This is a genomic window from Mariniflexile ostreae (genome assembly GCF_042427585.1).
Classification (GTDB): Bacteria; Bacteroidota; Bacteroidia; order Flavobacteriales; family Flavobacteriaceae; genus Pseudalgibacter; species Pseudalgibacter ostreae.
In genome coordinates, this window is record NZ_JBHMFC010000016.1 from 57,672 (window position 1) to 115,342 (window position 57,671).

45 protein-coding genes and 2 tRNA genes (2 of these 47 cut by a window edge) are annotated in these 57,671 nt (G+C 35.3%); 19 read left to right on the top strand and 28 right to left on the bottom strand.

Features of this window, described 5'->3' with window-relative positions:
• Window positions 1–87 carry the end of a RagB/SusD family nutrient uptake outer membrane protein gene (locus ACFFU9_RS05430; protein ID WP_379860379.1) on the top strand. 1,788 nt of this gene lie to the left of the window's left edge, so only the last 87 of its 1,875 coding nucleotides appear in the window; its start codon lies beyond the left edge, outside the window; it ends in the stop codon at window positions 85–87.
• 518 nt (window positions 88–605) lie between these two features.
• Here ACFFU9_RS05430 and ACFFU9_RS05435 read toward each other — a convergent pair.
• The 5 genes from ACFFU9_RS05435 to mutS form a co-directional block, all read right to left on the bottom strand.
• On the bottom strand, window positions 606–4,895 hold the full coding sequence (locus ACFFU9_RS05435) for a hybrid sensor histidine kinase/response regulator transcription factor (protein WP_379860380.1): 4,290 nt from the start codon (window positions 4,893–4,895) through the stop codon (window positions 606–608).
• 670 nt (window positions 4,896–5,565) lie between these two features.
• Complete coding sequence (gene bglX / locus ACFFU9_RS05440; protein ID WP_379860381.1) at window positions 5,566–7,857, bottom strand: beta-glucosidase BglX; 2,292 nt, start codon at window positions 7,855–7,857, stop codon at window positions 5,566–5,568.
• A gap of 703 nt (window positions 7,858–8,560) precedes the next feature.
• A tRNA-Leu gene (locus ACFFU9_RS05445) sits at window positions 8,561–8,644 on the bottom strand.
• Window positions 8,645–8,693: 49 nt separating this feature from the next.
• A tRNA-Gly gene (locus tag ACFFU9_RS05450) sits at window positions 8,694–8,765 on the bottom strand.
• Window positions 8,766–8,880: 115 nt separating this feature from the next.
• Window positions 8,881–11,493 carry a DNA mismatch repair protein MutS gene (gene mutS / locus ACFFU9_RS05455; RefSeq protein ID WP_379860382.1) on the bottom strand — a complete coding sequence of 871 codons (2,613 nt, stop codon included), beginning with the start codon at window positions 11,491–11,493 and terminating at the stop codon, window positions 8,881–8,883.
• Window positions 11,494–11,717: 224 nt separating this feature from the next.
• Here mutS and ACFFU9_RS05460 point away from each other — a divergent pair, with 224 nt between their 5' ends.
• The 3 genes from ACFFU9_RS05460 to ACFFU9_RS05470 all read left to right on the top strand — a co-directional run bounded on the left by ACFFU9_RS05460 (window position 11,718) and on the right by ACFFU9_RS05470 (window position 14,428).
• The gene (locus ACFFU9_RS05460; protein WP_379860383.1) at window positions 11,718–12,257 is read left to right on the top strand and encodes an RNA methyltransferase; all 540 of its coding nucleotides are present in this window, start codon (window positions 11,718–11,720) and stop codon (window positions 12,255–12,257) included.
• Window positions 12,258–12,917 (top strand): class I SAM-dependent methyltransferase, encoded by a 660-nt coding sequence (locus ACFFU9_RS05465; protein WP_379860384.1) that lies wholly within the window; start codon window positions 12,258–12,260, stop codon window positions 12,915–12,917. It begins immediately after the preceding gene.
• A 221-nt stretch (window positions 12,918–13,138) separates the two neighbouring features.
• Window positions 13,139–14,428: a DUF445 domain-containing protein gene (locus tag ACFFU9_RS05470; RefSeq protein ID WP_379860385.1), complete on the top strand. Its 1,290-nt coding sequence runs from the start codon at window positions 13,139–13,141 to the stop codon at window positions 14,426–14,428.
• Between the two features lie 142 nt (window positions 14,429–14,570).
• On the opposite strand, the gene ACFFU9_RS05475 is transcribed toward ACFFU9_RS05470, so the two are convergent.
• Both ACFFU9_RS05475 and ACFFU9_RS05480 read right to left on the bottom strand, forming a co-directional pair.
• On the bottom strand, window positions 14,571–16,094 hold the full coding sequence (locus ACFFU9_RS05475; protein ID WP_379860386.1) for a RagB/SusD family nutrient uptake outer membrane protein: 1,524 nt from the start codon (window positions 16,092–16,094) through the stop codon (window positions 14,571–14,573).
• 22 nt (window positions 16,095–16,116) lie between these two features.
• Window positions 16,117–19,125: a SusC/RagA family TonB-linked outer membrane protein gene (locus ACFFU9_RS05480; RefSeq protein WP_379860387.1), complete on the bottom strand. Its 3,009-nt coding sequence runs from the start codon at window positions 19,123–19,125 to the stop codon at window positions 16,117–16,119.
• A gap of 153 nt (window positions 19,126–19,278) precedes the next feature.
• Here ACFFU9_RS05480 and ACFFU9_RS05485 point away from each other — a divergent pair, with 153 nt between their 5' ends.
• A complete protein-coding gene (locus ACFFU9_RS05485) occupies window positions 19,279–20,151 on the top strand; it encodes a helix-turn-helix domain-containing protein (protein ID WP_379860388.1) in 873 nt (290 codons plus the stop codon).
• A 53-nt stretch (window positions 20,152–20,204) separates the two neighbouring features.
• Here ACFFU9_RS05485 and ACFFU9_RS05490 read toward each other — a convergent pair whose 3' ends face one another.
• The 3 genes from ACFFU9_RS05490 to folK form a co-directional block, all read right to left on the bottom strand.
• Window positions 20,205–22,640, bottom strand: coding sequence for a glycoside hydrolase family 94 protein (locus ACFFU9_RS05490; protein ID WP_379860389.1), 2,436 nt, complete (start codon window positions 22,638–22,640; stop codon window positions 20,205–20,207).
• A 24-nt stretch (window positions 22,641–22,664) separates the two neighbouring features.
• Entirely contained in the window at window positions 22,665–24,266 is a 1,602-nt protein-coding gene (locus tag ACFFU9_RS05495; RefSeq protein ID WP_379860390.1) for an MFS transporter, read from the bottom strand.
• Between the two features lie 301 nt (window positions 24,267–24,567).
• The gene (gene folK / locus ACFFU9_RS05500) at window positions 24,568–25,698 is read right to left on the bottom strand and encodes a 2-amino-4-hydroxy-6-hydroxymethyldihydropteridine diphosphokinase (protein ID WP_379860391.1); all 1,131 of its coding nucleotides are present in this window, start codon (window positions 25,696–25,698) and stop codon (window positions 24,568–24,570) included.
• 326 nt (window positions 25,699–26,024) lie between these two features.
• On the opposite strand from folK, the gene ACFFU9_RS05505 reads away from it, so the two are divergent.
• From ACFFU9_RS05505 to rpsU, 3 genes are all read left to right on the top strand, one after another.
• Window positions 26,025–28,727 carry an AsmA family protein gene (locus tag ACFFU9_RS05505; protein WP_379860392.1) on the top strand — a complete coding sequence of 901 codons (2,703 nt, stop codon included), beginning with the start codon at window positions 26,025–26,027 and terminating at the stop codon, window positions 28,725–28,727.
• Window positions 28,728–28,994: 267 nt separating this feature from the next.
• Window positions 28,995–29,858, top strand: coding sequence for a sigma-70 family RNA polymerase sigma factor (locus ACFFU9_RS05510; RefSeq protein WP_379860393.1), 864 nt, complete (start codon window positions 28,995–28,997; stop codon window positions 29,856–29,858).
• 36 nt (window positions 29,859–29,894) lie between these two features.
• A complete protein-coding gene (gene rpsU / locus ACFFU9_RS05515; RefSeq protein WP_379860394.1) occupies window positions 29,895–30,089 on the top strand; it encodes a 30S ribosomal protein S21 in 195 nt (64 codons plus the stop codon).
• Window positions 30,090–30,322: 233 nt separating this feature from the next.
• Here the strand turns inward: rpsU and ACFFU9_RS05520 are convergent, their stop codons facing one another.
• The gene (locus ACFFU9_RS05520) at window positions 30,323–31,117 is read right to left on the bottom strand and encodes a DUF2797 domain-containing protein (RefSeq protein ID WP_379860395.1); all 795 of its coding nucleotides are present in this window, start codon (window positions 31,115–31,117) and stop codon (window positions 30,323–30,325) included.
• Between the two features lie 43 nt (window positions 31,118–31,160).
• Between ACFFU9_RS05520 and ACFFU9_RS05525 the strand changes: the two genes are divergently transcribed.
• The gene (locus ACFFU9_RS05525) at window positions 31,161–32,675 is read left to right on the top strand and encodes a GH3 auxin-responsive promoter family protein (RefSeq protein WP_379860396.1); all 1,515 of its coding nucleotides are present in this window, start codon (window positions 31,161–31,163) and stop codon (window positions 32,673–32,675) included.
• 116 nt (window positions 32,676–32,791) lie between these two features.
• Here the strand turns inward: ACFFU9_RS05525 and murI are convergent, their stop codons facing one another.
• The 8 genes from murI to ACFFU9_RS05565 form a co-directional block, all read right to left on the bottom strand.
• Window positions 32,792–33,571, bottom strand: coding sequence for a glutamate racemase (murI, locus tag ACFFU9_RS05530; RefSeq protein WP_379860397.1), 780 nt, complete (start codon window positions 33,569–33,571; stop codon window positions 32,792–32,794).
• A 75-nt stretch (window positions 33,572–33,646) separates the two neighbouring features.
• The gene (locus tag ACFFU9_RS05535) at window positions 33,647–34,153 is read right to left on the bottom strand and encodes an OmpH/Skp family outer membrane protein (protein WP_379860398.1); all 507 of its coding nucleotides are present in this window, start codon (window positions 34,151–34,153) and stop codon (window positions 33,647–33,649) included.
• 23 nt (window positions 34,154–34,176) lie between these two features.
• Window positions 34,177–35,175 carry an OmpH/Skp family outer membrane protein gene (locus tag ACFFU9_RS05540; RefSeq protein ID WP_379860399.1) on the bottom strand — a complete coding sequence of 333 codons (999 nt, stop codon included), beginning with the start codon at window positions 35,173–35,175 and terminating at the stop codon, window positions 34,177–34,179.
• A 230-nt stretch (window positions 35,176–35,405) separates the two neighbouring features.
• The gene (locus tag ACFFU9_RS05545; protein WP_379860400.1) at window positions 35,406–38,087 is read right to left on the bottom strand and encodes a BamA/OMP85 family outer membrane protein; all 2,682 of its coding nucleotides are present in this window, start codon (window positions 38,085–38,087) and stop codon (window positions 35,406–35,408) included.
• A complete protein-coding gene (gene uppS, locus ACFFU9_RS05550) occupies window positions 38,023–38,763 on the bottom strand; it encodes an undecaprenyl pyrophosphate synthase (protein ID WP_379860465.1) in 741 nt (246 codons plus the stop codon). Before uppS ends, ACFFU9_RS05545 begins: the two co-directional genes overlap by 65 nt.
• 1 nt (window position 38,764) lies before the next feature.
• Window positions 38,765–39,454: a type IX secretion system protein PorG gene (porG, locus tag ACFFU9_RS05555; protein WP_379860401.1), complete on the bottom strand. Its 690-nt coding sequence runs from the start codon at window positions 39,452–39,454 to the stop codon at window positions 38,765–38,767.
• Between the two features lie 114 nt (window positions 39,455–39,568).
• Window positions 39,569–40,453: an NAD kinase gene (locus ACFFU9_RS05560; RefSeq protein WP_379860402.1), complete on the bottom strand. Its 885-nt coding sequence runs from the start codon at window positions 40,451–40,453 to the stop codon at window positions 39,569–39,571.
• Between the two features lie 4 nt (window positions 40,454–40,457).
• Window positions 40,458–41,117 (bottom strand): CBS domain-containing protein, encoded by a 660-nt coding sequence (locus ACFFU9_RS05565; protein WP_379860403.1) that lies wholly within the window; start codon window positions 41,115–41,117, stop codon window positions 40,458–40,460.
• Window positions 41,118–41,206: 89 nt separating this feature from the next.
• Between ACFFU9_RS05565 and ACFFU9_RS05570 the strand changes: the two genes are divergently transcribed.
• From ACFFU9_RS05570 to clpX, 7 genes are all read left to right on the top strand, one after another.
• Window positions 41,207–41,920, top strand: a complete 714-nt coding sequence (locus tag ACFFU9_RS05570; RefSeq protein ID WP_379860404.1) for a pyridoxine 5'-phosphate synthase — start codon at window positions 41,207–41,209, stop codon at window positions 41,918–41,920.
• Between the two features lie 28 nt (window positions 41,921–41,948).
• Entirely contained in the window at window positions 41,949–42,716 is a 768-nt protein-coding gene (locus ACFFU9_RS05575) for an alpha/beta fold hydrolase (RefSeq protein ID WP_379860405.1), read from the top strand.
• 184 nt (window positions 42,717–42,900) lie between these two features.
• Window positions 42,901–43,248: an energy transducer TonB gene (locus tag ACFFU9_RS05580; RefSeq protein WP_379860406.1), complete on the top strand. Its 348-nt coding sequence runs from the start codon at window positions 42,901–42,903 to the stop codon at window positions 43,246–43,248.
• Window positions 43,249–43,275: 27 nt separating this feature from the next.
• Window positions 43,276–43,623, top strand: a complete 348-nt coding sequence (locus ACFFU9_RS05585) for a phage holin family protein (protein ID WP_379860407.1) — start codon at window positions 43,276–43,278, stop codon at window positions 43,621–43,623.
• Between the two features lie 147 nt (window positions 43,624–43,770).
• Window positions 43,771–45,099: a trigger factor gene (gene tig / locus ACFFU9_RS05590; RefSeq protein ID WP_379860408.1), complete on the top strand. Its 1,329-nt coding sequence runs from the start codon at window positions 43,771–43,773 to the stop codon at window positions 45,097–45,099.
• Between the two features lie 142 nt (window positions 45,100–45,241).
• Entirely contained in the window at window positions 45,242–45,916 is a 675-nt protein-coding gene (gene clpP, locus ACFFU9_RS05595) for an ATP-dependent Clp endopeptidase proteolytic subunit ClpP (protein WP_379860409.1), read from the top strand.
• Between the two features lie 76 nt (window positions 45,917–45,992).
• Window positions 45,993–47,225, top strand: a complete 1,233-nt coding sequence (clpX, locus tag ACFFU9_RS05600; protein ID WP_379860410.1) for an ATP-dependent Clp protease ATP-binding subunit ClpX — start codon at window positions 45,993–45,995, stop codon at window positions 47,223–47,225.
• Window positions 47,226–47,287: 62 nt separating this feature from the next.
• On the opposite strand, the gene ACFFU9_RS05605 is transcribed toward clpX, so the two are convergent.
• A complete protein-coding gene (locus ACFFU9_RS05605; RefSeq protein WP_379860411.1) occupies window positions 47,288–47,803 on the bottom strand; it encodes a gamma carbonic anhydrase family protein in 516 nt (171 codons plus the stop codon).
• A 176-nt stretch (window positions 47,804–47,979) separates the two neighbouring features.
• Window positions 47,980–48,987: a PorP/SprF family type IX secretion system membrane protein gene (locus ACFFU9_RS05610; protein ID WP_379860412.1), complete on the bottom strand. Its 1,008-nt coding sequence runs from the start codon at window positions 48,985–48,987 to the stop codon at window positions 47,980–47,982.
• 177 nt (window positions 48,988–49,164) lie between these two features.
• Between ACFFU9_RS05610 and ACFFU9_RS05615 the strand changes: the two genes are divergently transcribed.
• Both ACFFU9_RS05615 and ACFFU9_RS05620 read left to right on the top strand, forming a co-directional pair.
• Window positions 49,165–50,070 carry a NifU family protein gene (locus ACFFU9_RS05615; protein ID WP_379860413.1) on the top strand — a complete coding sequence of 302 codons (906 nt, stop codon included), beginning with the start codon at window positions 49,165–49,167 and terminating at the stop codon, window positions 50,068–50,070.
• Window positions 50,071–50,199: 129 nt separating this feature from the next.
• Window positions 50,200–50,400, top strand: coding sequence for a dodecin family protein (locus ACFFU9_RS05620; RefSeq protein ID WP_379860414.1), 201 nt, complete (start codon window positions 50,200–50,202; stop codon window positions 50,398–50,400).
• A gap of 53 nt (window positions 50,401–50,453) precedes the next feature.
• Here ACFFU9_RS05620 and ACFFU9_RS05625 read toward each other — a convergent pair whose 3' ends face one another.
• On the bottom strand, window positions 50,454–50,714 hold the full coding sequence (locus ACFFU9_RS05625; RefSeq protein WP_379860415.1) for a hypothetical protein: 261 nt from the start codon (window positions 50,712–50,714) through the stop codon (window positions 50,454–50,456).
• 32 nt (window positions 50,715–50,746) lie between these two features.
• Between ACFFU9_RS05625 and ACFFU9_RS05630 the strand changes: the two genes are divergently transcribed.
• Window positions 50,747–51,562 (top strand): mechanosensitive ion channel family protein, encoded by an 816-nt coding sequence (locus tag ACFFU9_RS05630; RefSeq protein ID WP_379860416.1) that lies wholly within the window; start codon window positions 50,747–50,749, stop codon window positions 51,560–51,562.
• A 1-nt stretch (window position 51,563) separates the two neighbouring features.
• Here the strand turns inward: ACFFU9_RS05630 and tsaB are convergent, their stop codons facing one another.
• From tsaB to ACFFU9_RS05660, 6 genes are all read right to left on the bottom strand, one after another.
• The gene (gene tsaB, locus ACFFU9_RS05635; RefSeq protein WP_379860417.1) at window positions 51,564–52,244 is read right to left on the bottom strand and encodes a tRNA (adenosine(37)-N6)-threonylcarbamoyltransferase complex dimerization subunit type 1 TsaB; all 681 of its coding nucleotides are present in this window, start codon (window positions 52,242–52,244) and stop codon (window positions 51,564–51,566) included.
• On the bottom strand, window positions 52,244–53,605 hold the full coding sequence (locus ACFFU9_RS05640) for a TolC family protein (RefSeq protein WP_379860418.1): 1,362 nt from the start codon (window positions 53,603–53,605) through the stop codon (window positions 52,244–52,246). The genes tsaB and ACFFU9_RS05640 overlap by 1 nt, the downstream gene beginning before the upstream one ends.
• Entirely contained in the window at window positions 53,580–54,707 is a 1,128-nt protein-coding gene (locus ACFFU9_RS05645) for an efflux RND transporter periplasmic adaptor subunit (RefSeq protein ID WP_379860419.1), read from the bottom strand. Before ACFFU9_RS05645 ends, ACFFU9_RS05640 begins: the two co-directional genes overlap by 26 nt.
• 103 nt (window positions 54,708–54,810) lie before the next feature.
• Window positions 54,811–56,055, bottom strand: a complete 1,245-nt coding sequence (locus ACFFU9_RS05650; protein ID WP_379860420.1) for an ABC transporter permease — start codon at window positions 56,053–56,055, stop codon at window positions 54,811–54,813.
• A gap of 1 nt (window position 56,056) precedes the next feature.
• Entirely contained in the window at window positions 56,057–57,286 is a 1,230-nt protein-coding gene (locus ACFFU9_RS05655; RefSeq protein ID WP_379860421.1) for an ABC transporter permease, read from the bottom strand.
• A protein-coding gene (locus tag ACFFU9_RS05660; RefSeq protein ID WP_379860466.1) for an ABC transporter ATP-binding protein crosses the window boundary here: on the bottom strand, window positions 57,279–57,671 show its 3' portion. 309 nt of this gene lie beyond the right edge of the window; only the last 393 of its 702 coding nucleotides appear in the window; its start codon lies off the right edge, out of view; it ends in the stop codon at window positions 57,279–57,281. Before ACFFU9_RS05660 ends, ACFFU9_RS05655 begins: the two co-directional genes overlap by 8 nt.

Consider the following 57,671-nt stretch of genomic DNA (forward strand, 5'->3'; position numbering starts at 1 on the left):
AATTGGACAAAAGCACGTTATTTAAGCGGCATTCCTATTGATGAAATGAAATTAAATCCTGAATTATTACAAAATCCAGGATGGTAGTTTACTTGAAGTAAACAATAATATTTGTTTAAGTTAGTTGTTTAGTTTGACAGCTGTGGGCACAAAAAAAAGCTCACAGCTGTTTTTTTTTAAATTGATTTTGCTTTTAAATACAAACTACATTATGCTCTAAAAACTCTCCCACACTTTGTTCTTGCTCTAAAATAACATCTAGGATCAGTAGTTTATAGAGAGTAAGTAAATTCGCTACAGGGCATTAGAAAAGAAAGCGACTAATAGGAAGTGCATTAAAATCTAACAAGAGCACACCAAAGCTTTGGCAGCATTTTAACCTCCAATATAAGAAAATGTTTCAGCACTAAAACGATACCATTAACGAATAAAGCAATAGTAGTAGTAGTAGTAGTAGTAGTAGTAGTAGTAGTAGTAGTAGTAGTAGTAGTAGTAGTAGTAGTAGTAGTAGTAGTAGTAGTAGACCAACCTGTAGCTTTTCGTGGCATATACAGTCTTTAAAAGAGCTCTAAAGAATATGCCATTACCACAAAGAACAACTTAAATTAATCTTCAGACGCTGATTTCCCTTGCTCTTTTAGTGAGTCTTGCTTCTGCTCCATAAACTGACTTGGTGTTACATTAAATAACTCTTTAAAGGTTTTACTAAAGTATGCCGTAGAGTTAAAGCCCGTCATATGTGTTACTTCTTTTATAGAAAATTCATTTTTCAACAACAATTCTGATGCATATCTTAACCTAATGGTTCTAATAAAATAACTTGGATTATTCCCAGTAAGAGAGTTTATCTTTCTATAAAACTGAGACCGTCCAATACTCATTTCCTTTAACAAATGCTCTTGTTTAAAATCGACATCGCTAATATTATCTATAATAATTTTAGTCGCTTTATCTAAAAAGGCTTCATCTAAATTATTAGAAGTTACCTCACTGGACGGGAACACCCCCCCTATTTCAGAAAACTTTTGTCTTAACCTGTTTTTAGACTCCAGCAAATTATTAATTCTTGCCCTTAAAACACTTGTTACAAATGGTTTTGCCAAATATCCATCGGCACCATGTTCATAGCCTTCAATTCGATCTTCTTCTAAGGTTTTCGCTGTTAATAGTATAACAGGAATATGACAGGTTTCCAACTCCTTCTTAATGGAATGGCACATTTCGAATCCATCCATTTTAGGCATCATCACATCGCTCACTACGATATCGGGGAAATACTTCTTTACCATTTTCAGCCCGTCCTCTCCATTAACAGCCTCTTTAATTATGTAGGAATCTTTTAAATCATTTATTAAATGTATTCTTAATTCTTTATTATCTTCAACAACAAGCACTGTAGGCAGGCTTTTACCGTCCTTTAATGTGCTTTCATCATTATTGTTAATAATTGGAGTTTCATTTGAAATAAGCATATCATACTCTACAGCTTTCATAGAGTTAATTAAAAATTCGTTTTTAACGTTTTTAACCTTTTCTAACGACCCTTTCATATTTAAAGGCAATCGAACCACAAACTTACTACCTTTTAAATGTTCGCTTTCCACAAAAATCTCTCCGCCATGGAGTTCCACCAAACCTTTAGAAAAATTAAGACCTATACCTGTACCGGTTTTTGTGGTATCAATATTATAAAAACGCGAGAAGATACGTTTCAACTGCTCTTTATCTAGGCCTACCCCAGAATCTTGCACAATTATCTCTACATAATCCCCTAGTTTTTCTTTTCTGAAAAATAAATTTTTAGACTTCGATTGGGTCTTTTTCACTTCATTTACCGAAATAGTAATTTCACCATCGTTGTTAGTGAATTTTATAGCATTAGATATTAAGTTGGTTATAATTTTTTCTATTTTATCAAAATCAAATAATGAGACAATACTTTTTGAAGATGCTTGGAACTGATAATTTATCGCTTTTTTAAGAGCTAAATCTTTAAAAAGCGAGAATATGTCTTCACTAAACTTTACTATATCCCCTTTTTCTAACTGCAAAGGGGCCATACCCACATCCATTTTCCTATAATCCAATAATTGATTAACTAAATGCAATAAGCGTCTAGCACTTCGCTGTATGGTTATTGCAGATTTCCTTATGGTTTCTGGATCGTTATTAAAATTTGAAAGTATTTTATCTACCGGACTCAATATTAACGTTAAAGGCGTTCTAAACTCGTGGGATACATTTACAAAAAACTGAAATTTCAATTGATCAAGTTCATGTTCTTGTGTTTCTTTTACTTTTAAGGTATAATAGTATGCTATAGCCCAAAAAATTAAAGCTCCCACTAATACATATATCATATAAGCCCACCATGTTTTCCAAAGAGGCGGTAATATTTTAATATTTACAGATGCCGTTTGCGCATTTTCCCATTGATCATCTATAGAGGCCCTTACTTCAAAACTATAATCACCCGGCTCTAAACCAGAATGATTAACAACTCTACCACTGCCAATATCCACAAACTCATTATCTAAACCTTTCATCTTATAGGCATACTGAACTTGTACTGGGTTTTCAAAATATAGAGCTACAAATTCAAATGAAATGTAGTTTTCATTATATTTTAAAGTCAAATCTTGAGTATTGGATATCGATTTATTTAAAATAACCCTCCCATTTATGGAGTCTCCTGCAACTACTGGTTTATTATTTAATTTAAAACTGGTTATTTGGGGGGTAAGAATCACAGATTCTGGGATATTAATATCACTAGGCTTAAAAATGTTAAAACCATTTATACCTCCAATAATTATTCGCCCATCTTTTGTTTTTTCTATAGATTTACTTTGATACTCGGGCCCTTGGAGGCCATCTTGAGCATTAAAATTTTTAAATTGTTGGGTTTTAATGTTTAATAGCGAGAGTCCGCCTTTTGTCGTAGCCCAAATGTCGTAATTATCATCTTCCACGATCCCAACAACAAGGTTATTAGGAAGGCCGTTTAGAGAAGAATAAGACTGCATTAAAGCTAAGTCTGGGTTTAACTTATATATACCACTATCTGCGCCAACCCATATATTTCCAAGATGATCCTCAGTAACATAATTGATGCCTATTCCTTCAATGCCATTTCCCTTAACCTCTTTAAAATTAATTTTTTTAGGAATAAATCCGTCCAGTTTATTTAAATCAACAACGTTTAAACCCAATGAAGTCCCTATTAGCAAACGATTTTTGGAATCTACAAACAGGCACAACACATTATTACTTAGCAAACTATTGTCTTTGCCATAGATGTTTTTGTAATTATGGAAATGCTTGGTATTAGGATCGTACAAGCTTAGCCCTTCAGTTCTCAAGCCCAGCCACAGTCTGTTTTCGGAATCTTCTGTACCGGTCCATACGGAGTTCTGCCCTAATGAAAGCGAATCTGCTGGCTGATGCCAAAACCTTTCAAAGGTATGGGTTTCAGGGTTAAATTTATTCAGCCCACCATCTAAAGTACAGATCCAAATATTACTATTATGATCTTCAAAAGTATACAGTATTTTATTTGAACTTAAAGAGTTTTTGTTTTTAGGGTCATTGCTATAATGCTTAAATGTATGCGTTTCTTCATTAAATAGATTAAGTCCACCATTATAAGCACTAATCCAAATACGTTTTTTAGAGTCTTGCAATACGGCTTGCACTGTTTTTTCGCTCATGCCATTGGGGTTGTCTGGCTGATAGTAATAATGGCCAAAAGCATATTGAGAAGGGTCTAATTCACTTACACCTTTATCATAACTTCCTATCCAATAAATACCACTTCTATCCTGAAACACTTTTGATGGTTTGTTATTTGGAAGTGAAAATGGATCTGAAAGATTTTTTACAATATGCTGTTTTAGGGTTACCTTTCCTGCTTCTTTTGTAAACAAATACAAGCCATGCCCTTCTGTTGGCACCCAAAACACCCCATCATCATCTTGAAAAAAATCAAAAATCGGAATATTGGTTTCTGCAAATGAAACATGGTTAAAACTATTTTCTTTCGTATTCCATACTATAAAATTGGACAGGTCATTGCCTATCCAGAAATCGCCATCGGCATCTAGAAAGAATCGTTTTGGTATATGGTTAAGCTCATAAGGTCTTTTACTATTAATATAAACACGATCAAAGTTATCTTTATTAGCATTATAACGATTTAAGTACATCCCATTTGTGGAAATCCATATGGCATTATTTTCATCTTTTAAAATAACGTTTACCCCATTATTATCTAAAGAGTTTAAATTGGACTGATCGTTTATATAATAAGAAAACTTAAATGCTTTTGAATTTAAATTTTCGTCTCCCAATAGTATTTTAATAGCCCCGTTATTTGTGGCCACCCACAAGGTATTACTACTATCATCATAAAATAAATCATTAATAATTTTTTGAGGACTATTGGATAGTGATAATTGCTTGTAAAGGTTTATTCTTGTAAACTTATTGGTTTGTTTATTAAACAAATTAAGTCCGTTATTCGTGCCAATCCACAAGTGGCCCTCACGGTCTTCTTCAATAGCATTAATTCTATTGTTACTCAATGATGTAGGGTCGTTCAAAATGGTTCTATATACCTCAAACTCATAACCGTTATATTTATTTAGCCCATCAATGGTACCGAACCACAAAAACCCCTCTTTATCTTGAAATATTTCATTACAAGTACTACTGGAAAGACCATCAACCGTGTCTAAATTTTCAAATTTCAAGTTATTGAACTGCCCAACAACCCAATTGGATAACAAACAAAAAAAGATAATTACGCAATGTTTTATAGTCATTTTATATACTTTACTTATAACCTCAACCTCAACTTCAAAGATACCTGTTTGTTCGAAATAATCCTTCATCATCACAATCGAATTTAGTCAAAAACCATAATTATACTGACTAACAACGATTACGTTTTAAATTTTAATTCTGAAGTTTTAGATAAATTAAAAAACAAGAAACCTCGCCCATAAGGTTATTCATACATATAGAATAAAAGCACAAACGCTTTCATTACCATGTTTTTGAAATTCAAACAGCCCAGAAGAAATATTTTAATATTTATCCATTATTCCACACTGTAAAGCCATGTTGTTCAAACATGCTGCATAACATATTTAATTAAAACAAAGCCCCTGTAAAACACCTTAAAATGGTTACAAAGAGAATTAAATATGTAAGTCATAATATTTTGAACAACTTGTTGATTGCCCCAAGAAAAGCAGGCAAAAAAGCACTTTGCAATTAGTAAGACAATGGTCGCGACCTGATCATAGAATGCTATGGCGCGTTTTAAGGCATATCTACAACGACCTTCCATAACTTAAACAGCTAAAAGGGCATGCAGGATAAGCAATCATTTATCGCTTAATATAAAATTGACGTACCCACTAGAAAGCAACCTTTTGTGATTTTTTTCGATAGCACGCTATACTTTTAGCACTCCAAACCCTAGGCCCTAAAATCAGTATAGACTATGAAGGTTGTTTTAAAATTAGCTACACAATATCACTTCTGCTTTTATTGTTTTATTTAGTTATGGTTTACCAACTCGAATCCATCTTGTAACAACGTTCTTGAATCGCCCCCTACAAAAACATGAAACTCGCCCGGCTCTGCTTCCCATTTTTTGTTTGCGGTATAGAATTTAAGCAACTCGACATTTATAGTAAAGCTTACTTTTTTAGTTTCCCCAGGGTCTAACGAAATCATTTCAAACCCTTTCAACTCTAAAACAGGGCGTGTTCTACTTCCAACCAAATCCCTTATATAAAGTTGAACAACTTCTTTTCCACTGTATTTCCCAATGTTAGTCACGTTTATTGATACTATTAAGGTTTCATGGCTTGACATGGTTTTTTTATCTAATTGCAAATCTGCATAATTAAAAGATGTATAGCTTAAGCCATAACCAAAAGGATACAGCGCATCTTTTGGCGTGTCGGTGTGATGAGAATAAGTTACATGCCCATTACCAGCAGAAGGACGTCCTGTGTTTTTCTGATTATAGTACAAGGGCTCTTGACCAACAGCTCTTGGAAACGAAACAGGCAATTTACCAGAAGGGTTGTAATCTCCAAACAACACATCTGCGATAGCATGTCCTGATTGCGATCCTAATTGCCATACTTCCAATATTCCGGGAATGTTTTTATCGGCCCAATTTAACTCCATTGGTCGACCATTCATTAAAACCAATACAATGTTTTTATTAACTTTATAAACCGCTTCTATCAATTCTTGTTGAACACCAGAAAAACCAATATCGGTCTGGCTACGCCCTTCTCCAGATTGAAAAGCATCTTCACCAAGAACCATAACCACCACCTCGGCTTTTTTGGCAATATTGATGGCTTTAGAAAATCCAGACTTATCTGTTGTATTAATTTGTAGAGGCAGTAAAAACGAACGCTCACCAACACCTAAATCTGCACCTTTTTCAAAAGTTAATTTGGTAGATTTTGACACCGCATCTTGTATGCCCTCATAAACAGAAACGGCAGAATTTTTTTCAGCTTGAGCTCGCCAATTGCCTATTGGCGTATCTTTATCATCTGCTAAAGGCCCAATAACGGCAATACTTTTAGCGGCTTTGCTTAAGGGTAAAATATTGTTCTCATTTTTCAATAATACAATCGATTTTTTTGCAATATCTCTTGCTATATTTTGGTTTTCAACAGTAAAAACTTCATTTTTTTCTCTTTCAGCATCGGCATATCTATAAGGATCATCAAATAAGCCTAACTGAAATTTAACGCGTAAAATTCGTCTTACTGCATCATCAATCAATGCCACGTCCACTTTCTTCTCTTTTACTAAAGGCTCTAGACCTTCTTCATATGCATGGCCCTCCATATCCATATCACTTCCAGCTTCAATAGCAATTTGAGCGGCTTGAACTTTGTCTTTAGCATAGCCGTGCACCATCATTTCTGTAATGGACGCCCAATCGGAAACGACAAAACCTTTCCAGTTCCAATCGCCTTTTAGTATATCTCTTTGCAAGTAACGACTCCCCGTTGCGGGCACACCATCTATTTCGTTAAAGGCATTCATAAAGGTGGCAACACCTGCATCTGCAGCTGCTTTAAATGGCGGCAAAACTATATTATGCAATTCAGATTCGCCTATGTTTACAGTATTATAATCTCTACCCGCTTCGCCAAAACCATATGCAGCGAAGTGCTTGGCACATGCAGCAATAGTGTACGCTTTTGATAAATCGTCGCCCTGAAACCCTCTTACTCGAGCTTCTGCAATTCTACTGCCCAAAAACGGGTCTTCCCCGGAACTTTCCATAATACGCCCCCAACGCGCATCTCTAGAAATATCTATCATGGGCGCAAAAGTCCAATGCAAACCTGAAGCAGAGGCTTCACGTGCTGCGATTTCTGCACTTTTTTTTATGGCTTCCAAATCCCAACTAGCACTTTCCCCTAATGGTATTGGAAACATGGTTTTGTAACCATGTATCACATCATACCCAAAAAGCAATGGAATTTTTAACCTTGAATTTTCCATAACGATAGTTTGTACTTTTCTGGTATCCTCAACCGATAGCACATTAAGCATAGAACCAACGCCCCCATTCTTTAGTAATTCTGGTAATTGATTATTTTTAGATTCTGATAGAATACCTGTAATTTCAGCGCCTCCCGTATATTGGTTCATTTGACCAATCTTTTCCTTTAAAGTCATTAGTGACAGAACCGAGTCTACTTTTCTTTCTATAACGCTTTCCTTTAACGCTGTTTGTCCTTCACAAATTAAAACACTGAGCACTGCAATAACCGCTACACATAGGTTTTTTTGTTTTTTATTCATTTTCATTATATTTTAGTTTTTTTTGATAAGCGCTCCATAATCAATCACCATACTTGAAGTATTGAGCATTTAAATTTATAGTGCCTCCTGCCCCCAGCCTTACTACAATTTAACATGAAAAACCTTTATTATTAAAAGCCTTGCCTGAAAGCTTCCTACTACTAACACGTAAGTATATTATAGCGTTCAGTATAAAAATAACACTTTATTCGATTCAAACCACAGAATAAGGGTAAAATATTACAGTTTAACTACTGATAAACACCTTTTTACGTTTAACAAGTGCTTGAGGGGCGTTTATACCTGTTTCAGTATTGCAGTATAACTCATTATACAAACAAGCTTTCCTTTACGAATTTAACTTATAAGCGTATAAACATTTACTTAAAATCAAATTTTCTATATAATCCCTATATACACTGTAACTTTTTGAGGATTGCTTACAGAGAAAAGAAAGAAGCAGGTGCCAATAGATATATTTTTATGGGCGTTAAAAACTTCAACCCGTTCTTAAATTATTAAAAAGAAGGTTTTACATAGTTTAAAATCCTTTGAAACCACTTTAGAAAGGCCAGACATGTAAACTGCTCCTATTTAAACTTACAATAATATTTACTTAGGCAGGAGTTTAGTAATAACATACAATACCCACACTAAAAAGCATAAAAAAAACCTCCAATGTCTTTAAACAAAGGAGGTCTAGTACTGAAGACGGGACTTGAACCCGTACGTCCTAATGGACATTGGATTTTAAGTCCAACGTGTCTACCAATTCCACCACTTCAGCGTCCCGATGTGAAAACACATCGCTTGGTATATTTAAAATAAAGTTTCAGAGCGAAAGACGGGATTTGAACCCGCGACCTCCACCTTGGCAAGGTGATGCTCTACCCCTGAGCTACTTTCGCAATTTATGTTGAACGTTCCCGCTTGATACAGGATTACAATATTGCTATTGCGGTTGCAAATTTAAAATATTTATACTAATTCCAAAGCCTTTTTACGAAATAAATTTAATTATTTTTAAGACCCTTTTTTCTTGACCAACATACGCTTGATTTCGTTAAGTTTCATGAGCGCTTCAACAGGCGTAAGTGTATCAATATCAAGATGTAATATTTCATCTTTAATATTTTCAAGTAAAGGATCATCTAAATTAAAAAAACTAAGCTGCATATCATCTTGCATAGATTTCACCTTATCGGTAAGCTCTTCACTCGAATGCGATTTTTCTAAACGCTTTAAAATAGCATTGGCGCGGCGTAAAACTTGCTGGGGCATTCCAGCCATTTTCGCAACGTGAATACCAAAACTATGCGCACTGCCCCCTTCTACCAATTTGCGTAAAAACAATACATTGTCTTTTAATTCTTTTACAGACACATTAAAATTCTTAACGCGCTCAAAGGTTTCTGCCATTTCGTTTAACTCATGGTAATGGGTAGCAAATAAGGTTTTCGGTTTCGCAGGATGCTCGTGTAGATACTCACTAATGGCCCAAGCTATGGAGATACCATCATAAGTACTCGTGCCACGCCCAATTTCATCGAGCAGCACCAAACTCCTTTCTGAAATATTATTTAAAATGGATGCAGTTTCATTCATTTCTACCATAAAAGTAGATTCTCCCATAGAAATATTGTCACTTGCCCCTACCCGTGTAAATATTTTATCTACTAAACCAATTCGAGCGGACTCTGCCGGAACGAAACTCCCCATCTGGGCCAAAAGTACAATGAGCGCTGTTTGCCTTAAAATAGCCGATTTACCCGACATATTAGGCCCCGTAATCATAATAATCTGTTGGTGCGATCGGTCTAAAAACACAGTATTGGCAATATAAGCTTCGCCTATAGGCAATTGTTTTTCGATAACAGGATGGCGCCCCTCCTTAATATCCAAATCGAATGAATCTTCCATTTCAGGATAGATATAATGATTATCGGTTGCCAATTGCGCAAAACCACACAAACAATCTAACTGCCCAATTAAGAATGCATTTTGCTGTATAGGTTTTATATATTGATTTAACCACACGACCAAGTCTGAGAACAATTGCTGTTCAATGGCTTGAATCCGGTCTTCGGCCCCTAAAATCTTAGCCTCATATTCTTTTAATTCTTCGGTTATATAACGCTCTGCACTAACTAGTGTCTGTTTTCTTATCCATTCTTCAGGCACTTTATCTTTATGTGTATTGCGGACTTCAATATAGTATCCAAACACATTATTGGACGCTATCTTAAGCGATGTAATGCCAGTGCGTTCACTTTCGCGTTCAAGCATGCTATCGAGGTAATTCTTTCCAGACTTAGACAAGCCTCGCAACTCATCCAGTTCTGAAGAAAAACCAACAGCAATAGTATTTCCTTTCAGCACGTTTACTGGCGCATCTTCATTTAGGGTGTCCTTAATTTTGGTGCGTAACACTTCGCAATGTTGCAGATTATCTCCAATAATTTTTAAAGACTCGTTGCTACATTGGGATGCCACTGCTTTTATGGGCACAATGGCCTCTAAAGAGTTTTTAAGCTGGATAACCTCGCGCGGATTTACTTTTCCCGTTGCAACCTTAGATATCAACCGCTCTAAATCGCCAATATGCTTAATGTGGTTTTGGATGTTCTGTAAAACACTGCCCTCTTTTGTTAAAAAACTAACAACTTCATGACGTTGCTTTATTTTTTCAATATTTTTTAAAGGCAATGCCAACCAGCGTTTTAGCAAACGCCCACCCATAGGCGATATGGTTTTATCAATCACGTTTAAAAGCGTAACAGCATTGTTATTTGTAGAGTTATAAAGCTCTAGATTCCGAATGGTAAACTTATCCATCCATACATAATCATCTTCGGCAATTCTAGAAATAGACGTAATATGCTGTAATTTATGATGCTGTGTTTCCCCTAAATAGTGAAGAATAGATCCCGATGCAATAACCCCTTCATGCAGTTCTTCAACCCCAAAGCCTTTCAATGTTTTTGTATTAAAATGCTTGATTAAGGTTTCATTAGCATAATCGGCCTGATAGACCCAATCTTCCATATAAAACGTGTAAAAATCGTCACCAAACGTCTCTTTAAAAAGGGATCGCTTCTGTTTAGAAACCAATACTTCACTCGGACTAAAGTTCTGGAGCAACTTATCGATATACTCCGCATTGCCCTGCGAAGTTAAAAACTCTCCTGTAGAAATATCCAAAAAAGCAATACCAATATATTTCTTATCAAAATATACAGAACATAAGAAATTATTTGATTTTGATACCAACACCTCATCATTAAAAGCCACACCCGGAGTTACCAGTTCTGTAACGCCACGTTTTACAATGTTCTTGGTCTGTTTTGGATCTTCTAATTGATCGCAAATAGCCACACGTTGCCCTGCTTTTACCAATTTTGGCAAATATGTGTTTATAGAATGATGTGGAAATCCTGCCAAAGCCGTCTCACTGTCGCTCCCTGCACCGCGTTTGGTTAATGTTATACCTAGAATTCTAGCTGTTTTTACAGCGTCTTCACCAAAAGTTTCATAAAAATCGCCTACACGGAATAACAATAAAGCATCTGGATACTTGGCCTTAATGGTGTTATACTGAGCCATTAAAGGCGTTTCTTTTTTTAATTTTTTAGCCAATGGTAAAATGGTTTTTAAGTATTATTTTTGCGAATAATGCAAGATTGCTAATGTACGGCATTTTGATCTTTTCTAAAATGGAAGTAATGGAAGTTATTTACATTTCAGTGGAGATTTCAACAATATAGTGCTTTTGCAAGTAAAGGGCAACTCCTGTTTGCTTAACAACAAACATTATCGATGTCCATTCAAACGCAAAAAAAAACCAAAAAACAAACCACTTCATGCGTAAACTAAAAAATAGCGAATTAGACCGATTGAGCGTAGATGATTTCAAAGAGGCCCAAAAAACGCCCATTATTATTGTGCTGGACAATATTAGAAGTCTTAATAATATTGGCTCTGTTTTTAGAACGAGTGATGCCTTTTTAATTGAAAAGATTTATTTATGTGGCATTACAGCAAAACCGCCCCATAAAGACATACACAAAACCGCTTTAGGCAGCACCGACACAGTGCTCTGGGAATATGCTGAACAGACTATCGATGTTCTTGAAAAATTAAAATCTAAAAACACCAAAATATGCGCTATCGAACAAGCCGAACATGCCACAATGTTAAATGATTTTAAAGTAGAACCGCATACCACATACGTTCTTGTGTTTGGTAATGAAGTAAAAGGTGTCTCTCAAAACGCTGTAAATGCCAGCGATGTGGTTATTGAAATCCCACAATTTGGCACAAAACACTCTTTAAATATTTCGGTAAGTTGTGGTGTAGTGGTTTGGGATATTTTTAATAAACTATCAGAAAACCTCAAGTAGTTGACAAAAAAAACAAAACAACCATGGCCTACCAAAGCGGTAATGGAACAAATCTATGATTTGAAACTTTGGGGAGGAAAAGACTTCGACTTTTATTCTGGAACAGGTTCTCATACCCCTGATATTGTAATCCCATACACCAACGCTTTAATTGCATTTTTAAAAAAACACAGCAAACCTTTAATTGTTTGCGACTTAGGCTGCGGCGATTTTAATATCGGGAAACACCTTGCTAAATACGCTAAAAAATATATAGCGATAGATATTGTGGAGCACCTTATCAAAAGAAATAAAGCGCTATATACTGAAGACCATCTAGAATTTCACTGTTTGGATATTGCTAAAGACGAAATCCCTCCAGCAGATTGTCTTATAATTCGCCAAGTATTACAACATTTATCTAATGCAGAAGTACAAAGTGTGATAAACAAAATAGCGCCTTATAAATACATTGTTTTAACCGAACATGTACCCTTAGGCCATTTTACACCAAACCAAGACATTATTTCCGGACAAGGTATTAGGCTAAAACAAAACAGCGGCATCAATTTATTAAAACCCCCTTTTAATTTTAAAATAAAGGAAGAAACAATTCTTGAAGAACATTTTCTAGAAGACAACAAAGGACGCCTCTTAACAACATTATACAAAACTGTATAAAAATTGACACCGCTTCAATTGCGATACAACACCCCTTATTAAAACCACTACAAATGCGTTTTTATGTAAAATTAACTTGATTCTAAAATTAGAAAATTCTAAATTCGTTTATCGCAATTCATTCCGCATTACATAAGGTTTCAAAAGAAAGATTAAAAAATTACTTTTCTTAACATCCAAAAGATATTAGAACAGACCAGCGTATTTAGACATTCATGCCCATGACTACAACAAAAAACCAAGTAGGCCGAACATCATTGCTCATTTCAATTGCAGGCTTAATAATTGTTCAAGCCCTTATTTATATAGGCTATTTAGAAAACCCATATTGGCATATTCTTTTAGCTGGATTTGAAGCGGCAACTATAGGCGGTTTTGCAGATTGGTTTGCTGTACGGGCCTTGTTTCACGAAATCCCCATTCCTGTTATTAGAAAACACACCAATATTATAGTAAGGAACAGAGATAAATTAACAGAGGGCGTTATTGATTTAGTTACCAATAAATGGCTATCTCCAGAGATAATTAATGAAAAGCTATCCGATGTTCACATTGTTGAAAATTTGGTAAAGACATTAAAAGAACCTCAAAACCTTATAAAAATTGTCGGTTTTATAAAAAAAATAAGCACCCGTTTAGCCTCTAACATAGACACCCCAGAGGTTACCAAAATACTTCAAACCCTATTAGAACAGCAAATTAAAGGCATTGATCTAGCAACACCGCTAGGCGAGTGGTTAAAAAAATCTGTTAACAAAGGCGACCACAAGGCGCTTTGGGATTTAGTATTGGATTCTGCAGGAAAAACCATTAATGATGATTCTACGCGCACAACTCTCTTAACTCTAATTGAGAGCCAAATGAAAGAATATAAAGATGAAGGATTCTGGAAACGGATTATCATAAAATTCGCAGTAGGCGTTGGAGGTGTCGATAACCAATCTATCGTAGATAAAATTATTAATTCGATGAATGATTTTATAAAAGAGACCAAAGAAAATCCTAATCATGCTGTACGTATAAAGTTTGATAAAAGTATTCTAGATTTTGCTCAAAATCTTATTGATAGAGATGAAGATGCCGTAAAAACCGTTAAAGCTCTACAGGACAAGCTCGTAGACAACTCAGATGCCAAACACCTGATACAAGGTCTTTTAAACAATTTTAAAACTTCAATTATAAAGCAATTAGAAGAAAACGACACGCCGTTTATTCATTTTATTAAGCAAAATGTTGAAAAACTTTTAAATGAACTGGAAGAAGACCAGGCTTTGCAGCAAAAAACAGACAAATGGATTAAAGATAGTATTGAACATTTAATTACTAAATATCACCATGAAATTGGAGAAATGGTTAGAATGAGCTTATCTAAATTAAATAATTTTGAATTAGTAAACCAAATCGAAGAAAAAGTTGGAAATGACCTGCAGTATATCAGACTAAACGGGGCCGTTGTTGGTGGATTTATAGGAATAATGATTTACTTAATCCGAGTACTTCTGTTACAATAGCAATACACATCATAAAAAACACGTTGTTTTTAAACTATTCTGAACAGTAGCTCATCTTAAACATTTAACGTTTTTGAGTTTAAAACAAAAGAGCAGTGTTTAGCTAAAAACACTGCTCTTTACAAACTACTACCAAACTAAACTAATATCCTGCGTTTTGATCTGCTTGATTAATTAAAGTGTTTCTACTTATTTCATTAGCAGGTATTGGATAAACTTTATTTTTAGATGTGTAACCAAAGCCAGAAAGTTCTGTATCTGCCAACCCCCATCGTACTAAATCCCAAAACCGCTGACCTTCAAATGCTAATTCCAATTGACGCTCTAAAACAATAGCATCAAAAAGGCTAGCTCCTGTAGCGGTTACATCTGAAAGATTAGCTCTATTTCTCACTTTATTCAATTCTATTAAAGCTTTGGGGTCTTCATTATTTTTATGGTAGGCCTCTGCCGCCATTAACAATACATCTGCATACCTTAACAACCTCCAGTTAATACCATAGTTTAATTCGTTTGTTGGGCCTGCGGTATCTTCAGGTCTTGTAGTGTATTTTAGCCTAACATACCCTTCATAATCATGAATTCCAGCATCTGGAGGATTTACAGCACCTCCAGCCGCTATCAAATCGGCTTCAGAAATCAACGTGGCATTTTTACGAGTCACATCACCAGCACTGTCGAAAGCATTACCGATTTTAGAAGTAGGTAAGTTAAACCCCCATCCATTTGCAAGGCCAATAGCCGCTACATCAAAAATCCCATCACCTCTAGGCCCCATGAGCTGGGCATGAATATTGCTCTCTGGACGCCCTCCCCAAGGGAAATTCCCCCAATCGTAAGACTCTGTACTTACATAGTTTAACTCTATTAATGATTCAATACCATTTTCTGAGCTAGCGTTCCAAACATTTTTAAAGTCTGGTTCTAAATCAAAAGCACCAGACGCAATCACGTTCTCAAACTCAAGTGCAGCTAAATCATATTTTTCTTGGAATAAATATACTTTTCCTAAAACGGCTTTAGCAGCTTCTTTTGAAATTCTAAAAGGCTGAGCAATGGCCGCCCTAACAGGCAAGCCATCGATAGCCACCCCTAAATCATCTTCTATTTGCTCATATACTTTACTTTTAGGACTTCTTGCCAATGCAAACTCACCTATAGACTGTGGTGTTGTTATTCTTAAAGGCACATCTCCAAACAGCGTTACTAATTCAAAATAACTATACGCTCTTAAAAATTTGGCTTCAGCAATAAATTTATCTTTTGTGCTCAACTCTGAAACCTCTAGTTTTTCAATCAAAACATTGGCCAAACCTATTGTCTTATAGAATCCTTCCCAAACTCCAGTAATAACCGTGTTATCTGATACGTGTTGAAAATCATCAATTTGCTGAAGAGCGGGTTGATCTCCCACAGTACTTCCCGCATTGGCATGATCTCCAGGTAAAACTTTGATAAAAAAAGCACTGTTCCAATCTCTATTATAATTCCATGCCATAAGATCGTAAATCCCAAAAATAACAGATTCTGCTTCAGCGTCAGTTGTTAAAAAATCCGCTTCATTAACCTTACCTATAGGGTCTACTTCTGTAAAATCACTGCTACAGGAGGTATAATTAAAAATAATTAATATCCCTAGTGTTACAATTTTTATATATTTTTTCATGTTCTAAAATTTAATTTTAAGATTATAGATTTACAGATAAGCCAAATATTATCTTACCTGGAATTGGGTATACACCACGATCGATACCTTGACCCGAATTAAAAGTACTTCCTGCTTCAGGGTCTAGACCTTCGTATTTAGTAAACGTAAAATAATCTTCAACAGAAATCGAAACCCGCAAACGATCCAGTTTTATTTTTTCTAAAATTTCTGAAGGCAGCGAATAACCTATTTGAATTTGTTTAATTCGCATATACGAGCCATCACCCACCATTAAATCACTTCTATACAAGTAATCACTACTAACATCGGCCTTAGGATATGACGCATTACTTCCAGCACCCGTCCATCTTCCTTCATATAAAAATGCAGGTTTATTAGAGTACGGCCTATCTGTTCTGTTCCATAACATGTATATTTCATTGCCTTGTGTGCCTTGAAAATTCACATTAAAATCGAAATCTTTATAGCCTAAGTTAATTTGGCCTCCATATAAAATATCGGGATGCGGATCGCCAATATTAGTAATATCATTAGGGGTGATATCGCCACTGCCATCTACATCCACTATAATAGGGGCTCCTGTAGCATCATCTATACCATTGGTTTTATACCCTCTATAATACCAAATAGGCTCTCCTTTTTCAAAACGAGTAGTATCGAAACCTCTAACGTTTACACCATCTATTGGAGAATCTACGGCTAGATCTGTTACTTCATTTTTAAGTGTAGATAAGTTTAAGTTGATGCCATAAGAGAAGTCTCCCGTTTTATTATTGTAGCCCAATTCAAACTCCCATCCTTTATTAGAGACAGTACCCCCGTTAAAATTACCAAATTCTCGACCTACAGATAAAGGAATTAAACCATTACCGCTTACAATTAAATCTTTTGTTTTTTTATCGTAATAATCCGTAGAAAACGTAAGCCTTCCTTTAAACGCTCTTAAATCCATACCAATATCTAACTGCTCAGACGTTTCCCAAGTTAAATCGGCATTAGGGATACCTCCAGCTTCATAACCGGGCAAAAAGCCACCGTTACCATCGGGTATTTTAATACCTGCACTGGTGAAGAACTGCAAGTCTTCATTCCCGTATAAATTTTGATCACTACCTACTTGCCCCCAACTTCCGCGAAATTTTAAATAATCTATTTTTGAAGTATTGCCCCAGAAATTTTCTTTAGAAATTACCCAACCTGCAGATAAAGAAGGAAAGTAAGCCGCTTTATTAGCATCGGAGAATGCACTTGACACATCATAGCGCAAGGTACCCTCTAAGAGATATTTTTCATCGTACCCATACGAGAACCTTCCAAATGTGGATCTTTTTCTTCTTTCCACATAAGTTCCTCCTGTTTTATCCAAGTCGTCATCTTGAGAAAAATCATGATACGCATAATTTCCTGCTTGCTTAGGCATTGGCCCAGAGAAGAGATAGAAATTGGGTGCTTGATATTTTTCGGCAGAAACACCTAACAACAGGGTATAATCATGCTTTTTATAGGTATTGCTATACGTTGCAAAGTTATCCCACAACCAAGAGCTGTTCTTTCTAATATTATCATCAATAGTTGCTAATGCATTTTGTCGTTCTGAAGACACATAGTAAACCGGATTCCAATTATGCTCCACAGAATAGTTTACATCTACCCCAAATCTGGAAGTTATCACTAAACCTTCAAAAGGCGTAACATTGGCGTAAAATGAACCTAATATCTTATCGGTTTTAATGTTTCTGTTTTGAAGAGTCAACATGGCTACGGGATTTGCAATTTCTCCTGTTACGTAAGCAGGCAAACCATAGTAGTCGCCATTTTTATCAGATAGAATAGTATACCCCTGATTAACCAAATCGGTCACTTTATTTGGTGTTCCATCGGTATAAGTTACAGGCGTTAAAGGATCCATTAACAAGGCATTATTTAACACACTTCGATACTCATCATCTTCCGTAATAATATCTCTACTCGTATTAGAGTAAGTTAGGTTATTCCCCACTTCCAACCATTTATTTATTTGATGCTTAGAATTTAATCGCGCCGTATACCGTTTAAAATTAGCGCGATCTCCGCCCACAATCCCATCTTGGTTGGTGTATGAGCCAGATAAGAGATAACTAGATTTTTCTGAACCTCCGGCGAAACTTAAATGGTGTTTTTCTACCCATGCATTTTCAAACACTTCGTTTAACCAATTTGTATTGATCCCATTTGAAGGAATATTTTGCACACCAGCTTCGTTTAGATAAGTTCTATACTGCGACTCGTCCATCAACTCCATCTTGGTGCGCTCAGATTGATAACCAAATTGAGAGTTATAAGAGATTACCGGTTTATCGTAATTCTTTCCAGATTTTGTAGTAATTAATACCACACCATTTGCGCCCTCTGTACCATAAATAGCAGAAGATGCAGCGTCTTTTAAAATTTCTATAGATTGGATGTCCCCACCATCAATATTATCAATACTACTTGTTTTCATACCGTCTACTATATATATAGGATCGGAATTCCCATTAGAACCTGTTCCTCTAATTCTAATTTTAGAACCAGCTCCAGGCGATCCCGAATTACTTAAAACAGAAATACCAGAAACTTTTCCTTGTATGGCCTGCTCTACCCTTGTAGACGCATTATTTTGAATATCATCGGCCTTTATACTGGAAATAGCGCCCGTTACTAAGCTTTTCTTTTGCGTACCGTACCCTACAACAATGATCTCATCTAATTGACTAGCATCTTCAACTAAAATAAAGTTAATAACGGTTTGGTTGTTTACAGGCATTTCTTTTGCTGCGTAGCCCACAAAACTCACTTTAAGTGTGGCATTAGAAACCACATTCTCTAATGTAAATTTACCATCAAAATCAGTCGTTGCACCCTGACTAGTGCCTTTCACAATAACAGATGCCCCAGGTAATGGCCCATTAGCATCAGACACTGTTCCTGTTATATTTTGCGCTTGCGCATAGTAGCAAAACGAAGATAATACAAGGAATAAAATGTTTCTTAAACTTTGAATTTTCATAAATATTTAGTTTTTTTATGTTCATTAGCATACTCAATACATTTAAAGTTTTGTTTGAGTATCTTTACAAAGCTATGCAACATGTTAAATAATTGTTAATATAAAATTGTCATTTATTAGTATTTTTATTACATACCAAACAACAAAAACATCATGTCTCAAAATGCTCATAGAGAAATCACCCGATTAATACCAGAGGATAGCTTTTTGGTTGAAGAGCGGGTAAAAGACGACTTTGACTTTCCTATTCATTTTCATCCAGAGTACGAATTAAACTTTATTTATAGAGGAAAAGGGGTTAGAAGGATTATTGGCGATAGCACAGAAAACATCGACGATCTAGAACTCGTACTTATAGGCCCGAACATAGTACATGGCTGGGAACTCCATCAATGCACCTGCAAGGAGATTTACGAAATAACCATTCATATCCATGATGACCTATTAAATGAAAAAACCTTGTCCCGTAGAATTTTTAAACCTATAAAAGACATGTTTAATAGATCTAAGCATGGGATTTTGTTTTCAAAAGGAACCACAATTACATTAATGCCCCGATTAATGACGCTCACTAAAATTAGTGGCATTCCATATTACCTTGAGTTTATTTCTATTTTGGACGAATTGGCTAATTCTGAAGGGCAAAGAATGCTTTCTAACTCTTCTGTAGCGCAATTGGATTTTCATAATAGTGATAAAATCAAAAAGGTTTATGAGTACATTCAAGAGAATTTCAACAAAACCATCACTTTAAGTGAAATTTCTGAACTGGTAAATATGAGCCCTGTTTCATTTAATAGATTTATAAAAAAACGAACAGGAAAAACATTTATTTCTTACATAAATAGCACTAGAATAAGCTTTGCTACAAGATGGCTTTTAGAAACCGATCAAAGTATTGGAGACATTAGCTTTAAATGCGGCTTTAACAATGTTGCTAATTTTAACAGACTTTTTAAAAAAGCAAAAAACTGCACTCCGAAAGAGTTTAGAAATGAATTTGTAGGCACAAAAAGAGTTTTATAAAAAAACCTCAACACCCAGTATTGAGGTTTTAAAAGCAAATGAAATTATCTGTTCTATCCCATAGTAACGACTACATCATGCGTTTTTCCTTTTTCAAGAACCGGAATAACGGTAGTATTTAACACACTCCCATTCACTAAAATCTGCTTAACGCCTTTACTTACATGGTCTGGATTTTTTACTTCTATATTATAAGTAGCACCCCTAAAAACTCTTTTCATTTTAAAGCCATCCCATTTTTTAGGAATACAAGGCTGTATTAAAAGTCCGTTGTAATCCGGTTTCACCCCTAAAATATATTGTGTAATGGCATAAAAGTTCCAAGAGGCTGTTCCAGATAGCCAAGAGTTCTTAGCTTCTCCAGGTTTAAAGGCCTCTTTACCAGCAATCATTTGGCAATACACATAAGGCTCTACTTTATGCAATTCTGAAATATCTTCTAAAAAACTAGGCGCAATTTTAGAATAATACTCATAAGCTTCGTCACCACGACCTAGTATGGTTTCACCAATCATAATCCAAGGGTTGTTGTGGCAAAAAATCCCTCCATTTTCTTTATAGCCCGCAGGGTAAGTTGATATTTCCCCATATTCAATATAATATTTTGTAAATGCAGGACTGTTTAACACAATGCCATACTTGCAGTCCAAATGTTTTTTTACAGCGTTTAGGGATTTTTCCACCATACCGTCTTCCATTCCTATTTCGGCCATCGTGCACCAACCTTGTGATTCTATAAAGATTTTCCCCTCTTCATTAGTATTAGACCCCACTTTATTTCCATAATAATCATAGGCACGTAAATACCACTCGCCGTCCCAACCGTCTTTTTTCACAGCCTCAATCATATTATCTATATGAATTTGCGCGTTATCAGCTTCCGTAGTTTCACCTATTTGATTACATAATTTCACAAATTCTTTTCCATAAACAACAAAAAGGCCGGCTATCATTAAACTCTCTGCTTTTCCATCTTTTTTATTCCCTGTGGTTTGAAAGGATTCATTAGGATCTTTAGAAAAACAATTTAAATTTAAACAATCATTCCAATCGGCTCTTCCTATTAATGGTAAGTTATGCGGCCCTAAATTATTAACAACATGGTAAAACGAGGCTTTTAAGTGCTCAAAATGTGGCTTTGCTCGGGCAACATCATTATCAAAAGGTACAAGTTCCTCTAACAACGAAAAATCTCCAGTTTCTTTAATATACTCTGTAGTGGACAGTATCAACCATAAAGGATCATCGTTAAAGTTGCCACCTAAAACTGCATTTCCTTTTTTTGTTAAAGGTTGGTATTGATGATAACAAGAGCCATCTTCAAATTGTGTAGAAGCGATATCCACGATACGTTCACGGGCACGTTCTGGAATTTGATGCACAAAGCCAATTAAATCTTGATTGGAGTCTCTAAAGCCCATGCCTCGTCCAATTCCCGATTCAAAAAATGAAGCAGATCGAGACATGTTAAACGTTACCATACACTGGTACTGGTTCCAGATGTTCACCATTCTATCTAGTTTTTCTTCACCAGATTGAATGTTAATTTTACCTAATAAATTATCCCAATAGGCGCTTAGCGCATTAAATGCTGCAGTTACTTTTTCTACAGTATCAAATGTCGCAATCATGTCTTTTGCAGGCTTTTTATTGATTACAGATTTGCTTTCCCATTTATCATCTTCTTCTACCTCAACATAACCCAACATAAAAACATAATCCTTTTCTTCTCCAGGTTGAAGCTCTACTTCAATATAGTGCGAAGCCACCGGAGACCATCCATGGGCTTCGGTGTTTTTAGATTTTCCATCAGCAACCACATCAGGCGCATCAAACCCATTATAAAGACCAAGAAAAGATTCTCTATCCGTATCAAAGCCACTTATTTTTGTGTTAACAGAATAAAAGGCATAATGGTTTCGTCTTTCTTTAAATTCGGTTTTATGGTAAATTACAGCATCTTCAATTTCCACTTCTCCCGTATTAAAATTTCGTTGAAAATTTGTCATATCATCTTCGGCATTCCACAAACACCATTCAATGAAAGAGAATAATTTTAACTTTTTCACTTTTGAACTGGTGTTTTTAATAGTCACTTTCTGAATTTCCCCCCAAAAACCAAGCGGTATAAACTGAAGCACTTTGGCTTGGACGCCATTTTTAGAACTATTAAATTTAGTATAACTCATACCATGGCGGCACTCGTAACTATCTAACTCGGTTTTTACAGGTTTCCACCCTGGGCACCAAGTTGTTTCTTCATCTTTAATATAAAAATATTTCCCCCCATCGTCTGTAGGGACATTATTATACCTATAACGTGTTAATCTTCTAAATTTGGCATCTTTATAAAAAGTATATCCTCCAGAAGTGTTTGAGGTTAGAGAGAAGAAATCTTCATTGCCAAGGTAATTGATCCACGGGTAAGGTGTTTTAGCATTTGTAATTACGTATTCTCTGTTGTCATCATCAAAATGGCCGTATGTCATGTGTGAAATTTTAGTTTTAATATTTTATTCTCTTAGTCTGCGAGTATTTAGCTCCAATGTAATCTCATTTATTTTTTCTTGAGTTAAGGGGTAAAACACCATCAAGCTCGCTGCAATTATGGTAATGAGCAATGGTATCCAACTCATCAGCATGACAATTCCTGGAATAGCACCTTGAATGGCTACAGCATCTTGCCCGCTGTAATTAAAAGCTCCCAAAACAAAACCAATAATGGCACCAGCAATACCGCCTCCAAATTTGGTAGCAAATGATCCTGCCGAGTATATAAGGCCCGTGGCCCGTCGTGAATTTTTAAATTCTGAATAATCTGCAGCATCGGCCAACATAACAAAAAACAAAGTCGCAAATATGGCAGAAGCCCATTCAGAAAGCATGCCTAACAGGAATATGATTTCGATATCACCTGGTCCACAAAAAAACAACAAAGCGTTTACGCTCCCTGAAAACAGTAAGGCAGAGATAAAGACGTTCTTCTTGCCGAAGCGTTTTCCTAATGGGGCCGTTATCATAGCACCTGCTATAGATGCAAGCATAAGACCGATTAAAAAAGAAGCTGCTAATATCTGGTTATTCAAATAATGTGAAAAATAGATAATAACAATGCCTTGCTTTATAGAATTATAAACATTGAACAACAATCCAACTCCTAATAAAATTAACCAAGGTTTGTTTGATAATAAATCCTTAAAATCTTGTTTTAAATTGTTTTTTTGAGTTTTTGGAGGCAAAACACGTTCTTTAGTGGTGTAAAATGTAATAAACATAAACAAGGTCAAGAATACAGACATGAGGTATATCGAGTTGCTATACCCCCGTTTTTGATCTATAATTGAAAAAGAGGCGCTCGTTAAATCACTTTCGCCTGTAACCAAAAAAGCATATTTTTCGTTAGCCTGAACTGAAAAACTTTTTTTGTTTGAAGCTGTAGAATCTTGTTTTTTTTGAGAAGCATCTGCCCACGAAAACAAGGCAATTCCATCTTTGGTTTTAATGTTTACGCTCTCTACATCGCGGGGAACGGATACTTCAACACGATAGATATCGTTTTCCAATGGATTAAGGCTAATATCGGGATTTACATTTCCAAAATACATAACCAAAAACAGGAGCGCACCCTGTACAAACATACCCCCACCAAAAGCACCCACCATTCTATAAGACCCTAAAGAGGTTCGCTCTTTATCATCACCCGTCATAACGGCCATAAGCGCGCCGTAGGGAATATTATTGGCCGTATAAATTAAGGTAAAAAGGATATACGTAATGTAGGCGTATATAACTTTTCCTGTAGCACTTAAATCTGGACTAGTAAACAATAAAGATAGAATAACCCCCAAGGGAATGGCTGTCCATAAAATCCAAGGACGGAACTTACCGTATTTCGATTTGGTTCTATCGCCAATAATCCCCATTAAGACATCGCTAATCCCATCGCTAAAACGCGCGACTAAAAACAGCACGCCTACGGTTACTGGACTTAGCCCAAATACATCGGTATAAAATATAAACAAAAAAGTAGCGACACCTCTCCACGCTATATTTGCGGCTCCGTCACCTAGGGCATATCCTATTTTTTCTGAAATCAACAGTCTGTAGTTCTTCAACAAAAGTGGTTTTTTTATTCAAACCAAAATTAGAAAAACCTTACATACAGAGTTAAACCTTTTTTGTCATTTATGCATTCAATTAGATCATAAAAACTATTTACAGCACAAATTAAATAATCCATTTAAAAATTAGCATAATAGATGCATTAAACCCTCAATTCTTGAGTTCACCAATTATGGCGCGCCTTAACGAAACAATAGAAACCCGGTTTTTCATAACAAGACGGGGCTTTGTAGGACAAAGCGGCCTTAGGCAGTTCCCTAGATCAAAATACTCGTCTATAAATCATTCCTAAACCTACTCTTTGCTCACTTCTTCTAAAATCCACAAGTAATCTGCACGATTCGCTACGAAATCCCTATTCGAAATATCAATAATTTTTATATTAAAATCGGTTTGGGTTTTTAAAAACTCTAAATATCCTGCATTTATTTTTTCCAAATAATCAGTGTCGATATTTTTTTCGTAATCGCGACCACGCTTTTTAATGTTTTCTTGAAGCCGTAAGGTGTCTTGGTGTAAATAAATGTACAGGTCTGGTTTTCGTAAATCTTTATACATCAAATAAAACAGCTTTCGGTATAAAGCAAACTCATCCTTATTTAAAGTGATTTTAGAAAAAATAAGCGACTTAAAGACATCATAATCACTTATAACAAAATCCTTAAACAAATCAAGTTGAGATAAATCATCCGAAATTTGTTGATAGCGGTCTGCTAAAAAAGACATCTCTAGAGCAAAGGCGTACCGTTCGGCATCTTCATAAAATTTTGGCAGAAACGCGTTATCAGCAAAGCGTTCTAAAATGAGCTTAGCATTAAAATCATGCGCTATTTTTGTTGCTAAACTGGTTTTTCCAGCGCCAATATTGCCTTCTATAGCGATATAATCATATTTTGAAAGATCAAAAGCTTTACTTGGATTTTTTAACCAAATATTGATAGGCTCTAAAAGCGATGCGTCTTCACACGCCTTCAGTAAAACCGACACCTCTTTACCGTATTTTGGATGCTTAACTTTAGAAGCAATATCATGAAGAGGGAGCAACACAAATTTACGTTTGTGCATTTCAGGGTGTGGTACTTGGAGGGTTTGGCTGTCTATACATTGGTTTTCGACAAAAATGATATCCAAATCTATAATTCGAGCCTCGTAACCCTCTTTTTTTGTACGAGTGCGCCCTAAAACGATTTCAATATCCAGTAACTGCTCTAGCACGTTTTGGGGCTGTAAATCGCTTTCAAGAATCAAACAACAATTAAAAAAATCATCACCATCAAAACCCAGTGCAGGCGATTTATAAACTTTAGAAATAAGTTTAACTGTGCCAATACGCACGTAAATAGCGTCAATGGCATCTTGCAGATTCTTAAATTTATCGCCTTTATTGCTGCCCAAAGCAATATAAAATGTGGTAGGTTGCATCATAAGTACGGAACTCTGCAGCAAAATAACTAAAACAATTTTTAATCCTATAAGTTTAAAGAACCTATTTATGCACAAATTTTAATCTCCCTAAGGTTTTAAAGCTGCTATAGAAGCGGTCTACATCCTATTAAATATAGAGAAAACAACTTTTTTAAGCTTAACTCACTTTTTAGACAACCATAATTCCACCATATTGGTTAAAATTTTATTAATCTTTTTCGTTAATTAGCCTAAAATATGCTTTACACCGTATATTTCCATAAATTGTTTATTAAGACGTCTCCTTTTCTAAATTAGGATAAAATAAGACCATTAAGCCACCAACTATGAAAAAGTTTTTAAAAATTACCGGAATAACCCTACTTATAATCATTGCCCTGTTAATTGCCATACCCTTTGTGTTTCAAGGACAAATTAAAGACATGGTGAAACAAGTTATAAATCAGAATCTAAATGCTCATGTAGAGTTTAGCGATGTAAGCTTAAGCTTTATTAGGAGTTTCCCTCAAGCGCATGTGGATGTTAGCGACTTAGTAATTACCAATTTCGAACCCTTTAAAGATGAAACTTTTGCTTCTATCAAAAATATTTCCTTTACCATGTCGGTAAAAGAGCTTTTTAAAAGCGCCAGCGAGGGGCCTATAGTCATCAAGTCCATTACCGTTGATGAAGCATTATTAACACTAAAAACAGATAAATTTGGAAACAGCAATTACGACATCACTAAAGAAGACGAAGCTGCCCCAACAGAGAACGAAAGTAGCGGGTTCGCCATGGACATCCAACATTACAGCATTAAAAACAGTGCTTTAACCTATAGCGACGAGGCTTCAAAAATGCTGATAAATTTAACCGAATTAAACCATATAGGTAAAGGTATTTTCTCTGGAGACATTTCTGAATTAGACACAAATACAGATGTTAACGTTAGCTTCACCATGGATAGCACGAATTACCTAAACAGTAACCCCGTTAAACTGGATGCTATAATCGGACTAGACCTAAACAACGATATATATACATTTAAAGAGAACAAAGCACTTATAAATGCATTGCCTATTAAGTTTAATGGTTATGTGAAGCTAATAGAAGAAGGCCAAGAGATGGACATTTCCTTTGAAAACCCGGGGTCTGATTTTAAAGATTTCTTAGCACTTATTCCAGAAACCTATTCCAAAAACATTGAAAATGTTGAGACTACAGGTAGTTTTAAGATAAAAGGAATTGTAAAAGGATTGGTTTCAGAAGAAACAATTCCTAAACTAGACATTAGCATCACCTCCAACAATGCGTCGTTTAAATACCCAGACCTCCCAAAAGGGATTAAAGATATTAGCATCAACACCCTTATAAAGAATGAGACAGGCTATATGGACGACACCTATGTGGATATAAAAACGCTCGATTTTAAAATCGACAATGATGCTTTCAAATCATCTGCTACTATAAAAAACATGACTAAAAACATGGTGGTGGATGCAAATATTGATGGGATTTTAAATTTAGCTAATCTTACAAAAGCATATCCCATTGCATTAGACAATGAGCTTACAGGTATCTTAAAAGCAAAGATACATACAGCTTTCGATATGAATGCTATTGAAACGAATGCATATGAACGCATTAAAGCTGATGGCAACGCAAGCATAACAGGGTTCGTTTTCTCGTCAGAAGACCTTGCTAATCCCATACAGATATCTCAAGCAGCTATGAGTTTCTCGCCACAAACAGTTTCTTTAAATACCTTTCACGCTAAAACAGGGGAAAGTGATTTAAAAGCAAGTGGATCCATCCACAATCTAATCGGTTTTTTATTAAGCAGTAAGGCTACCTTAAAAGGAAACTTTAGCATGGACTCAAACCTGTTCAAGGTAAGCGATTTTATGGCTGAAGACAAGGTAAGTACAACTACCGATAACAAAGGCACAACAGCCCCTTCAGAATCTTTAAAAATCCCAGCTTTTTTAGATTGCACGATCAAAGCAAATGCCAAAACGGTAGTGTACGATAACTTAAATTTAAAAAATGTTTCTGGAATCTTACATATAAAGGACCAACAGGTTACTCTTGAAAATTTAACCTCCCAAATATTTGATGGTGCTTTAGCTGTTTCTGGCGATATCTCGACTAAAAATGAAACGCCTACATTTCATATGAATTTAAATGCTGATGGATTTGATATTGCTAAATCATTTAAAGATCTAGAACTGCTTCAAAACCTAGCACCGATAGCTAAATTATTTCATGGAAAATTGAATACGACGATTAATTTATCTGGCCAACTAGATAAAGACTCTTCCCCTATATTAAGTACTGTTTCCGGTAGCGCATTAGCCCAATTGCTCACTACGAAAATAGATGCCGAACAAAGCCCCTTACTAAACAAATTACAAGACGCTTTAAGTTTTATAGAATTTGACAAACTGGATTTAAAAGATTTAAAAACAAAACTCGAATTTGCTAATGGGAAAGTAAGCGTACAGCCTTTCGATTTAAAATACAAAGATATAGGGATTACGGTTTCAGGAGCCCATGGCTTTGACAAAAGCATAAATTACAGCGCTATATTTAATGTTCCGGCAAAATATTTGGGTAGCGATATAAATAGGCTTATTGGAAAAATAAATGACAATGAGGTTAATAACATGAGCATTCCTATTACAGCAAACATTGGTGGAAGTGTTACAAGCCCTTCTGTTAAAACCGATTTCACTAGTGGCGTGAGTAATTTAACCAAACAACTCGTGGAAATTGAAAAACAAAAACTATTGAGCCAGGGAACAGATAAAGTGAAAGATTTAATAGGCGGCATTCTTGGCGGAAATAAAACCAAAACAGATTCCATAAAAGAACAACAAAACAATTCGGTACAAAATGTGCTTAAAGATATTATGAGCAACAAATCTAAATCCGATACTACTAGCGTTAAAAAAGATTCTATAAAAACCAATACCACCAAAGATGCTGTAAAAAACGTTTTGGGCGGATTATTAGGAGGGAAAAAGAAAGCAAATGATACGGTAAAGTAGTTTTTTACTCTTACTTTAAAAAAAAGCATAAGCAACAGAAAATCTGTTGCTTATGCTTTTTTTATTTAAAATCCACTTCATTTTTTCGATATTTCATAAAAAAATGTTAAAATATAATCAATTTTAATGAGTTTTACATGATTTATTAAATAAATATGCCACTTTATTAGGTTTATCTAATAATAAGGTTAGATTATACCTTGGTCGAATTTATACCTTCTTAACAATCAAAAAGATAGTGATGAAGGTTCACTTTAAAAATTATACATGAGGCAATTAAAAATCACGAAGCAAGTTACTAATAGAGAGTCTAAGTCTTTAGATAAATACTTACAAGATATTAGTAAAATCCCTTTGATAACCGCCGAAGAGGAGGTTGAATTGGCACAGCTTATCCGTACGGGTGACCAAAAAGCTTTGGATACCCTTACTACTGCTAACTTGCGTTTTGTAGTTTCAGTTTCGAAACAATATCAAAACCAAGGACTGTCGTTGCCTGACTTAATTAACGAAGGCAATGCTGGCTTGGTAAAAGCGGCCAAACGTTTTGATGAAACCAGGGGTTTTAAGTTTATTTCTTATGCCGTTTGGTGGATTAGACAAGCAATTCTTCAAGCTTTAGCAGAACAATCTCGAATAGTTAGATTACCTTTGAACAAAATTGGCGCTATTAACAAAATTAATAAGGCGTACTCATTTTTAGAGCAAACGCATGAAAGAGCGCCAAGTGCTGAGGAAATAGCTCATAGTCTGGACTTTACAGAAAGTAACGTTAAACAGTCGTTGAGAATTTCGGGAAGACATGTGTCCATGGACGCTCCGTTAAAAGAAGGTGAAACCTCTAATTTATACGATGTTATAAATACAGATGAATCACCGAGGCCGGATTCTGGCTTAATGAAAATTTCTTTAAACACGGAAGTTAATCGTGCTTTAGATACATTGTCGGAAAGAGAAGCGGAGGTTATCCGTCACTTTTTTGGCATTAGTAGAGAGCAACCTATGAGTTTAGAGGAAATAGGGGACTCTTTTGGCTTAACACGCGAGCGTGTAAGACAAATTAAAGAGAAAGCAATTAGAAGATTGCGGCACACCTCAAAAAGTAAAGTATTAAAAACGTATTTAGGATAGTCCTAAAACGTATCATCCATAATTTAAAACTAATACATGCTAAAAATCATTGTAAAAGAAGGCGAAAACATAGAACGCGCATTAAAACGTTACAAACGTAAACACAGAAACATTAAAGTAATGCAAAACCTAAGAGAAGGTCAATTTTTCACAAAACCATCTGTTAGAAAGCGTCGCGAAAATCAAAAAGCAGCTTACATACAAAATTTAAGAGACCAAGAAAATATTTAAAACGTCTTATACCCATTACAACAAAATCACCACATGCATATGTCGTGATTTTGTTGTTTCCACTGGGAAAGATCTTAAATATATTTTAAAAAATGCTGTTGGACGTAATGTCTGCAAATATCTTATGCAATTTAAACAGTACGTTTAGGCAAAGTCCATCTCTGCCAAAAAGCTTAAGATGCTGTTGGAAGTAATAAGTTAGAAGCTTTCTCCTTATAGCGTAAACGAAAATTTTACAGTATGGAAAGATCTACTACTAGGCCTTCATTACTGCGAATATTAAAAACTGTATCATCTTCAAAAATAAGATACTGTCCTTTTAAACCCACTAATTTACCAGAATAGTTTTGGCTTTTAATCAGGTTCAAACTCTTTGGTTTTTCAGGATATCTTTGCACGGGGAACTCCAAGATTGTCTCCGTATTATTTTCAATAAAATACTCTTTTGCTTCATTAGGGATATATGGCTTTAAGCGCTCACGCCATTCCAAAAGGTTTTCATCTACAACCTCATTTTTCAACATTGTTCTCCAATTGGTCTTATCGGCAACATAATCTTTTAAAGCCACTTCTGTAATGCCTGCCAAATACCGATTTGGCACCTCTACAATTTCAATAGCTTCATGTGCCCCTTGATCGATCCATCGTGTAGGCACTTGGCTTTTTCGCGTAACACCAACTTTCACATTACTTGAATTTGCCAAATACACAATATGAGGCTGTAATTGTACTTTTTTCTCATAAACCAAATCGCGATCTTCTTTTTCCAAATGTGCAGTGCTCAATTCTGGACGCATAATCCAATCTGCAGCCTGTGGAATATCAAAAAAACAAGTTTTACAAAAGCCTTGTCTATAAATCGGTTTATCCAGTTCACAGTTCAAACATTGGTACTTTACAAATTGAATATGAATGGTTTTGCCCAACAATTGGTTCATATTTAAAAAGTCAGATTCAAACACTAAATAGTATTGAATAGGACTTAAAAATTCTGTTTCCATTTTTGTCAAAACACCTTGGTAGGTCATAAAAAAAAGTGTTATTTTTAAAGTCTTAAAGATAAAAATAAATATGCCAATACCTATAGTTAATTCAATTGCTTCTTGGTTTTTAAAAAAACGTTTCCATCAAATAGAATTGTTTTTAAAATACCCTAATGAAGTCCAAAACGAATTACTATTAAACCTTCTTGACATTGCAAAAAACACCGAAATTGGCAAGCAATATGATTTTGCAAGTATTAAAAACTATAAAACGTTTGCTGAACGTGTGCCTATAAGATGCTATGATGATTTACAAGGCACCATTGAACGTGCCAGACAGGGAGAAACCAATATTTTTTGGCCTAGCCCGATAAAGTGGTTTGCAAAATCTAGTGGGACCACCGGTGCGAAAAGCAAATTTATTCCCGTTAGCCAAGAATCACTTGAAAATTGCCATTATGCGGCTGGTAAAGATTTGCTTTGTATGTACTTAAGCAATAATGAGGACTCCCAATTATTTACCGGCAAAAGCTTGCGCTTGGGCGGAAGCCAAGAATTATATAAAGAAAACGGTACAATCTTTGGCGATTTATCGGCAATTCTAATAGACAACATGCCTTTTTGGGCCGAATACAGCAGTACCCCCAGCAACAAAGTCTCTTTAATGAGCAATTGGGAGCATAAAATGCAGGCTATTGTAAACGAGACCATCAATGAAAATGTTACTAGTCTTGCTGGCGTTCCTTCTTGGATGCTAGTACTCCTTAATAATGTACTCGAAAGCACAGACCAAACAAGTTTACATGATATCTGGCCAAATTTAGAAGTATACTTCCATGGCGGTGTTAGTTTTTCCCCTTACGTAGATCAATATAAAAAAATACTTCCTAAAAAAGAGTTTCGATATTATGAGATTTATAATGCTTCCGAAGGTTTTTTTGCCATTCAAGACCAAAACAATTCCAATGAATTATTACTCATGTTGGATTATGGTATTTTTTACGAATTTATCCCCATGGATTCTTATGGCACAGCAACAGAACAAGTTATACCTCTTAATGATGTTAAACTAAACGTTAATTACGCTATAATTATTACGACAAATGCAGGACTTTGGCGGTATAAAATTGGCGATACACTTAGGTTCACATCATTAAATCCCTATAGAATAAAAATTTCAGGGAGAACCAAACACCATTTGAATGCTTTTGGAGAAGAACTGATTATTGAAAATGCTGAAGAAGCCTTAAAAAACGTATGTAAGCGTACTAATGCAGAAATTGTAGATTTTACTGCTGCTCCTATTTTTATGGAAGGCAGAGAAAAGGGTGGACACGAATGGCTGATAGAATTTAAGACGCCTCCTGAAAATATAAATTATTTTAACGAGCTTTTTGACAATGCGTTAAAAGGATTAAATTCCGATTATGAAGCCAAACGTTATAATAATATGACCCTTAACAAGCCCAAAATCCATATTGCTCGCAACAACCTATTTTACGATTGGTTAAAAAGGAACAATAGGTTGGGAGGCCAACATAAAATACCCCGACTCTCAAATTCGCGTGAATATTTAGACGAACTCCTGCACATGAATTTGTAATCTATGCAAGCCCATTCATTATATAAATTTCTGTAACTTAAAACGAAACAACAAACACTCTTCCCTATTGAAAGCTCGCTAAAACTACATAGCCATTACCTAAACAATCGTGCTTTCTAAAAATCTAACACATCAACATTAAAAGCACCTCCTAAAAGATCTTTCATAACCTCTGGGTTACCATTAGTGAAAAATTGATTTTCAGATGGGGTGTTTTGAGCGTTCAACACATCATATTGGTCTAAAACAACTTTAGTCTGTTTTGCCACTGCCAAACCAGAATCAATAATTTTAACCTGTTCTGGCAACAATTCCAGTAGTAAAGGCATAAGATAAGGATAGTGCGTACAGCCCAACACCAAATAATCGATATTTGCAGCAATCATGGGGTCTAAATATGTTTTCAGAAGTGCTTTTGTTAGCGGGTCGTTAGCTTTTCCCGCCTCAATAAGCTCTACCAAGCCTTCTCCTATACGTTCCACAACGCGATGGCCTTGTGTGTACAAAGTGGAGGTGTTGTGAAACAGCTCACTTGACAAGGTGCCTTTGGTCGCTAAAATACCTATAGCTTTTGTTTTAGAGTTTAAAGCCGCTGGTTTAATTGCAGGCTCTATACCAATAAAAGGAACCTTATATTGAGATCTAAGTATGTCTATAGCATTAGTAGTTGCCGTATTACATGCTACAACAATAAGTTTACAATTCTTATTAAGCAAATACTCTGTGTTTTTAATACTCAATTGGAGTATCTCGTTTTTGCTTTTAGACCCATAAGGTGCATTGGCACTATCGGCAAGATATATCGTGTTTTCATGAGGCAAAAGCGCGAAAATTTCTTTCCATAAAGATGTACCCCCTACCCCAGAATCAAAAATACCAATAGGCTGTGTGTTCATAGTTAACAAAAATAAAAAAGCTACCTCATTAAAGGTAGCTTTTTTCAATATTATTTGAGTTTTCTATATTCTGAATTAGATGCCCAATTCTTTTTTCACATCATTTAAAAGGTCTTTACCATCTGCTAAAATAGTAGCACCTTGAGCTGTATCTAAAACATAGTCGAATTTTTGTGCTCTAGCAACCTTTAAAATAGCAGCTTTAGCTTTCTCTGTAATAGGCTTTAACAAATCCATTTCTTTAGTTTGAAGGTCTTTTTGTGCTTGGCCTTGGTATTGTTGGATATTTTGTTGCATGCCTTGAATCTCTTGACCTCTTTTTGCATTTTCCTCATCTGTTTTTGATGGTGCTTCTGCTTCGTATTGTTTTACTTTATTTTGAAACTCAGTACCCATAGTCTGCAAATCTGCTTGATAGGTTTTACTTAACGTTTCTAATTGCTTTTGTGCCGCTTTCATGGCAGGCATGGCAGAGATTAATTCCTGCGTGTCTATATGTGCAACTTTACTTTGGGCCTGTGTAAAACTAACGGTTCCAATACATAATGCAGTTGCTAATAAAAGGGTTTTCAATTGTTTCATTTTTAAATAGTATTTGTCTGTTATTATTTGTTATTACTTAGGCTGTCTCTAACCCGTTGTCTTTCTTCTAATATGTTTTGTTTTCTTTCCTCTAATTCTTTTTTTCGCTGCTCTCGCTCTTGAAGTTTCCTTAGTCTATTTTCTTCTATAAGTTGTGCCCTGGTTTTTGTTTCAGTATTATCTTGGTCATTTATTTCATCAATAACTTTCTCTTCAGGAACTACTGTTTCGTTAGGGCTTTTTCTTTCCTCTAATTTTTCTTCTCTTGCCTGAGCCCTTTCTTCTAATATTTTTTGCCGTCTGTCTTCTGCTTCCTTTTTCTTGGCTTCACGCGCATCTAAAACTTCTTGTCGGCGTGCTTCTTCGGCTTTGGCCCTTTCTTCTCGTTTGTCTTCTAAAGCGTCTTCACGTGCCTCTTGCTCCTCATTAACTTCAGGCACAACATCTTCTGCTTCGGCAGCTCTACGTTCTGATTTTGATGAGGCTTGAGTACGTTTTGAAGTTCTGGTAATACTTCTTATTATTTGCTCACTTAAATCAAATTGTTTTGCTGAATATAACATAACAGCATCTGAGGATTTATCAAAAATGAAGTCGTATTTTCTACTTTCTGCGATATCCTGAACTGCTGAAAAAACTTGATCTTGGATAGGCTGCATCAATTGCTTTTTTTGAATCATTAAATCGCCATTGGGTCCAAAACGTTTTTGCTGATAATCCAATATTTCTTTTTCTTCAAAATCGATATCTTCTTCACGTTCGTCTATAAGTTCTTTGGTAAGAAGTGTTTTCTCGTTACTTAAGTCTTTTCGTTTTTGTGCAATTTCAGAAAGTCGCAATTCAATTTCATTTTTCCATTTTTGAACTTTGCTCTCTAATTGCGACGAAGCCTCTTGATATTCGGGAACGTTTTCTAAAATATATTCAGTATCTATATACCCTATCCGAACTCCGCGTTGGGCGTTTAGGGATAAATTGAGCATTAGCACAATTGTCAATAAAAAAAGAACGTTGCTTTTCATTTGTTTTATATTTTATAATCTACCTGCATAAATTTTAAAACGACCGTTGTTTATTTTTGTAAGGTTTTGAATGGTTTTTTCAAATCACCTGATTCATTCTTATTTTCAGATGCAACTCGCAAAATAAACATTTTTGGTTTTATGAAAAACTTTAATCTTAACTATTTTTATTCTAGTGTTGTTTCTTCAGAAGTAATACTAGAAAATACCGTGCCAAAATATGAATTAGCTTAAAATTGTTGTCCAATTATAAAATGAGTTTCCCATCCGTTCTTCACAGTTTCTCCTGGTAATGGATCGAAACCATGACCGAAATCAATCCCTAATAATCCAAAAGCAGGCATAAATATTCTTACGCCTAAACCAGCAGAACGCTTAATATTAAAAGGATTATAATCCTTAAAACTGTTATATGCTGCACCACCTTCAATAAATCCTAAAGCATATATCTTGGCAGAAGCAGCCAATGTTATGGGATAACGCAACTCCAAAGAGAATTTGTTATAAATAGTAGCACCATCATTGGTTATGTTTCCGTTTTGATCTAAAGGTTGAATGGATTGGTTTGGATAGCCTCTTAAAGCAATAGACTCTCTTCCATCTAGGCTATAACTTCCAAGTCCGTCACCACCTAAAAAGAATCGTTCAAAAGGAATCACCCCCCTATCATTATTGTAAGCACCTAAAAATCCAAACTCAAAGCTAGGCTTAAGCACTAAGTTTTTAGTAATCTCTGTGTACCAATCGCCCTTAAAGTTCACTTTGTAAAACTCCAGCCACTTATATCGCTCTTGATCAATTTCTGCTATTCTTGTTTGTGCATCTGTTCGTTGCTTAGTCGTTATTGCCGCATCAGCGCTTATCGTTGTTGCATAATTCTCTGCTCTTTCCTCCTTTAATGCTGCATAATCTACACCATTAACCAATGAATAAGGAAATGAAAATTTCGCTGTTGCACTAAAACTAGATCCACCAGTTGGAAAAATGGGATCTATTCGTGTATTATTTCTGCTTAAGCCCACCGTATAAGATAAGTTGTTCGCATATCCATCGCCAAAAGTAAATAAGCCAATGTTGTAGTTATTTAAATCGTAACGTTGGTAACCAAGTGCCTGTGATAAAGTAAAGTAATCGTCAGGAACGCTTAATCGTCTTGCTAAACCAACTGAAATACCTGTAATATTAAAACTTCTGCTTTTATCTGCATTTCCAGTTGTGTAATCGTATTGAAACTGTTTCGTTCGCGATAAAGATGTAGAAAATTGTACAGGTCTTTTACCTCCTAACCAGGGCTCAGAAAATGAGAAGCTATAAGTTTGGTAAAAACGGCTAGCCTGCAATCGCAAGGCCAGTTTTTGGCCATCGCCCATAGGAATGGGCTTATAGGCTTTCCCATTAAGAATGTTTTTTATTGAGAAATTATTAAAAGACAATCCAAGCGTGCCTATAAAACCGCCACCGCCATAACCGCCTTGTAATTCTATTTGGCTAGATCCCGTTTCTTTAACCTCATACTCCATATCAATAGTCCCTTCATTAGGGTCTGGATTAATAAAATTAGGGGTTATCGCTTGTGCATCAAAAAAGCCTAACTGTCCAAACTCTCTAACAGTACGCATGACATTCGCTTTACTATAAAGCTGACCTGGGCGCGTACGTATTTCACGGTAAATAACATGATCATTAGTCTTATCATTCCCTACTACGGAAACATTATTGAAATAAGCCGGCTTACCTTCGGTAATTCTAACCTCCATATCAATAACATTATTGTCTGCACTTACTTCTACTGGATTTATAGTTGAAAACAAGTAGCCATTATTTTGGTAAAGGTTGGTAATATCATCCGCATCCGGTTTGGTATTGTCTGCAATACGCTTTTGTAACAACACACCATTATAAGTATCCCCTTTATTAATACGTAACATTCTGCTTAACTGTTGGTTGGTATATATTGTATTTCCAATAAATTTAATGTCACCGAATTTATACAACTCACCTTCTTCAAGGTTAATGTTAAGCGTAATTGTTTTATCGTTATTAACGATTATACTGTCTGATAACACCCGAGCATCTCTGTACCCATTTTCCTTATATTTATCTATCATATGAGATAAATCGGCTTGATAAGCAGAGTCGACAAACTTAGAGCGTTTGAAAATGCGAATTAAATTAATTTTTTTAGTGCTTTTCATACTTTTTCTAAGCACTTTATCTTTTAAATTGGTATTGCCCTTAAATACAATATCTTTAATTTTAACTTTTTCACCTTTATCTATAGCCACCACCATGTTAACCCTGGCTGTCGTTATAGAATCTTTTAAATCTATAGTATTGATATTTACCTTGGTGTTGTAAAAGCCTTCTTTTTTATATTTATTAACCAAATGGTTTTTAGTAGTAACCCTAAGATTCTCTGTTACTTTTACACCTTTATGAAGTTTATTGTCCTTAATAATGGCTTCAATTTTCCCTTTTTTAACACCTGTTATTTTAACTTCATTAAGTTGGGGCAAATCGGAAAGCCTAATTTCTAAGTAAGCGGTGTCTCCTTCAATTTTAGTGATGTATATTTCTATATCACTAAACAATTTTGAATTCCATAGTTTTTTTATGGCATTACTGATATCTTCTCCTGGGATCATGATTTCCGAGTCTTTTCTCAACCCAGAATACGTAACAATAGTTTCAGATCCAAAACTGGTGTTCCCAGAAACGCTAACGTCTCCTAAAATATATTTTTTACCGTTATCATACGGTTCGCTTTGTGCTTGAAGATTAGTAAAGCCGATTAAAACAACGCATACAGCAATAAAACGTTTTACATATAATCTAAATGGTAATAATTCACCTAAGTTGTTCACTTGTTTTCCCAAATCGTCGTTCTCTTTTTTGATATTCGATAATAGCATTTAATAAATCCGTCTTTTTAAAGTCCGGCCAAAGTATGCTTGTAAAATGCAATTCGGCGTAGGCAATTTGCCATAATAAAAAGTTGCTAATACGCTGTTCACCACTAGTCCTGATAAGCAAATCTACGTCTGGTAAATTTTGCGTGTAAAGATGCTCATTAATAATTGATTCATCAATTTTTTCGGGCGAAATTATATTATTTTTAACTTTAATGCTAATTTCTTTTACTGTGTTTATTATTTCTTCCCTCGACCCGTAGCTTAATGCTAAAGTCAAAATCATTCTATCATTTGTTTTTGTAGCATTCACAACACCCTCTAGCTCCTTATAAACTTTAGCTGGCAATGATTTTATATTCCCTATGGTACAGAGCTTTATATTGTTTTCCTGAAGGGTTTTAATTTCTTTTTTTAAAGAAGAAACCAATAAACGCATAAGGGTGTCTACTTCAGGTTTTGGTCTGTTCCAGTTTTCTGTAGAAAAGGCATATAGCGTTAGGTTTTCAATTCCAAGTTTCGCAGATGCCTCTACGGTTTCCCTAACGGCTTTCGTACCGTTTTTATGCCCAAAGGCGCGCAACATACCTTGCTGCTTTGCCCAACGCCCATTGCCATCCATAATAATAGCGATGTGTTTGGGTAATGGTTTCTGTAATACTTCCTGTTCTAAATCCATATTAGTTGGCACAATAGCAAGGTTTTATTCCGAACGTATAGGTTAGGGTTATTCCCGTAAACACATACCAATCGTTATTATTGATATTACCAAACCTATAAAGCGCTTGTTTACTTTCTGAGTCTGGCACACTACCTTCAATTTCATCAGAAAAGGTAGTTCTGGCCCCCACTTCAAAACCTAATATCAATTTATCTATAAAAGTTGTTTTAACACCTAATACCAAGGGAATTCCGTAAATTAAACTTGACGTGTTTTCTGCAGTTTGCACTCCGGCATTAAAGTAATAATTTTTATGGTACGCTATACTCAAGCCTGTATACAAATAAGGTGTTATTACATTTTTACCCGAATGTAAATCAAAATCAAAAAAATTAAATTCCATTCCAGCAGATGCCTCCAAGATACGACTTGCAAAAACATAGTCTCTTTGGATACGTCTTGGGTCGTCTGATTTGCTGTCGTCTGCTTTCAATTTAGTATACATGAGTGAAGCTCTCCAGGAATGCCTAGGACTGCGGTTCCATTTATAAAGTCCGCCCAAAGCCAACTGATTGGGAGAAATATAATCTGTAGCGCCCACATCTCCAATTAAATTACTACCCCCTACAAAAACCCCAAGCTCATGAATTTGAGCATGCCCATATGGTATGCTTAAAATGATTATTAAAACGATTGCTAAGTGCCTCATAAAGGTTAAAAAGTTTGCAAATATAATAAATAAGATTTTACTGCTACAGTTTTGAGTTAAACAGTATTTCTGTAAAACAGATTTTTCTTCTAATTATTGTTTGAGCAGTACTACTTAATTACGTTTATCTTCTCCCCACAGAAGCTTTTTTCTAAGAGTATCCAAAAAGCTTTCATCCATAAGCTCGATCATTTTAATATTAAAGTCTGCTTTTTTTATTTTTATCAAGGTTCCATTATCCAAAGTGGTTATTCTAGAATCCAAAGAAATCAGATGATTTTCCTCTCGCCCTGCCACTTTTAGATGGATTTCTGTATTATCTGGAATAATTAATGGTCGTGCACTCAAGTTATGTGGTGCTATTGGTGCCAAAACAAAGCTATTTGTTCGCGGCGTAATTACAGGCCCACCACAACTTAAAGAATAACCAGTTGACCCCGTGGGTGTAGACACAATCAATCCATCACTCCAATAAGAGGTTAAATACTCATCATCCAAATAGGTTTCAACCGTAATCATAGATGTCGTGTTTTTTCTACTGATGGCGACTTCATTTAATGCAAAATTCAACTTCTTGATATCCTTATTTTCTGGTTCGGTTTCTACGGACAATAAGCTACGTTCAGAAATTTTATAATGGCCATCCATAATATCTTGAATGGCTTTTTCTATTTGCCCTACCTGTATGGTGGCCAAAAAACCAAGCCTGCCGGTATTAACGCCAATAATGGGAATACCCAAATCTTGAATATATATAACAGCCCTTAAGATTGTACCATCGCCTCCAATACTTACCAAAAAATCAAATGATTTATCTAAGGTATCAAAAGTTTTAAAGGATGTATACTTATCAAAATTAGGAGAGTTGCTTTTTATCACGTTAAAAAACTCAGTCTCAATATAAGCATCTGCATTTTTCTCCACTAAATAGGCAAAAAGCCTTTCTACTGAATTTATAGTAGCCTCGTTATAAAATCGTCCAAAAACGGCAATTTTCATAAATCTAAATGTTTAAATATTTTTTCAGATAATCCGATCGATCTTTAAGACGCTCCATATAATTATCGTCTACATGACCAGAAACCACGCTATAACTGTAACGCCTAAATGTCTGGATAATAGCACTTAAACTAGTGCCTCCAATTTTTAGGGTAACCTGCACTAAATCTGGTTTCATTTTAGAAACAAAAGCACCTAAAAGTTTCCCGCCATTGGATTCTATAATCTGACTTATTTCACTAAAAGAATAATCATTTATACCTTTTTCTACCACTAAAACACTTCCTGCTTCAGAGAAAAAAGGAGATTCGCTAAATAGACTTATAATATCATTGAGCTCATAATAGCCTAAATAATCATTTTTATCATTTAGCACAGGGAGAATGTTTGCCGAGTTTTTTGCAAACATTTCTAAAACATCCAACCACAACGTATCTTCTCTTGCAAAAAAAACTTCAATAGCATAATTATAATCCATTAAAGCCTTATCGCTTTCAAAACAATGGGCATCGGTTTCCGAAAAACACCCTAAAAAACCTCCAGCACTATCGACTACGGGCATATGAGAAAAAGTCAACTGATTAAATAGCACCTGTAAATCACTGATTTTACTGGCTCCATCAAGAGGTTTGATATCGTTAATAATATATTCAGACAGTTTCATGACACAAAGGTATTACGCTGCAAATTAATCAAAAAAATAGCACTTAAGCCTGTTCTACTTTGTATTTTTGCCTTTTTAAATTTGAAATCATGACAAAGTTAAGTGTAAACATTAATAAGATAGCCACTTTACGAAATTCTAGAGGTGGTGATATGCCCAATGTAATACAATTCGCCAAAGACGCTCAACGATTTGGCGCAGAAGGCATTACCATTCACCCCAGACCTGATGAACGCCATATCCGGTATCAAGATGCGCGCGATTTAAAATCGGTGGTCTATACCGAATATAATATTGAAGGCAACCCTGTAAAATCGTTTATAGATTTAGTGTTAAGCGTAAAGCCTACACAGGTAACCTTAGTGCCAGACGCTGAAGACGCCATAACAAGCAACGCTGGATGGGACACAATCAAGCATAAAGATTTTTTAATCGATGTAGTTAAAGAGTTTCAACAAAACAATATTAGGACATCTATTTTTGTAGATCCCGATTTAAAACAAATTGAGGGCGCCAAACTTACGGGAACAGATCGAATAGAACTGTACACAGAAAGCTTTGCACACGAATACAGTTTAGGCAACGAAAACGCTATAAAACCTTTTACAGCATCGGCAGAACTTGCTCACAACTTAGGCTTGGGCCTCAATGCCGGTCATGATTTAGCTTTGGATAACATTCAGTTTTTCAAACAAAACACCCCCTACCTATTGGAGGTTTCTATTGGGCACGCGCTTATTTCTGAAAGCCTGTATCTAGGGGTTGAAAATGTTATTCAAATGTATTTGAACAAATTAAAATAATGCAGCAGTCATAAATAATATATCAAAAATGGTACTACATTCAAATATTTTAGGAGAAGGCAAACCTTTTATAATCCTTCATGGTTTTTTAGGAACAAGCGATAACTGGAAAACAATGGGCACCGAATTTAGCCTATTAAATTTTCAAACCCATTTAATAGACCAACGCAACCATGGCCAAAGTTTTTGGGACAACACTTTTAATTATAAGGTATTGGCTGAAGACCTAAAGCACTATTGCGACCATTATCAACTGGATGACATTGTGTTATTAGGACATTCCATGGGCGGTAAAACAGCCATGCTATTCGCTACACTTTATCCGGAGATGGTTTCAAAACTAATCGTTGCCGATATTTCGCCCCGGTTTTATCCAGAGCACCACCAAACCATCCTAGAAGGCTTACAGACCATCGATTTTGATAAGATAAAAAGCCGAGGTGAAGCCGACAAACAGCTCCAACATTATATTAAAGATTTTGGAACCCGGCAATTTCTTTTAAAAAACCTGTATTGGAAACAAAAAGGCGAATTGGCTTTTAGAATGAATCTGGAAGTATTAGTCGAAAATGTTTCAGAAATAGGCAAAGCCTTACCCGAGGATGCGAAATTCGATAAAGACACGTTGTTTTTACACGGCGACAAATCAGATTACATCCAAGAACAGGATAAGACCTTGATAACACAGCATTTCCCTAAAGCCAGTGTTGTTACCATAAAAAACGCAGGACATTGGTTGCATGCAGAAAACCCGACAGATTTTTTTAAGGCTGTGATAGCGTTTCTAAAACCATAACCTCGTTTTTCAATATAAAGAAATTTCATGTTTTCGCTGTAGCTTCAATACGGAGTTCTTTACGAAACCCCTATGTTGTTATCGTTTTTGTTTTATTTTTTTTAAAGTTTTCTCAAAATGTAACGAGCAAAGCCACTAGCAACGCACCACTAAATATTATTGAAGCTGCTCCCATTTATCCGGGATGCGAAACTGCAGGAAAAACACGGCAAGAATAGCCTGTTTATCAATAGGTGTATCGGAATTTGTAAATTTAAATTTCAACAGCCAAATTGCAACATCACTAGACTTAATTGGAAAACAAAAAATTTATGTTATTTTTAAAATTGATAAAAACGGCAATGTTATTGATATAAAAGCAAGAGCACCGCATCCCGTTTTGGAAAAAGAAATGCTAAACATTATAAATTTATTACCAAAAATGGAACCAAGCATACAAAAAGGAAAGCCCGTGACCGTACCGTACTCAATACCCATAATTTTTAGCGTGGTAAAAAAAAATTACAGACAAGTATATCATTCCATCTATTAGAGATTATTAAACTTAAAAACATATAATATGAACCTTATTATTAGACTTTTACTAACTGCTTTAGCCGTTTTTATTTTAGCCTATTTTTTACCAGGCGTCACGTTATCAGGCAATGCGTTTACAACTGCCATTATCGTAGCCATTGTTTTAGGCCTATTAAACGTACTGTTAAAGCCCGTACTGGTTATTTTAACACTGCCCATTACCGTGGTAACTTTGGGCTTATTCCTTTTAATAATCAATGCGCTTATGATATTATTGGCAGACAAGTTAATTGACGGCTTTTCTGTAAGCAGTATTTGGACAGCCATACTATTCAGTATCTTGTTATCCTTTCTGCAATCGATACTCCATTCTCTTTTAAAAGAAGAATAAGAACAGCTTAAAATCAAGCGATTAAAAACTTTGCTAGGATATAAAAATATATTAATTTTGCATCCCAATTTTAGTCACATAAATTTTAGGTTTTTAAAACAACCTTTATTGTCAAATGCCTGATTTAAGGCTTTATATCATTTTAAAATGAATATTACAAGAGAAAACATTGATGCATTAAATGCTGTATTAAAAGTAGATATCGCGAAAGAAGACTATAGCGATAGTGTAGAGAAAATTTTAACAGATTACCGTAAAACAGCTAACATCCCTGGATTTAGAAAAGGACATGTACCAATGGGCATGGTGAAAAAACAATATGGCAAAGCCGTATTGGTTGACGAGGTAAACAAATTGCTACAAGAATCACTAAACAAATATTTAACAGAAGAAAAGCTAGATGTTTTAGGGCAACCCTTACCAAGACCTCAAGATGACATCAATTGGGACGCCGATAATTTCTCTTTTGAATTTGAATTGGGCTTGGCACCAGAATTTGAGGTAGAACTAGAAAGCAAAACCCCAATTGTACAATACCATATTGTTGCCGACGATAAAATGATTGACGAACAAATTGAGCGTATACAAAAACAATACGGAAAATTAGTATCTCAAGATACGGTTGAAAAGGACAGCGAAATTACCGGTGTTTACAAAAATGAAGCTCAGGACATTGAAAATACAGTAACTTTAACTCTTGACAAGTTTAAGGACAGTGAGACTGAAAAGAAATTTATTGGTTCAAAACGCGGAGATAGCATCACGTTGCAAACCAAAGGTCTTTATAATGACGACCATGAATTGATGCACGCCCTAAAACTAGATCATGATGCTATCCATGGCTTGGATATAGAGGTAACGTTTACAATTTCTGAAATTAACAAACGTGAACTTGCAGACTTAGATCAAGACCTATTTGACAAATTATTTGGAGAAGGCACAGTAAAATCGGCTACAGAGCTTAAGGAAAAGATAAAAGAAGATGCAGAAAAACAATTTGTTCAGCAAGCCGAACAAAAGCTTTTAAATGACGTAACCGAATTTTTAGTGGATAACACTAAGTTTGATTTACCTGCGCAATTCCTTACCAAATGGATGCAAACCGCAGGTGAAAAAGAAATGGATGCTACGCAAGCGAGAGAAGAGTACGAAAAATCTGAAAAAAGCCTGCGCTACCAATTAATCGAAGGTAAATTGATTACTAATAATAACATACAGGTAAGTATGGACGATATTAGAAATCACGCTAGAGAAATGATCAAGGAGCAAATGGCACAGTTTGGACAATTAAACCCTTCTGATAAAGAATTAGACGATATTGCCGCACGTATATTATCAAATCAAGAAGAAGCACGCCGTATTTCAGAGCAATTGGTTAGTCAAAAACTAATTGCCTTATACAAAGAGAAGGCTAATCTTAAAGTAAAAGAAGTGACTTACGAAAACTTTGTTAAAGAAGTTTATGGCGATAAGTAAGTAAAGATAATTGCTTATATTTAGGCGCTTAAATCTATTGGTTTAAGCGCCTTTTCATTCAAAAACGAACCTTAACAAAGAGCTTTTAACACATCTTGATAGAGGTCAATCTTTAATCAAAATTTATAATAAAATACAATTTATGGATTACGCAAAGGAATTTGAGAAATTCGCAATAAAAGACCAAGGTATCAGCAGCACATATTATAATAAAATTATGAGCAGCATGTACCCTACCAATTTAACACCCAATATTATAGAGGAGCGCCAAATGAATGCCGTAGCAATGGACGTGTTCTCTAGGTTGATGATGGACCGCATTATCTTTATGGGCACAGCTATCAATGACCAAGTGGCGAACATCATCCAAGCACAATTATTGTTTTTGGAAAGTACTGATGCTGCAAAAGACATCCAAATATACATTAACTCCCCAGGCGGTAGCGTATATGCCGGTTTAGGCATTTATGACACCATGCAGTTTATAAAACCAGATGTTGCCACCATATGTACTGGTATGGCCGCATCTATGGGAGCTGTTCTACTTTGCGCAGGAGCCAAAGGAAAACGTAGTGGCTTAACGCATTCAAGAGTTATGATTCATCAACCACTAGGAGGCGCACAAGGCCAAGCCAGTGATATAGAAATTACCGCACGTGAAATCTTGACCTTAAAAGAAGAACTTTATAAAATTATTAGTAAACATTCGGGGCAGGATTACGACAAAGTATACGAAGACAGTGATCGAGATTATTGGATGAAAGCCGATAAAGCTAAAGAGTATGGCATGATCGACGAGATTTTGGCACGTAATTAAATAAAAAAATCGTAACTTTATAACTTGTTTTAGGGCTATTATAAACATGTCGCCCTATACTAAACTTAATAGATTAATGGCAAAAGAAGAATTAGAATGCTCGTTTTGTGGAAGGAAAAAACCAGAAACAAACTTGTTAATAGCAGGATTAGATGCGCATATATGTGACAGATGTATTGAGCAAGCACACGGTATTGTTATTGAAGAATCCAAGCAAACCGATAGTAGCGACCTGTCTGCAGAATTAAAACTTCGCAAACCCCAAAAGATAAAGGATTTCTTAGACGAATATATTATTGGTCAAACCATGACCAAAAAAGTAATGTCTGTGGCCGTATATAATCATTATAAACGTTTACTTCAACCCGTTACTAAAGATGATATTGAAATCCAAAAGAGCAATATTATCATGGTGGGCCAAACCGGAACCGGTAAAACCTTAGTCGCAAAAACCATTGCAAAAATGCTGAACGTACCTTTAGCTATTGTAGACGCTACCGTTTTAACTGAGGCAGGTTATGTTGGGGAAGATGTGGAAAGCATTTTAACACGTTTACTACAAGCTGCTGATTATAATTTAGAGAAAGCAGAAAAAGGCATTGTTTTTATTGATGAAATTGATAAAATAGCCCGTAAAAGCGATAACCCTTCCATAACACGTGACGTTTCTGGAGAAGGCGTGCAACAGGGTTTATTAAAACTACTAGAAGGTACTGTGGTGAATGTTCCACCAAAAGGGGGGCGAAAACATCCAGATCAAAAATTTATTGAAGTAAATACCGAAAATATTTTATTTATTGCTGGCGGTGCCTTTGATGGTATCGACCGTGTAATATCAAAGCGGTTAAACATGCAAGCGGTTGGTTATAGCGCTTCAGTTTCGGAAAACATTGTGGACAAAGACAATTTACTACAGTATATCATTCCTAAAGATTTAAAAGACTTTGGCTTGATTCCTGAAATTATTGGACGTTTACCTGTACTGACCCATATGGATCCTTTAGATGCCGAAACATTAAGAGCCATCTTGACCCAGCCCAAAAATGCTATCATTAAGCAGTACAAGAAACTGTTTAGCATGGACAATATAGATTTCACCATTACAGATGGCGCATTAGATTTTATCGTTGGAAAAGCTATAGAATATAAGCTTGGGGCTAGAGGTTTACGCTCTTTATGTGAAGAGATTTTAACAGACGCCATGTTTGAATTACCTTCTACTGATGAGAAAAAACTAAACGTGACAAAACTGTATGCTGAAGATAAATTAACGAAAACAACTTTAAAGAAATTAAAAGCCGTTTCTTAAAAACCTTTTACAGTAAAAAACAAATAAAAATCCTGTTCCACATATTGTAGAACAGGATTTTTTTATTCTTTATACCAACTAGAGTATTTTATATAGTTATTAGCGATACGGTTTATTTCACCAGAAATAAGCTCTTCACTAACATCTTTTACTTTTTTTGCTGGAACACCGGCATATATACTTCCAGATGTTACTTTTGTGTTTTGGGTCACTACAGCGCCAGCGGCTATAATACTATTGCTTTCTATAACACAACCATCCATCACAATAGCTCCCATACCAACCAACACATTATCACGTATCGTGCACCCGTGCACTAAAGCATTATGGCCAATAGAAACGTTGTTCCCTATATGGGTTGGCGACTTCTGATAGGTGCCATGAATAACAGCCCCATCCTGCACATTTACCTTATTGCCCATTTTTATATAATTCACATCTCCACGAACTACTGCGCTAAACCACACACTACACTGTTCCCCCATTATCACATCTCCTAAAATAGTGGCGTTTTCGGCAATATAACAGCCCTCTGGTATTTGGGGCGATTTTCCATTTACGGTTTTAATAACTGGCATATTTTATTTTATTAAAAAAGAAGTCTCTTTATTCCTTCTCAGAATCTTCTTTTGGATTGTAATTTATATAGATACTATCTTATAACATTAAAAAGGGTTGATATAGACCTGCTTTATTTATAAATAAAAAAATAATACGATGCTAAAAGAATCTACAACTCGTTCTGCACTAAGCTTTAATTTACGGCAGGGCACCTACAATCGTAACGTACTTTTCGACAACCAAAATTGTACCCCAGCGTTATCTGATGAAAGCCACCACTGGAAAACCGCATAGCATTAGATTGATAAGAGTAATTGTAAGCCACCATGAAATTATTATAATCCATGCCTAAAATAGGTGTAATAAGCTGTAATTTTTGACTATTGATGCTGTTGTCACTTATATTTCTATATTCGGCACCATCCAAACTGGTTCTATACGATAGCCCTCCCCAAACATTCCCAAAGGCCATGCGCTTATATACTTTGGCATTTATATCCAAAGAAGCTTCTTTTGTGCCATCCTTATATTGAAACAAGATAGAAGGCTCATAACTAAAATCACTGCCCAAAGCCCCAAAAACACCACCAACAGAAAGCAAATATCGCCTTAAATTACTGGTAATCTGTATATCGTTATTAATTCCTGAGTTTTTCAGAAGATTCTTAACCGTACCATGTGCGTAATATTCTAAAAAATGGTATGAAAAACCAAAGTCCACATTAAAGTTTGTAGCACTTTCTATGGTTCCAGAAATACTAGGGTCATATCCATCTAAAGGAAATGTGGTTTCATCCAACTGATATTGGATAAATCCGGCACTTAACCCAAACGACAACATGTTTAAATCTACTTCACTTCTAGAAAACATCACATGATGCGCATAAGTAGCATATGCGCCTTTTTGAGAGTGGTACCCATTCTTATCTGCATAAACAATACCCCCAATACCCGATTGCGAATCTCCCACTCTACCATTTATACTTAAAGTAACGAGCTTAGGGGCGTTTTCATGTCCAAACCATTGCTGTCTTGCTGTTAATCTCACTTTCGAGCAATTGGCTACACCTGCCATAGAAGGATGTATCAAGTAATAATTATCCGTTAAATAATCTGTGTATATAGGCAAGCCTTCTTGAGAACTTACACCTAAGCTAAAAAGAATGCCTATAATTAGGTTTAATATGTATTTTAAATTCATACGTTTAACTTCAAAAAAGATTTCAGTATCACATAAACGCCTTAATTCCTAAAAAATCTCATATCCAAATAAGGATAAAACAGATAGGCACGCTCCTTTTAATTTTCAGGGACAACTAAAACCAAATATATGGATAACTCAAGCTTTCTTTTAGTATTTTTGTGAAAAATAGTTAAAATGAACACTTTCAAGGTTTCAATACAAGAAACGTCCAATAAAGCTATCGTTAAATTTGAATTAAACGAGTTTATAGTAAAGCATCAAAGTTATGAATTTAACAATATTGACGAGGCGAAAGCATCTCCTTTGGCTCAACAATTGTTTTATTTGCCTTTTGTTAAAAAAATATATATCTCTGGAAATTTTGTAGCAGTAGAACGCTATAATATTGTAGAATGGGCAGACGTTCAAAATGAATTAGCGGAACAAATCGAATCTTATCTCAATGAAGGTGGTACGGTTATAGAAGAATCTGCCATTTCACAAAAGAAAGTTCCTGTTACCATTTATGCCGAAAGCACTCCAAATCCTGCTGTTATAAAATTTGTTGCTAATAAAAAATTAGTAACCAGTTTATTTGAGTTTACATCTATTGATGAGGCCAAACTTTCGCCCTTGGCTACAGCATTATTTCATTTTCCTTTCGTAAAAAGTGTCTTTTTTGATGAAAACTATGTTTCCATAACAAAATATGATATGGCCGAATGGAATGACATTACTTTAGAACTACGTGAATTTATAAAGCATTACATTGAAGACGGTAAAGAAATTGTTTCACCTCATGCTGCGGAGACTTTAAACAAATCTTCTGGTCAATTAGATAATCATTATGAATCGCTTGACGACACTTCTAAAGAAATTATCAATATTCTTGAAGAGTATGTAAAACCCGCCGTAGCTAGTGATGGTGGTAACATACAGTTTATATCCTATGACCCCGAGACGAGAAATGTAAGCGTTATGCTGCAGGGGGCTTGCAGTGGCTGTCCCTCTTCTACATATACCTTAAAAAGCGGTATTGAAAATATGCTAAAAGAAATGTTAGGTGATAAAGTAAAAACAGTAGAAGCTATTAATGGCTAAAACGCTTAACAACTCAAGCTAAGTAACTATATATCAAATCTTTATTTTTTATTTATACGAAAGTTTTGTACTTTATGATCCATTTCGATTACAATTGATTGATTTATTAATCTTAAAAGACAAAAAATTATGGCCGTATTAAAAGTTATTGAAGTATTATCAAGCTCTGAAAAAGGTTGGGAAGAAGCCACAAAAAATGCAGTAAGACATGCTGCCAAAAGTGTAAAAAACATTCGTTCCGTTTACGTAAAAGAACAAAGCGCTATTGTTAAAAACAATGAGGTTACGGAGTTTAGAGTAAATGTAAAAATCACTTTTGAAGTAGATTAAACGGCATATTAAAATAAGCCTATAAAAGCGTTTCTTTATGAAGCGCTTTTATTTTACACAAACCTTTGGTGATGGTCATGTCCATCTTGCGCGCTATTTGCAAAATAAGATTTCCGTGCACCAATAAGGCCAATAAAATCATTCAAAACCAGAATGTTAGACTTTTCACTCATTACTATTGTAAAAAAAAACGCTTCATAAGCACGGTAAGCACAACACAATTCTAAAATTACAATCTTACTCTTTGCCAAGCGACGCCTTACTACGTTTAAGATTTTTGTGAGCCATAAAAAAATCTTATTTTTACTGTTCATTTTAAATAAAACACTTTTAACTTTAATAATTTATGGATTTAGAAAATTTTGAAACACAAAAATGGATTGATTTAGCTATACAATATGGACTAAAAATCATTGGGGCCATTGTCATTTGGATTATTGGTTCTTGGATTATTGGCAAATTACTAAAAGCAGTAAACAAAATCATGGCTAAAGGCGATTACGATATTAGCCTTCAAAAATTTTTGTTGAACTTAATAAGATGGACCTTAAAAATCATTTTAGTTATTGTTGTTTTAGGTACTGTAGGAGTTGAAACCACCTCTTTTGCCGCTATGCTAGCTGCTGTTGGTCTGGCTATAGGCATGGCTCTTCAAGGATCGCTAGGGAATTTTGCGGGTGGTGTTTTGATTATGATATTTAAACCGATTAAAATTGGCGATTATATAGAGGCCCAAGGAGAAAGTGGTACTGTAAAAGAAATTGAGATTTTTACAACAAAATTAACCACACCTGATAACAAAGAAGTTATTATACCAAATGGCGCCCTTTCAAATGGGAATATTACCAATTATAGCACACAAGACACACGCCGTGTAGATTTCACATTCGGTGTTGGTTACGATTCCGATATTAAGAAAACCAAAGACGTTATTTTTAATGTTATTAACTCACACCCATTAGTTCTAAAAGACCCGGCAACCGCTGTAAATGTGTCAGAGCTTGCCGATAGTTCTATCAATTTCTTTACCCGTGTTTGGGTAAAAAAAGAAGACTATTGGACTGTAAAATTTGATATTATGGAACAAACCAAAGAAGCACTAGATGCCGCCGGTATTGATATTCCTTATCCACATCAAGTTGAAATCCATAAACAAGGCTAAATTACAATTTAGGTTTAGGCTTTAAAGCTACAAAATCCTTTAAATAATAAGGCTCAAAATAAGCGACATCTTCGATGTCGCTTATTTTATATTTACTCTGTGCCAACACCCCCATTTCATTAGCAGAAGGTAATTTACCCTCTAAAAATATAGCATTAGGATGCTGTATCAGGATTTTCGTTTTCTCAACACCGTCTCCTATAAAATATACAGGCCCTCTTTCTAAATATTCAGAAAAAGAGTGGGAATCTAACACTTGTGCTTCTGTGCCCCTTATTGGGCTATAGTTAGCATCAAATACAGCGGAATAAACCTCCATGCGCCTAGCATCAAGTAAGGCTACAATAACACCATCGCAACACGCTACCTGATGCGCTAAGGCTTCTAGCGTCGAAATAGCAATCAAGGGTTTATCAAGCGCAAAACAAAGCCCTTTAGCGGCCGAAACTCCTATACGCAACCCCGTATAAGACCCTGGCCCTTTACTTACCGCAATAGCGCTTAAATCACTAGCTTTTATAAGGCTCGCTTTTAAAACCTCATCGATATAAACATGAAGTTTTTCTGCATGCGAATAGTTTTTAGCGTTATCTTCTTTTAAAACTATGGTTTCACCATCTTTTGAAAGGGATACAGAGCAATTAGTGGTTGCTGTTTCTATGTTAAGGATAAATATACTCATTAGTTAGTTAAGGGTTTGCCCATGTAAAAATCCAATACTTTTGTTTTAAAAACAAAATCATATTTGGCATTTATTAAAGAAGACTCCGCATTGATAAGTTGAATACGAGCCTGTTCTAGTTCAAAAGTATTCATAACACCAATATCATAGCGCTCTTTAGAGTTATTAAAAGCTAATTCTTGGGATGTTAACGATTTTTTTGCCGCTTCAAAAGCCTTTAGTGCCGCCTGCGCATCGGTATATGCTCTTTGTATGTTAGACTCTAAATCCAATCTTGCTTTTTCTAAGCCAAGCTTACTATTGTCTTCTCTTATTTTCGATTTCGCAACGGCTGTTTTATTTTGAAACCTTGAAAATATAGGAATGTTTACACTCAAATTCAAATTATGGCCTTTCAATAAATCCAATTCCCTAAAAAAGGCTTGTTTGATAAAATCGTTTCTAGATTCACTCCAAACAGACCCAAAGCCATACCCAAAACTTACTGATGGATAATAACCAGATTTAGATATCTCGGTATTTAATTCTGCATTTTCAATGGTTTTCTCAGCAACTTTAATTTCATTTCTATGCTCTAAGGCAAAATTTAAAATGGGGGTAATGTTTTTGTACATTAAAGATTCTGATGGTGTATCTACTTCGATAATCGCCACAGCAAAACCATTAAAATCTACTTGTAAAAGTTGTGCCAAGGTAAGCAAAGCTAAATTGAAATTATTTTCTGCAATAGTAACCTGTTGCGAGTCCCTACTCAAGGTAGCCTCAACATCAAAAATATTTGCTTTTGGCTGCACCCCAGCATCTACCAGGTCTTTCACTTGGATTAATTGCTTTTCAGAAAACTCATATTGGGCTTGCGCCGTTTCCAAATTTTCTTTGTTAAAAAGCACATTTAAATAGGCATTTACTACATTTAAGGCAATATCATCTTTTATTTTCGCCAACTCCAAATTATCAATTTCCTGGTTTAAAAGCGATTGCTTGTACAGATTTAAAGTTCTAAACCCATTAAATATCGTTTGATTGACCCCTAGGTTATAATTAAACGAGTGTGTGGTTTGGTTATTAATACGCTGATTGGTAACAGGGTCGAAGCCAGAACCAATACTCATACGCTCCCCAAAGCTCCCACTTAATGATGGCAAAAACTGTCCTTTTGCAGCAATAATCTCTTGTTCGTCTATACGCAATGTGTTTTCAACTTGTTTTACAGAAATATTATGTTCAAGCGCATAATTTACACACGCTTCTAATGTCCATTTTTTATCTTGGGCAAAAGATGAAACCGTAGTAAAAACCAAACAAACTGATATTATATTTTTAAACACCTTCATATTAACGGTTTCTTCCTCCTTTTTCATCTTCGTTTTCTTTTGATGCTTTATTCCAAACTTTAATTTTATCACCCTCTTTAATGCCATCTATAATCTCAACATTAATACCATCAGACAATCCTAATGCCACATTTTCCTTTCTAAAACCACCACCCTCTTCTAAAATTTCAACAAAAGGTTTTTCTGTAATTCTATTGTATTGTAAAAGCGCTTCCCTAATAGCAAAAATACTGTCTTTACTTTCAATATCAATTTCGGCATTGGCACTATAGCCCGCTCGAATATTGGTTGTAGAATCAATAGAAACATGTGCTTTTATTACAAATTGAACCGCACCATTTTCCTCGATTCCTTTTGGCGCCACAAAGGTTAATTGTGCAGCAAACTCTTTATCGTTAATCGCTCCTAAAATCACTTTTATTTGTTTTCCTTCCTTTAACTTACCAACATCAGCCTCATCAACTTTACCTTCAAAGATCATCAAGCTCATATCTGCAATAGTAGCAATAGTAGTTCCGGCGTTAAAATTGTTGCTTTGGATCACTTGGTCGCCTTCACGTACGGGAATTTCTAATATCGTACCTGGAATTTGGGCTATAATATTGGTATTTGCAGAACTACCGCCAGAAATAGATCCCCGTTTAATAATTTGATAATCGTTTTGAGATTGTGCTAAAGTTTCTTTAGCTTGATTGAAAGATAGTTCGCTGTTTTCAAAATCTTGCTGGGATATTACCCCTTTATCAAAAAGAGACTTGTTCCTTTCGTATAAAATCTTAGCATTATCATAAGATAATTTGGTGGATGAGATTCTACTTTTCGCACTAACTAAACTTTGCTCATTTGGCACGACACGTATGGTAGCAATTAAGTCCCCTTTTTTAACACTATCCCCTTCTTCAACAAAGATTTTATCTACAATACCTGATATTTGAGGTTTTAATTCCACTTCTTCTTCCGGATTTAGTTTTCCCGTTGCTACCGCTTTTGTGTTAATGGAGGTATAAAATGGCGCTTCCACCTTAAAGTCTTCAATAGCTTTTGAATTGGCATCTTTAAAATATTTCAATACCACAACCAACAGTATTAAAACAATGATTCCTAAAATAATTTTTACTGTTTTATTCATTTTTTTATTATTTTTTAATTTTCGAAGAAGGTTATTTTACTTTTTGTACCGATAACAATCTGCACCACCTTTTTATGTACCATGTATGTGTTACAAAAATAATTTATTCTTCCCTTAACGCTTCTATCGGTTTTATACTTGTGGCTCTAAACGCAGGTATCAACCCTATTAAAGTGCCTAAAATTATTAATATAATTAAAGCCACAAAAACAATCGCTATAGATACGGAAGGGTTTATAATGGCAGCATCCTCCCCGTGTCCGAAAAGTTTATTGACTAAAATTAAAATCCATCCTCCAGAAATAATGCCAAATATACCAGCTACCAATGTTAAAAAAACGGCTTCCACTACTATTTGCCTTTTAATTTCAAAAGGTGTTGCCCCTAGGGCACGGCGCACCCCTATTTCCTTGGTTCGCTCTTTAACAGTAATCAATAAAATATTGCCAATGGCAAATACGCCTGCAATAAGAGTGGCTATACCCACAAACCATGTTAAAAATTGCATTCCCGTTAAAAACCCTGTTACTTTCGCAAATTCCTTACCAGCATTCGCACTACCCAAGGCACGATTATCTTCTGGATGGATGTTGTTCAGGTTTTTCAATAATAATTTAACATCCTGCTCTATTTGTACGATATCATATTCTGGCTTAACCGTAAGCATCATAAATCCAATTTTATTTCCTCGGTTATAAAGTTGCTGAAAAGTGGTAAATGGAATATGGATATCTGTGGATGGACCTAAATTAATATTAGAAGGTTTTAGTAACCCGATAACCGTAAAAACACTATTGTTTATTTGGATGTATTTCCCAATAGCATCCTCATTTTTTTCAAACAATTGTTTATATACTTCTTCAGAAAGCACCGCTACCTTTTTTTTATTATTGATATCATTCTGGTTAATAAAACGACCATTCATAAGATGTTTTTTATCTACCAAATCAAGTAAGGGATAATCGCCTGCCACTCTAAAACTTCCCGAAAGAAAATCTCTCACCACTAGGGCTTGGTTTTGACTTCTAGGCACTACAAATTCAATACCCTCAATGTTTTCCTCAATTTTTTTAGTGTCGCCAAGTGTTAATTGCACTTGCCTGTTTTCCTGAAAACCTTTAAAAGGCATGCCTGTACTCTGTCCCCAAATAAACACACTGTTGGTTGCAAAATCCCCAAATAAAAGATTAAAATTGTTTTCCAGACCTCTAGCAGAGCCTAACAGTGCAATTAACAATAAAATGCCCCACCAGACGCCTACCATCGTCAATACAGATCTTAGTTTGTTTTTACTAAAGCTATCGTAAACTTCTTGCCAGGTATCTCTATCAAATAAAAATCTTAACATTCTAGTCGTTTCTTAGAGCCACAATGGGCTTGATTTGAGATGCTTTTTTGGCCGGAAAATAGCCAGCAATAGTTCCTGCAAGTATTAATGTTATGGTGGCACCAACAACCAAAACTGTGCCCACTCCAGGGTCTTTTATAAAATAGGTTTCAAGCATTGGCGCGGCAAGCTCTAAAACACCTACACCCAAAAGCAAGCCCACATATCCTGCAATAGATGTTATGATAACAGATTCTATTAAAATTATAAACACAATAGAACTGGGAGTGGCACCCAAAGCTTTCCGTATACCAATTTCTTTAGTTCGTTCTTTTACAATGAAAATCATAATATTACTAATCCCTACAATACCGGCTATTAACGTACCAAAACCAATAACCAAAATAATAACATTTAAAGCAAAATTAAATTGTTCTACATTTTTTGAGGCCTCTGCCATATTCCAAATCCGAATGGCACGTTGATCACTCTCTGCAACATTAAACCGCTTTTTTAATGATTTAATAAGGTCATTTCCAAACAAAACAGCTTGATTGTTACTTAATTTAGGATTATAAGTTAAATGCATTAAATCTACATAATCATTGTTACCATAAATTTGTTGTGCAGTTGAAATGGGCGTATAAATAACGTTTTCTTCATTATAGCCTTCATCATCAGTAAAAACCCCAACTATTTTATATTGAATGCCACTTAAATTAATATATTTTCCTATAGCATTTGTTTTTGAAAACAAATCGTCTTCTACTACTTTACCAATAACAACAACTTTTGCTCTGTTATGAATATCATTTTGGTTTATATACCGCCCTTCTTTTACCTTATTATTTTCAATAAACATGTATTCAGGATGGACAGCTCGAAGTTGATAGTTGTTCTTTTTATTTTTGAATGAAGCCGTAACCTGTCTATTTACTTTAGACGTTATATATTGGACTTTGTCGCCAAATTCGTCTAAAATAAAGTCATGATCTTCGTTTTTAAATTGGATACGTCGCCCTGCTTGTAAACCTTTATATGCTTTACTAGTACTTCCCGAAAATATTACAATAGAGTTTGTGGCATCGGTACCGAAAGTCTCTGAAAAGGTGTTATTTAAACCATTGGCAATACCGAACAGAATGGTAAATAAGAGTATAGCAAAAGCAACTGTAAAACCAGACATTAGACTTCTAGTTCTATTCATGTTTATACTCTGAAATATCTCTCTCCAGAGCCCTAAATCAAACATGTTGCTTTACTCTAACTTGTTCTATTTTTGTGTCTTCCATAATAACACCGTCACGCAAACGCACAACACGCTTACACATATTGGCTATATCTTCTTCGTGGGTAACCATCAAGATTGTTTTCCCTTCATCATTTAATTGCTGGATAAACGCCATGATTTCATATGAGGTTTTTGTATCCAAAGCTCCCGTAGGCTCATCGGCCAATAATAATTTAGGGTTTGCAGCCAAGGCCCTAGCAATGGCAACCCTTTGGTTTTGACCCCCGGAAAGCTCTTTTGGCAAATGGTGCGCCCAGGGTGCCAAGCCTACTTTTTCTAAATGAAACATGGCTTTCTCTAAGCGTTCTTTTCGTTTCATTCCTTGGTAATATAAAGGCAGTGCTAC

Bases quoted from the DNA above. Each gene is read 5' to 3' on its own strand.
- ACFFU9_RS05435 (WP_379860380.1), bottom strand. From the start codon at position 4,895: ATGATGAAGGATTATTTCGAACAAACAGGTATCTTTGAAGTTGAGGTT.
- bglX (WP_379860381.1), bottom strand. From the start codon at position 7,857: ATGAATAAAAAACAAAAAAACCTATGTGTAGCGGTTATTGCAGTGCTC.
- ACFFU9_RS05460 (WP_379860383.1), top strand. From the start codon at position 11,718: ATGCGTAAACTAAAAAATAGCGAATTAGACCGATTGAGCGTAGATGAT.
- ACFFU9_RS05470 (WP_379860385.1), top strand. From the start codon at position 13,139: ATGACTACAACAAAAAACCAAGTAGGCCGAACATCATTGCTCATTTCA.
- ACFFU9_RS05475 (WP_379860386.1), bottom strand. From the start codon at position 16,094: ATGAAAAAATATATAAAAATTGTAACACTAGGGATATTAATTATTTTT.
- ACFFU9_RS05480 (WP_379860387.1), bottom strand. From the start codon at position 19,125: ATGAAAATTCAAAGTTTAAGAAACATTTTATTCCTTGTATTATCTTCG.
- ACFFU9_RS05485 (WP_379860388.1), top strand. From the start codon at position 19,279: ATGTCTCAAAATGCTCATAGAGAAATCACCCGATTAATACCAGAGGAT.
- ACFFU9_RS05490 (WP_379860389.1), bottom strand. From the start codon at position 22,640: ATGACATACGGCCATTTTGATGATGACAACAGAGAATACGTAATTACA.
- folK (WP_379860391.1), bottom strand. From the start codon at position 25,698: ATGATGCAACCTACCACATTTTATATTGCTTTGGGCAGCAATAAAGGC.
- ACFFU9_RS05505 (WP_379860392.1), top strand. From the start codon at position 26,025: ATGAAAAAGTTTTTAAAAATTACCGGAATAACCCTACTTATAATCATT.
- ACFFU9_RS05510 (WP_379860393.1), top strand. From the start codon at position 28,995: ATGAGGCAATTAAAAATCACGAAGCAAGTTACTAATAGAGAGTCTAAG.
- rpsU (WP_379860394.1), top strand. From the start codon at position 29,895: ATGCTAAAAATCATTGTAAAAGAAGGCGAAAACATAGAACGCGCATTA.
- ACFFU9_RS05520 (WP_379860395.1), bottom strand. From the start codon at position 31,117: ATGACCTACCAAGGTGTTTTGACAAAAATGGAAACAGAATTTTTAAGT.
- ACFFU9_RS05525 (WP_379860396.1), top strand. From the start codon at position 31,161: ATGCCAATACCTATAGTTAATTCAATTGCTTCTTGGTTTTTAAAAAAA.
- murI (WP_379860397.1), bottom strand. From the start codon at position 33,571: ATGAACACACAGCCTATTGGTATTTTTGATTCTGGGGTAGGGGGTACA.
- ACFFU9_RS05535 (WP_379860398.1), bottom strand. From the start codon at position 34,153: ATGAAACAATTGAAAACCCTTTTATTAGCAACTGCATTATGTATTGGA.
- ACFFU9_RS05540 (WP_379860399.1), bottom strand. From the start codon at position 35,175: ATGAAAAGCAACGTTCTTTTTTTATTGACAATTGTGCTAATGCTCAAT.
- ACFFU9_RS05545 (WP_379860400.1), bottom strand. From the start codon at position 38,087: ATGCTATTATCGAATATCAAAAAAGAGAACGACGATTTGGGAAAACAA.
- uppS (WP_379860465.1), bottom strand. From the start codon at position 38,763: ATGGATTTAGAACAGGAAGTATTACAGAAACCATTACCCAAACACATC.
- porG (WP_379860401.1), bottom strand. From the start codon at position 39,454: ATGAGGCACTTAGCAATCGTTTTAATAATCATTTTAAGCATACCATAT.
- ACFFU9_RS05560 (WP_379860402.1), bottom strand. From the start codon at position 40,453: ATGAAAATTGCCGTTTTTGGACGATTTTATAACGAGGCTACTATAAAT.
- ACFFU9_RS05565 (WP_379860403.1), bottom strand. From the start codon at position 41,117: ATGAAACTGTCTGAATATATTATTAACGATATCAAACCTCTTGATGGA.
- ACFFU9_RS05570 (WP_379860404.1), top strand. From the start codon at position 41,207: ATGACAAAGTTAAGTGTAAACATTAATAAGATAGCCACTTTACGAAAT.
- ACFFU9_RS05575 (WP_379860405.1), top strand. From the start codon at position 41,949: ATGGTACTACATTCAAATATTTTAGGAGAAGGCAAACCTTTTATAATC.
- ACFFU9_RS05580 (WP_379860406.1), top strand. From the start codon at position 42,901: ATGCGAAACTGCAGGAAAAACACGGCAAGAATAGCCTGTTTATCAATA.
- ACFFU9_RS05585 (WP_379860407.1), top strand. From the start codon at position 43,276: ATGAACCTTATTATTAGACTTTTACTAACTGCTTTAGCCGTTTTTATT.
- tig (WP_379860408.1), top strand. From the start codon at position 43,771: ATGAATATTACAAGAGAAAACATTGATGCATTAAATGCTGTATTAAAA.
- clpP (WP_379860409.1), top strand. From the start codon at position 45,242: ATGGATTACGCAAAGGAATTTGAGAAATTCGCAATAAAAGACCAAGGT.
- clpX (WP_379860410.1), top strand. From the start codon at position 45,993: ATGGCAAAAGAAGAATTAGAATGCTCGTTTTGTGGAAGGAAAAAACCA.
- ACFFU9_RS05605 (WP_379860411.1), bottom strand. From the start codon at position 47,803: ATGCCAGTTATTAAAACCGTAAATGGAAAATCGCCCCAAATACCAGAG.
- ACFFU9_RS05610 (WP_379860412.1), bottom strand. From the start codon at position 48,987: ATGAATTTAAAATACATATTAAACCTAATTATAGGCATTCTTTTTAGC.
- ACFFU9_RS05615 (WP_379860413.1), top strand. From the start codon at position 49,165: ATGAACACTTTCAAGGTTTCAATACAAGAAACGTCCAATAAAGCTATC.
- ACFFU9_RS05620 (WP_379860414.1), top strand. From the start codon at position 50,200: ATGGCCGTATTAAAAGTTATTGAAGTATTATCAAGCTCTGAAAAAGGT.
- ACFFU9_RS05625 (WP_379860415.1), bottom strand. From the start codon at position 50,714: ATGAACAGTAAAAATAAGATTTTTTTATGGCTCACAAAAATCTTAAAC.
- ACFFU9_RS05630 (WP_379860416.1), top strand. From the start codon at position 50,747: ATGGATTTAGAAAATTTTGAAACACAAAAATGGATTGATTTAGCTATA.
- tsaB (WP_379860417.1), bottom strand. From the start codon at position 52,244: ATGAGTATATTTATCCTTAACATAGAAACAGCAACCACTAATTGCTCT.
- ACFFU9_RS05640 (WP_379860418.1), bottom strand. From the start codon at position 53,605: ATGAAAAAGGAGGAAGAAACCGTTAATATGAAGGTGTTTAAAAATATA.
- ACFFU9_RS05645 (WP_379860419.1), bottom strand. From the start codon at position 54,707: ATGAATAAAACAGTAAAAATTATTTTAGGAATCATTGTTTTAATACTG.
- ACFFU9_RS05650 (WP_379860420.1), bottom strand. From the start codon at position 56,055: ATGTTAAGATTTTTATTTGATAGAGATACCTGGCAAGAAGTTTACGAT.
- ACFFU9_RS05655 (WP_379860421.1), bottom strand. From the start codon at position 57,286: ATGTTTGATTTAGGGCTCTGGAGAGAGATATTTCAGAGTATAAACATG.